Origin of the sequence: Streptomyces roseolilacinus, assembly GCF_014649335.1 — a bacterium.
GTDB classification, from domain to species: domain Bacteria; phylum Actinomycetota; class Actinomycetes; order Streptomycetales; family Streptomycetaceae; genus Streptomyces; species Streptomyces roseolilacinus.
Genome location: NZ_BMSV01000010.1, coordinates 224671 through 270265, shown reverse-complemented (window position 1 = coordinate 270265; position 45595 = coordinate 224671). Strand labels below are relative to the sequence as shown.

The window sequence follows — 45595 nt, the reverse complement described above, 5'->3', positions numbered from 1 at the left end:
CTCGGCGGACACCCGCCCATCAGCCGCGTCAACAACGCTCCGGGTCAATACACCTAGGGCGTGTCTTCAAAGTCCCGTCTGCCTGCCGACGCCTGGCACGCCCTCCCCCGAGCTCTCGGCTGCGCTCGAGCAGGGGGGATCCCCAGCCGCGTTGTCGTCGGTCGCCCATGCTCCGCAGTGGCTCCCTCCTCCGCCTTGCGATCGCACGCACCAGACGCCGCCCGGCCCGCCCTACGGGCGAACGACGCCACTTTGAAGACACCACCTAGTCGCGCGCCAGCCCCCACCGGGCCAGCAGCCCCGTCGTCCGCTCGTCCGTCGCGACCGACGCCGCGCCGTCCGTCACCGTCTCGTACACCGCCAGGATGTCCGCGCCGACCGTCGACCAGTCGAAGCGCCGTACGTGGGCGCTGCCCCGGGCGCGCAGCCCGGCCCGCCGCTCCTCGTCGCCCAGGAGGCGGATCGCGGCGTCGGCGAGGGCGTCCGCGTCCTCGTTGGCGAACAGGTCGCCGGCCGCCCCCTGGTCCAGGACCTGCGCGAACGCGTCGAGGTCGCTGGCGAGCACCGGAGCGCCCGCCGAGAGCGCCTCGACCAGGATGATGCCGAAGCTCTCGCCGCCCGTGTTGGGCGCCACGTACACGTCCACGCTGCGCAGCAGCCGCGCCTTGTCCTCGTCGCTGACCATCCCGAGGAACTCCACGCGCTGCCGCATCGCGGCCGGCAGCGACGCGACGGCCTCCTCCTCGTCGCCCCGCCCCGCGACCAGCAGCCGCGTCCCGGGCCGCGCCCGCAGGATCCTCGGCAGGGCCCGCATCAGCACCGGCAGCCCCTTGCGCGGCTCGTCGATCCGGCCGATGAACCCCAGCGTCCCGCCCTCGGCGGCGTCGCGCGCCCCCTGGGACCGCCACGCCTCCTTCGGCTCGGCGCGCGCGAAGAAGTCCACGTCGACGCCGTTCGGGATGACGACCGCGTCGCCGCCCAGGTGCTCCACCAGCGTCCGCCGCGCGTACTCGCTGACCGCGATGCGCGCGCTGATCTTCTCCAGCGCCGGCTGGAGGATCGGGTACGCCGCGATCATCGCCCGCGACCGGGGGTTGGAGGTGTGGAACGTCGCCACGATCGGGCCCTGGGCGGCCCAGCACGCCAGCAGTCCCAGCGACGGCGAGGCCGGCTCGTGGATGTGGATCACGTCGAACGTGCCCTCGTGCAGCCACCGCCGCACCCGCGCCGCCGACAGGAAGCCGAAGTTCAGCCGCGCCACCGACCCGTTGTACGGGACGGGCACGGCCCGCCCCGCCGACACGACGTACGGCGGCAGCGGCGTCCCGTCGTCCGCGGGGGCCAGCACCGACACGTGGTGGCCGAGCCGGATCAGATGCTCCGCCAGGTCCCGGATGTGGAACTGGACGCCGCCCGGCACGTCCCAGGAGTACGGGCAGACGATGCCGATCCTCACTTCGGTCCCTTCGCGGGGTCCAGGTCGGCCGGCCACAGCCGCTGCAGCATGTGCCAGTCCTCCGGGTGCTCGGCGATCCCGGCGGCGAAGGCGTCCGCCAGCGCCTGCGTCATCACGGACGTCCTCTCGGCGCGCGTGCCGGACTCCGGCACGTCGACGGGCGGGTGCACCCGCCCCCGCATCGTCGCCGGGTCGTCGTACCAGAGCGTCGCCGACAGCAGCAGCGCCCCGGTGTGCTGCGCGAGCAGCGCCGGGCCCCCGGGCATCCGTGCCCGCTCCCCGAAGAAGTCCACCTCGACCCCGGACGACGACAGGTCGCGGTCCGCGACCAGGCACACCAGCCCGCCCGACCGCAGCCGGCGCGCCAGCGTCCCGAACGCGGACCCGCCCGTGTGCGGCAGCACCTCCATGCCCAGCGACTCGCGGTACGCCACGAACCGGTCGTACAGCGACTCCGGCTTCAGCCGCTCGGCGACCGTCGTGAACGGCACGCCCAGCACCCGCGTCGCCCACACGCCCGCCAGGTCCCAGTTGGCCAGGTGCGGCAGCGCGAGCACCACGCCCCTCCCGGCGGCGAGGCCGTCCGTCAGGTGGTGGATGTCCTTGATGTCGACGGACCGCGCCACTCGCTCCGCGCTCCACGACGGCAGCCGGAACGACTCCATCCAGTAGCGCATGTACGACCGCATCCCGGCCTTCGACAGCTCGGCGAGCCGCTCGGGCGAGGCGTCCGGCACGACCCGCGCCAGGTTGGCCTCCAGGCGCAGCACGCCCTGGCCGCGCCGCTTCCACGCCGTGTCCGCGATCCGCCGCCCGAGCCCGACGGCGACCGGTTCCGGCAGCTTCCTCACCGTCGCCCAGCCCAGCCCGTACAGGGCGTCCGTCAGGCGTTCGCTCGTCGTGCTCATGATGTGGCCTCGCTCCCCCTCCGGGTCTCCCCGCCGGCCGCCGCGTCGGCCTCCGCGGCCTCACGCCGTACGGTCACCACCCGCTGCCCCAGCGTCACCGCACTGCCCACCGCCACCAGCCACAGCGCCACCGGCAGCAGCACCCGCACCCCCGGCACCCCGAACGCGTGCAGCCCGGCCAGTCCCGCCGCGACCAGCGACACCACCAGCCGCTCCGCCCGTTCCACCAGGCCGTTCACCGCGACGGGCAGCCCGATGGACTCGCCCCGCGCCTTGGTGTACGACACGACCTGGCCGCTCGCCAGGCAGAAGATGGACACCGCGCACAGCACGTTGTCGTCGCCGCCGCCCGCGTACCACAGCGCGAAGCCACCGAAGATCGCGCCGTCCGCGACCCGGTCGAGCGTCGAGTCCAGGAAGGCGCCCCAGCGGCTGGAGACCCCCGCCTGGCGCGCCATGTTGCCGTCGACGAGGTCGGAGAACACGAACAGCGTGATGACGATCGTTCCCCAGAAGAACTCCCCGCGCGGGAAGAAGACCAGCGCCCCCACCACGACACCCGCGGTCCCCACGAGGGTCACCGCGTCGGGGCTCACCCCGCGGCGGAGCAGAAACGCGGCGAACGGTGTGAGAACACGCGTGAAGAAAGCACGCGCGTACTTGTTCAGCATGGCCTTCCCGAGGGGTCGGTGGTGCCGGCGGCCCCTTCGGCCACCGGCTGGCCCATCGTAGCCACGCACCGCCCCTCCCCACCCTCGGGCACCCGTCCCACCCGCTCCGACGTCGGCCGACGTCCGACGTATGGACGCGGCACGGGTGGAGTGGAAAGCTCGAAGGACGACCGCGGGCACCGCCGGAGCCGTCCCGCCGGGGCCGAGGCCGCGCCCCACGACCCCACCGCTCCCCCGCGCCCGCGCCCCCACCTCACCGTCCGATGGCGATCGGGAGGAAGAACCATGGGCGACAAGGCGAACACCCACATCGGAGCCGCCGGCAGGGCGGCGACGGCCGACCGGCCCTCTTCCCTCAGGAACGTGGTGCTGGTCGGCCACAGCGGATCCGGCAAGACCACCCTCGTCGAGGCGCTCGCCCTCACCGCGGGCGCCGTCAACCGGGCCGGACGCGTGGAGGACGGCTCCACCCTCTCCGACCACGACGAGATCGAACACCGCCAGCAACGGTCCGTGCAGCTCTCCCTCGTCCCCCTGGAGTGGGCCGGCTGCAAGATCAACCTTCTGGACGCCCCCGGCTACGCCGACTTCACGGGCGAGCTCCGCGCCGGCCTGCGCGCCGCCGACGCCGTCCTCTTCGTCGTCTCGGCCGCGCAGGAGGCCGACGCCGTCCCCGGCTCCACCCGCCTCCTCTGGGAGGAGTGCGCGGCCGTCGGCATGCCCCGCGCCATCGTCGTCACCCACCTCGACACCGCCCGCACCGACTTCGACCGGCTCACCCGCGTCTGCGGCGAGATCTTCGGCGGCGACGACCCCGACGCGGTCCTCCCCCTCCACCTGCCCGTGCTCGGCCCCGAGACCCCCGACGGGCACGCCCCCGCCACCGGCCTCGTCGGGCTCCTCGCCCGCACGGTCTTCGACTACTCGACCGGGGAACGGAAGGAGAACCCTCCCGACGAGGCGCAACTCCCCCTCATCGAGGAGGCCCGCAACCGCCTCATCGAAGGCATCATCGCGGAGAGCGAGGACGAGACCCTCATGGACCGCTACCTCGGCGGCGAGGACATCGACCTCAAGACCCTCGTCGAGGACCTGGAGAAGGCCGTCGCCCGCGGCACCTTCCACCCCGTGCTCGCCGCCGCCCCCGCCGCGCCCGGCGGCAGGCAGGGCCTGGGCACCGTCGAGCTCCTCGACCTGATCACCCGCGGCTTCCCCACCCCCCTGGAACGCCCCGTCCCCGAGGTCACCACCCCGCAGGGCGACCCCCGCCCCGCCCTGACCTGCGACCCCGACGGCCCCCTCGCCGCCGAGGTCGTCAAGACCGCCTCCGACCCGTACGTGGGCCGCATCTCCCTGGTCCGCGTCTTCTCCGGGACCCTCCGCCCCGACGAGACCGTCCACGTCTCCGGGCACGGTCTCGCCGACCGCGGCCACGAGGACCACGACGTCGACGAACGGGTCGGAGCCCTCTTCGCCCCCTTCGGCAAGCAGCAGCGCCAGATGGGCCACTGCGTCGCGGGCGACCTGGCCTGCGTGGCCAAGCTCTCCCGCGCCGAGACCGGTGACACCCTCTCCGCCAAGGACGACCCGCTCCTCATGGCCCCCTGGACCATGCCCGACCCGCTGCTCCCCCTCGCCGTCCGGGCCCGCAGCAAGGCCGACGAGGACAAGCTCTCCCAGGGGCTGGCCCGGCTCGCCGCCGAGGACCCCACCATGCGCCTGGAGCAGAACCAGGACACCCACCAGGTCGTCCTGTGGTGCCTGGGCGAGGCCCACCGGGACGTCGCCCTCGAACGCCTGCGCACCCGCTACGGCGTGCAGGTCGACGCCGTGCCCCACGAGGTCGCCCTCCGCGAGACCTTCGCCGCCCCCGCCACGGCCCGCGGCCGGCACGTCAAGCAGTCCGGGGGCCACGGCCAGTTCGCCATCTGCGACATCCGGGTGGAGCCGCTGCCGCCCGGCTCCGGCATCGAGTTCGTCGACAAGGTCGTCGGCGGGGCCGTGCCGCGCCAGTTCGTCCCGTCCGTCGAGAAGGGCGTCCGCGCCCAGGCCGCGCGCGGCGTCGCCGCCGGGTACCCGCTCGTCGACGTCCGCGTCACCCTCGTCGACGGCAAGGCCCACTCCGTGGACTCCTCCGACGCCGCCTTCCAGACCGCCGGCGCCCTCGCCCTGCGCGAAGCCGCCGCCGACACCCCCGTCGACCTGCTGGAGCCCGTCGCCGAAGTCCGGGTCCTCGTCCCCGACGAGTACGTCGGCCCCGTCATGAGCGACCTCTCCGGCCGCCGGGGCCGTGTCGTCGGCACCGAGCAGGCCGGTCCCGGACGGGCCCTCGTCCGCGCCGACGTCCCCGAACTCGAGATCGACCGCTACGCCGTCGACCTCCGCTCCCTCTCCCACGGCACCGGCCGCTTCAGCCGCTCGTACGTGCGCCACGAGCCCATGCCGCCGCACCTCGCGGAGAGGGTCCGCAAGGAGGAACACGCCCGGCCGGCCCGCTGACCACCGGCCCCGCCGCGCACCCGGCCGCCCGCCGGCCCCCCTCCCGGCGGGCGGCCCTCCCGGCTTCCCCGTCGTCCTGACGCGCGCCCCCGCTCCCCGATAGGCTGGGGAGCCCAGCTCAGGAGGTGTGCGCCACCGCCGAGTTGGGAAGGCCGCAGTACGGGGCAAGTACTGCGGCACATGCGTCGATGGGGGCGGAAGACACGATGGACAGTTTCGGTCCCGGGGCACAGGTCCCGCTCCAGGGCTCGGCCGGACAGACGGTGGCCACGAACGCCCTGGCCTCCGCCGCGTACCGCGACAGCCCGGTCGAGGACATCCTCAAGGCCAACAACGCGTGGTACGAATCCACCGTCAAGAAGGGGAAGTTCTCCCTCTTCGAGCCCAACCTCGGCGAGGCCTTCTCGCGGGCCGTCGTCGTCCGCATGCTCGGCGGCGGCCGCAAACCCGTCATCCAGTCCTTCGGCACCGACCCCCGGCCGGTCGTCGAGCACTGCCTCGCCGCCAACCGCATCCGCAAGCAGCGCGACCTCCGCCTGACCCTCATCACCCTCCTGTGCGGCGTCGTGTTCCTCCCCGGACTGCTCCTCTGGCTGGTCGTCTTCCAGGTCCGCCGCTCCCTGGCCGGCGCCGCCAACAAGCGCGCCGGCGCCGCCGGCACGGCGCTCCTCGCCGGCGTCGGCATCCTCGCCGCGCTCGTCCTCGTCAAGCTGCCGTTCGGCGGTTTCCTGTCCTTCTACCTGCGGGCCATGATCATCGCGCCGGTCGTCGGCTGGTTCCTCGCCAAGCACGTCTGCGAGACCACCGCCAAGGACCTCCGCGCGCGCTGGGAGGCCCTCCTCAGCGGGGGCGGCGTCGCCGCCAAGATCCCCGAGGCCGTCCCCCAGAACCCCGGCGAGACCGCCGCCGAGGAACTCCGCCAGTCCCTCGAGAAGCTCACCGCCGAGCAGCGCTCCAACGTCGTCTTCTACGCCGGCCCGCGCGGCATACTCGGCATGGGCACCCGCTGGGGCGGCTGGCACCTCGCCGAGGAGCTCAAGCCCCGCGACGGCAAGGAGATCCACGCCTTCCGCACCTGGGACGTCGTACGCCCCATCCACGACCAGCTGAAGCTCCTGGAGCGCGGCTCGCTGAAGACCGGCTTCCCCACCCCGTCCGTCAACCACTGGATCGTGGTCCCCGTCGGCGACGGCGCCAAGGAGGTCTCCCGCCCCGAGGGCGAGGACGTCGTCAAGTACCAGGTGAAGCCGCACGAGATCCAGCGCATCTGCAACGAGAACCAGTTCGGCAAGGGCAACCGCCACTACCTCGGCGTGCAGTTCGTCCTCTGGGACGGCCAGCTGGTGCTGACCATGCTGGTCACCGTCACGGCGCTGCTGCACACCCTCCGCATCGAGGTCTCCGGGCACGCCCTCGGCCCGGTCCACTCCCTCTTCACCAGCAAGCCCGCCGGGAAGACCAAGGAGGTCTCCAAGACCGTACGGTTCTGGGAGACCCGCGAGATCAAGCTCCCCCTCGTGGAGACCAACGAGGTCGTCCGCCTCGCCGTCCGGGCGCCGCTGACCTGGTTCCCGCCGGTCCTCGACTTCCTCGGCGGCAAGCTCGTCCTGCCCGAGCCGTTCGGCCTGCGCCACGCCTGGGCCGAGGCGCCGTGGAAGCACCGCTTCATGGCCGACGACGTCATCCGCGCGTCCACGCCCGTGATGCGCGCCGTGCACTCCGCGATCGTCAAGATGCTCGACGAGCACGGCGTGGACACGACCTCGCTCGCCGGCAGCAACTTCACCGCCGACCCGGCTCCGAAGAAGGCCGACGTGTACGACGCGTGATCAGGCGGCGGGCCAGGCCTCGGCGAGCATCCGCCGCGTGTCGGCGAGGAGTTGGGGCAGCACCTTGGTGTGGCCGACGACGGGCATGAAGTTGGTGTCGCCGCCCCACCGCGGCACGACGTGCTGGTGCAGGTGGGCGGCGATCCCGGCGCCGGCGGCGGCGCCCTGGTTCATGCCGATGTTGAACCCGTGCGCGCCGGAGGCCGCGCGCAGGGCGGTCATCGCCCGCTTGGTGAACACGGCCAGCTCGGCCGTCTCCGCCCCGTCGAGGTCGGTGTAGTCGGCGACGTGCCGGAACGGCACGACCATCAGGTGGCCGCCGTTGTACGGGTACAGGTTCAGCACCGCGTAGACGCTCTCGCCGCGGGCGACGACGAGACCGTCCTCGTCGGACTTCGCCGGGATCGAGCAGAAGGGGCAGCCGTCGCCGGCCCCCGAGCCGGTGGGCTTGTTCTCCCCCTGGATGTACGCCATCCGGTGGGGCGTCCACAGACGCTGGAACGCGTCCGGCGCCCCCACTCCGATCTGCTGCTCCGGCTCATTCGTCATGCGCCTCAGCATATGACCACCCCGGACCCCGGATACGCCGAGGGGCGGTACCCGCACCGGGTACCGCCCCCCGTGGCGCGTCAGACCTGTACGCGGCGCTCCACCACGTCGGCGAGCTTCGCGAGGGCCTCCTCGCGCGGGACGCCGTTCTCCTGCGAGCCGTCGCGGTAGCGGAAGGAGACCGTGCCCGCGTTCATGTCGTCGTCGCCGACGATGACCATGAACGGGACCTTCAGCTTCTGCTGGTTCCTGATCTTCTTCTGCATGCGGTCCGACGAGGCGTCCACCTCGACCCGCAGGCCCTTCCTCCGCGCCTCGGCGGCGAACTCCCGGAGGTACTCGACGTGGGCGTCGCCGACCGGGATGCCGACCGCCTGGACCGGGGCCAGCCACGGCGGCATGGCGCCCGCGTAGTGCTCCAGCAGCACCGCGAAGAACCGCTCGATGGAACCGAACAGCGCGCGGTGGATCATGACCGGGCGCTGCTTGGTGCCGTCCGCGGCCGTGTACTCCAGGTTGAAGCGCTCCGGCAGGTTGAAGTCGAGCTGGATGGTCGACATCTGCCAGGTGCGGCCGATCGCGTCGCGCGCCTGGACGGAGATCTTCGGGCCGTAGAAGGCCGCGCCGCCCGGGTCCGGGGTGAGGGGCAGGCCCTGCTTCTCGGCCACCTGCCGCAGGGTCTCGGTGGCCTCCTCCCACGCCTCGTCCGAGCCGACGAACTTCTCCGGGTCCTTGGTGGACAGCTCCAGGTAGAAGTCGGCGAGCCCGTAGTCGCGCAGCAGGTTCAGGACGAAGGTGAGCGTCTTGTCGAGCTCCTCCGCCATCTGCTCCCGGGTGCAGTAGATGTGCGCGTCGTCCTGGGTGAAGCCGCGCGCGCGGGTCAGGCCGTGGACGACGCCCGACTTCTCGTACCGGTACACCGTCCCGAACTCGAACAGGCGCAGCGGCAGCTCACGGTACGAGCGTCCGCGCGCGTCGAAGATCAGGTTGTGCATCGGGCAGTTCATGGGCTTGAGGTAGTAGTCCACGCCCTCGTCGAGCTGCATGGGCGGGTACATGCCCTCGGCGTACCAGTCGAGGTGCCCGGAGGTCTCGAACAGCTTGCCCTTGGTCGCGTGCGGCGTGTAGACGAACTCGTAGCCCTCCTCCTCGTGCCGGCGGCGCGAGTAGTCCTCCATGACCCGGCGGATGATGCCGCCGCGCGGGTGGAAGACCGCGAGGCCGGAACCGATCTGCTCGGGGACGGAGAAGAGGTCCAGCTCGCTGCCGAGCTTGCGGTGGTCGCGCTTCTCGGCCTCGGCGAGGAAGTCCAGGTACGCCTTCAGCTCGTCCTTGGAGGGCCACGCGGTGCCGTAGATGCGCTGGAGCATCGGGTTCTTCTCGCTGCCGCGCCAGTACGCGGCGGCGTTGCGCATCAGCTTGAACGCCGGGATCGCGCGGGTCGACGGCAGGTGCGGGCCGCGGCAGAGGTCCTTCCAGCACAGCTCGCCGGTCTTGGCGTCGAGGTTGTCGTAGATGGTCAGCTCGCCGCCGCCCACCTCGACGTCCGCGCCGTCCTCGCTGGACGCGGAGCCCTTCAGGCCGATCAGCTCCAGCTTGTACGGCTCGTTCGCCAGCTCCTCGCGGGCGGCCTCGTCGGTGACGACGCGGCGGGCGAACCGCTGGCCCCGCTTCTGGATCTCCTGCATCTTCTTCTCGACGGCCTTGAGGTCCTCGGGCGTGAACGGCCGGTCCACGTCGAAGTCGTAGTAGAAGCCGTCCTTGACCGGCGGGCCGATGCCGAGCTTGGCCTCCGGGAAGAGCTCCTGGACGGCCTGGGCCATGACGTGCGCGGTGGAGTGGCGCAGGATGTTCAGGCCGTCCTCGGAGGTGATCTCGACGCCCTCCACGGCCTCGCCGTCCCGCAGCTCGTACGTGAGGTCCCTCAGCTCGCCGTCGACGCGGGCCGCGACGACGGTGCGCTCGCCGGCGAAGAGGTCGGCGGCCGTAGTGCCCGTCGTCACCACGCGTTCTTCCCGCTCGGAATCGCGTTGGATGATCACACGGACGTCTGACACCGGTCTCTCCTGACTGAAGGGGGAGCGCCGCCCTGTTCCCTGGCGCACGCAAGAGGTCCCAGGCATGGTACCGAGCCGTCCCGTCCCCTCGCGAAACGGATTGCGGCCCGGTCAGCACTCCTCGTCGAGGGTCTTCGTCAGCCGGTCCCGCTCGGCGTCGTCGACCTCGACCGGGGCCACGCCGTACGTGTCGGTGAGGCGGCGGAGGCCGCCGCGGCCCTCCAGGCGGCCGGACACGCGCAGGGGCAGGCCGGCCAGGTGGGCGTGGACGGCCGTGCGGTAGGCGTCCTCGTCGAGGGTGACGTGCAGGTGCGGGGCGTCGGTGCCGGTGAGGACGCGGAGGCGGACGGTGCCGGGGCCGCGCGCGCCGGGGCGGCGGAGGCGGACGACGGTGCCGGTGACGTGGGCGGGCGCGGACGGTCCGGCGCGCAGGTAGCGGGCGCCGGCCTCGCGGAGGGCGGGGAGGTCGCCGGGGGTGAAGGCGACGGGTTCGGGCCGGGCGGCGCAGCCGGAGGGGGCGCCGGCGGCGGGGGCCCAGGCGAGGGTGACGGCGGCGACGGCGGTGCCGTGGACGAGGGCGACGAGGGCTTCGGTGAGCTCGTGGCCGACGCCGGCGGCGACGGCGGTGTCGAAGGCGTCGGGGCGGCCGGTGGCGCGCTGGTAGTCGACGGCCTCGCGGGTGGCGTGGAGCGCGTGGTGGAGGCGTTCGGTGACGGGGCGGCCCGGGTCGACGGGGACGAAGGCGGTCAGGCCGCGGGCGGCGTCGGACGGGGCGTCGACGAGGACCTCGTCGACGAGGGCGCGGGCGTGGAGGCGGGCGTGGCCCCGGACGGCGAGGGCGGCGGCGAGGAGGACCCGGCGGGCGGCGGCGCGCAGGCGGTCCTGGGCGGTCCAGGGCCCGGGGGCGCCGGACGGGGCACGGGTGGGCGGGGCGGTCTCGCGGTGCCAGCGGACCTCGTCGCTGGGGACGGCGAGGGCGGTGAGGATGTCGCGGGCGGAGGGGGCGGCGGTGCGGGCGAGGGCCGTGAGGGCGTCGGTGAGGAGGTCGTCGCAGTCGGGGAAGGCGCGGCTGTCGGGGACGAGGAGGCTGGCGGGGTCCGGGCCGGGCGGGGTCCAGCGGGTGTAGGGGCCCCGGGCGCCGCCGGTGCGGCGCCAGCCGTGGCGGTCGAGGAGGGCGGCGAGGACGCGGGGGTCGACGCGCCGGGGGTCGGGTGGGCCGGTGTGGGCGGGATCGCCGGTCGGTCGGTTCATCAGGGAGTGCCTCCCGCCCCTATCCGGGTCATGATCTCGCAGAGCGCGCGGTCGTCGAAGATCCGCGCGGTCGGCACGCGGACGGTGGTGCGGCGCCGGCCGGTGACGGGGTGGCCGGCGAGGTTGGTCCAGTAGCAGCAGTGGCGCAGGTCGAGACCGTCGTGCCGGGCGCGGAGCCAGTCGTCCTGGGTGCGCGGGACGAGCATGACGACGAGGATCTTGTGGACGGCGACGGGGGTGCGGGCGAGTTTGACCAGGTGGGCGTTGTCGAGGGTGAAGGGGAAGGCCGGCCCCGGGGGGCGCGGGGGGATCTGGTGGGTCGCCTTGAGCTGGACCTTGACGGTGACCTCGTCGTCGACGGTGTGGCCGGGGGCGCTGTGGCTGATGTGCCAGTCGATGCCGTTGTCGGGGAAGGGCTGGGAGAGCGTGCATCCGGCGGCGGCCACGACGGCGTGCAGATAGCCGACCTGGAGGGTCTCCATGCAGGCGGTGGTGGCGAGTGCGCCGCGGAGGGACGGGGTGTACGGGGTGCCGGGGTCGGGCTGCGCGGCGGGCGCCATGCTCCTCGTGCCTTCCGGGCTGTCGGTACGTCAGACGGGTGACCGTTCATGTGTGTTGTCACCGGGCGGCGTACGGGGCAAACGGTCCGGGTATCACCGTTTCGGGCAGGGGATAGGTCCATCTGCCGGTGATGTGCGAGGAGTTCGGGGTATGGCGCGCTGGTTTGAGGGACCCCTGGCCGCGTTCGACACGGAGACGACGGGGATCGACGTGGAGCGGGACCGGATCGTTTCGGCGGCGCTGGTGGTGCAGGACGCCGAGGGGGGCCGGCCGCGGACGACGCGGTGGCTGGTGGACCCGGGCGTGCCGGTGCCGCCGGGAGCGACGGAGGTGCACGGCCTGACCGACGGCCACCTGCAGCGGTACGGGCGCTGGCCGGCGCCGGTGATGGACGAGATAGCCCGGCTGCTGGCGGAGCAGTGCGCGGAGGGGCGGCCGCTGGTGGTGATGAACGCGCCGTTCGACCTGACCCTGCTGGACCGGGAGTTGCGGCGGCACCGGGCTTCTTCGCTGGCGCTGTACCTGCGGGACGCGCCGCTGCGGGTGCTGGACCCGCGGGTGCTGGACAAGCACCTGGACCGGTACCGGAAGGGCCGCCGGACGCTGACGGACCTGTGCGCGCACTACGAGGTGGCGCTGGACGGGGCGCACGACGCGGCGGCGGACGCGGCGGCGGCGCTGGAGGTCGTACGGGCGTTGGGGCGCCGGTACGCGGAGCGGCTGGAGGAGCTGTCCGTGGCGGAGCTGCACGCGCGGCAGGCCGTGTGGCACGCGGCGCAGGCGCGGGGGCTCCAGGCGTGGTTCGCGCGCAACGGCTCGGACGAGGTGGTGGATCCGACGTGGCCCCTGCGCCCGGAGCAGCCGGCGGCGGCCGCCTGAGGCGGCTCCCGGGAGGAACACGAAGGCCGGCCCCCTGAGGGGACCGGCCTTCTCTGTGGGCGATACTGGGATCGAACCAGTGACCTCTTCGGTGTGAACGAAGCGCTCTCCCGCTGAGCTAATCGCCCGGGAACGCACTGAACCATACAGGTCCCGGCGGGTTCCGTTCAAACCGCTTGCAGGTGCGCGGCCAGGCCGCGGCGGCCGGCGCGCATCATCAGGGCGTGGTTGGCGCGGAAGAGGGGCCGGCCGGGGACGGCGAGCCGGCGCAGCAGCGGTTTGCGGGCGCGCACCTCCTGCTCGTACAGGACGCGGGTGCCGCGGGTGCCGTGCGGTACGAGGGTCCAGCGGGCCCAGCCCTCCAGGTCCCCGGTGAGGGTGGTCTCGAGGACGCGGGCGGCGGGGTCGCGGCGGCGTCCGACGAGGGTGACGCGGAGGGCGTACGGGACGAGGGAGCGGACGCGGGCGGTGACGGTGCGGTCGTCGACGCGGCGGGCGTCGCGGACCTGCGGCCACCAGCGGGGGTAGCGCTCGGGGTGCTCCAGGACGGCGTAGACGGCGCCGGGCGGGGCGGGCAGGGTCCAGAGGCTGCGGAAGCGGTAGTGGTTCCAGTCCATGGGGGGACGTCTGCCGCGTGGGGCGCCGGACATGCCGAAGGCCCCGGAGGTCGGTCTCCGGGGCCTTCGTGCCGGGTGGTGGGCGATACTGGGTTCGAACCAGTGACCTCTTCGGTGTGAACGAAGCGCTCTCCCACTGAGCTAATCGCCCGGGCGCACCGCAAACATTACCGCATGTCAGCGGGTGCCCCGACCGGGGCCGAAGGGCACCGGGATCACTGGTTGATCTTCCACGGCATGACGATGCCGAACTTCCACACGTACACGCCGACCAGCACGCCGGCGATCACCAGGCCGATGGCGGTGAGCGTCATGTTGCGGCGCCGGACGCGGGGGTCGAGCGCGCGCTGTGCGGCCTCCGTGACCTTGCGCTTGGTCCAGCGCAGGACGATCTGCGCCCAGACGAACTCGGTCGCCCAGATGGCCATGCCGGCGAAGATCACGAACCAGCCGGGCCCGGGCAGCGGCAGCATGATCACGCCGACCACGACGACGGCGAGGCCGATGAGGAAGACGCCGACCTGCCAGCTCAGGTGCAGGGTGCGCCGGGCCTTCACGAAGGCGGGCGCCCGCGAGCCGAGCGGCCGCTCGTCGCCGGTCTGCCGTGTCACGTCCCCCGTCGCGGGGACCCCGGTCGCCGACTGGGCGACCTTGCCCCGCTCGTCACTCTCCGCGCTCATAAGGCCAAACTTACCCGACGGCCCGGCCGGGGCGAGTTACCGAAATTGACCTATAACCGGCGGTTACCCGCCGCTGATCGAGGTATCCAATGTGCCCCAAAGCGGACAGAGGGGTTTACAACGGCACCGTAGGTGGGATGTCGATTTCGCCGACGTGCGAATCCCCGAGCGCACACTGAGCGAAAGGCCATGGCGCTTATGAACACCACGGTCAGCTGCGAGCTGCACCTGCGCCTCGTTGTATCGAGCGAGTCCTCACTGCCTGTTCCGGCGGGCCTGCGGTATGACACGGCCGATCCGTATGCCGTGCACGCCACCTTCCACACCGGGGCCGAGGAGACGGTCGAGTGGGTCTTCGCCCGCGATCTTCTCGCCGAGGGGCTGCACCGGCCCACCGGCACCGGCGACGTCAGAGTCTGGCCCTCCCGCAGCCACGGCCAGGGCGTCGTCTGCATCGCTCTCAGCTCCCCGGAGGGCGAGGCCCTGCTCGAGGCTCCGGCGCGGGCCCTGGAGTCGTTCCTCAAGCGGACCGACGCGGCGGTGCCGCCCGGCACCGAACACCGCCACTTCGACCTCGACACGGAGCTCTCGCACATCCTCGCGGAGAGCTGAGCCACACCCAGGAGCCCTCCGGCGCCGTCCGACTCGGGGCGACGGCGCCGGCCACCCTTCCACGGCCTCGGCACGGTGCGTGCGGGGCGGCGGATCGCCGGACAGGGTGGGCGGGCACGCCGTCACCGCGCGTCGTCGCGGCGGCGGCGCGCCCGCGTGCCCGGTCGCGCCCGCCGGGCGTCCGGGGGGCCGCGCGCGCAAGCCGCTAGAGTCGACGGATGCGCGCCGGGCGCCCGCCCGCGGCAGGCCAGGGAGCGGAAGCGTGCTGATCCCCCACGACACCCGGATCGCCCTCGACACCGTCGTCGACCTGATGAACACCGCGCCGGAGGGCGGCCGCGGCGAGACCCTCGGGGACGTACCGTCGCTGTACGCGTTCGTGGAGGGCCACCAGGTGAGCGGGGTCGGCGAGCTGGGACCGCGGGACCTGCGGGCCGTGCAGGAGGTACGGGACCGGTTCGCCCAGGTGTTCGCCGCGCCCGACGCGCGGACGGCGGCCGGCCTGATCAACCAGCTGGTCGCCGCGGCCGGCACCACGCCGCAGCTGACCGACCACGACGGCTACGACTGGCACGTCCACTACTTCGCCCCCGGCGCCTCGGTCGCCGACCACCTCGCCGCCGACTGCGGCATGGCCCTCGCGTTCATCCTCGTGGCGGGCGAGCGGGAGCGGCTGCGCCGGTGCGAGGCGCCGGACTGCGGGCGGGCCTTCGTGGACCTGTCCCGCAACCGGTCGCGGCGCTACTGCGACAGCCGCACCTGCGGCAACCGGCTGCACGTGGCGGCGTACCGGGCGCGGCGCAAGGACGCGGCGTCCGGCTGACCGGCCGAAGGCACCCCCGGCCGGCCCGCGGCCGACGGGGCCGGAGCACGGGGAGGAACGCTTCCCCCGGTGCCGCGCGCGGAGCCGGAGGGGCCCGCGGGCGCCGGGAGGGCGGTCGCGCGGGCGCGGGGCGCCGGGCACGCTCCTCCCCCGGCGCCCGCCGGGAGCGGCCCGGAGGCGGAGCGGGCCGAGGAGGGGGAGCCGCTCACAACAGGAAGAGGTCGTGCACCGACGCCATCAGGAGGAGGACGCCGATCACCGCCAGGAAGATCATGAGCGGTGGCTGGGAGAGCGCGAACAGGCAGCCGCGCGGTTCTTCGGTGGGGGCGGGGTTCTGCTCCCGCGAGGTATCGAGCATCTCGGGGCAGATCATGGCGCAGCCGGTGTGCCGCCCTTCACCCAACAGGACCGGCAAACAGGGGCAGTTCACCGCATAGTTCGACCGACCGCCACCGCTCCGCCGCCCACCGCCACCCTTCGCGCCACCCTTCGCCGTCCCCCGTGGGGGTGAGCGGCGGTCAGATGCCGTGCTTCTTCAGGATGGCCTCGATGTCGCTGAAGTCGTCGGCGGGCGCGCTGCTGCCCGTACGCCCCTCCCCCGCGGCCGGCGCCGGCCGCGCGGCCGGCGGCGCCACCGCGTCCGGCTGCCGTGCCCCCACCGTCCGGCGCTCCCGGCGCGTGCCGCGCCCCCCGCCCCGGCGCCGCTCGACGGCCCGCGTGCCGGCGAACACCAGCCACGACGCCCCGAGCAGCCCGAACCCGGTCCACGCCACGGGGCTGAACGCCGTGCCGGCCAGCCACTCGACGGCGCCGGTCAGCACCAGGCCGAGGGGGACCAGCGCGTAGGCCGCGACGCGGGCCGCGGCGAGGAACCGCCTGCGGTACGCCGTGAGCGCCGCGATGCCCAACCCCGCCGCGGCCGCCGCGGAACAGATCGTCTCGGCAAGCATCCGGTCCTCCAGCCCTGGGGGTGTCGTCCCTCCCATCCTGCATCGACCGGACGTGCGGTGGCCACGGCTCCGGCGGCGCGGCGGGCCGTCTCCGGGAGATCTCCGGGGCGGTCTCCTCCTCAGGTCCCGGTCGCGGCGGCGGCCGTCCCGGTTGGGGCGGCGGTGACCGGGCTGGGAGACTGGCCCCATGAACGACTCCACCACCGACCCCACCACCCCACCCGTCGTCCTGGACGTCTGGTGCGAGCTGCAGTGCCCCGACTGCCGGACCGCGCTGGAGGACCTGCGGGCCCTGCGGGACCACTACGGCGACCGGCTGGAGGTGCGGCTGCGCCACTTCCCGCTGGAGAAGCACCCGCACGCCTACGCCGCCGCACAGGCCGCCGAGGAGGCCCTGGCCCAGGGCAAGGGCTGGCCGTACGCGGAGGAGGTCCTGGCGCGCGTGGAGGAGCTGGACGCGAAGGGCGAGGCGTTCCTGCTGGAGGTCGCGCGCGGCCTGGGCCTGGACGACGAGGAGTTCGACACGGCGCTCGTCGACGGGCGGCACCTGCTGGCGGTCGACGCCGACCAGGCCGAGGGCAAGGCCATCGGCGTCACCGGCACGCCCACGTACGTGATCGGCGGCGAGCGCCTGGACGGCGGCAAGAGCCAGGAGGGCCTGCGCGCCCGCGTCGAGGAGATCGTCGACCGCCTGCTGGCCGGGCGCTGACCCGCCGCCGGGGCCGGGCCGCGCGGTCCGGCCCCGTTCAGTACAGGGCCTTTTCGTAGTCCGAGGACAGCAGCCGGTAGCCGAGCGACGCGTACAGGGAGCGGGCCGCGGTGTTGGCGGGGTCCACGCGGAGGGCGAGGCGGTCGCCGCCCCCGGCGCGTACGAGGCCCTCGGCGAAGTGCATCAGCGCCCGGCCGTGGCCCCTGCGGCGCTCGCCCTCGACGACCTCGATCTCCCACACGTACGGCACCCGCTCCCCCGCCGGCAGGTCGCGCCGGCCCGTCCACAGGTGGCCGATCCGCACCCCGTCCCGTACGGCGACGTGGAGGTGGGTGCCCGCGGTGGCCGGGCCGTCGGGGAGCAGCGCGGCGCGGCCCGGGTCGGCGGCGATCCAGCGGGCGGACTCCGCCTCCGTCATGGGGCGGACCTCCAGCCCGGCCGGGGGCGGCGGGGCCGGCTCGGCGGAGCCGAGGTCCTTGACCAGGACGTGGCCGTTCTCGGTGTACCCGAGGGCCGTGGCGAGGCGCAGGGCGGTGGGGGCGCCGGCGGGCACGGAGACCCGTATCCGGTCGCAGCGCCAGCCCCGCAGCACCTCCTCGGCGGCGAGCGCGGCGACGGTGCCCCGGCCGCGGCCGCGGTCCGCCTCGTCGACGCGCAGGTCGCTGATCGTGCCGAGGGGGCGGCCGCGCGCGCGGAGCGTGCCGACCCGGACGACGCCCACGGGGCGGCTGTTGACGCACACCTCGTAGGAGCGCGACAGGGTGCCGTCGTCGGCCTGCTGGAGCGGCCCGGTCGGCCGCAGGGTGGTGGTCATCGCCGGTCTCCTACCCACCACGCGCCCCGGGCCATCACCGGGTCACAGCAGGGCGGCCCGCTCCGCGAAGACGCGCATCGCCTTGGCCGTGACCGGGCCGGGCGCGGACGCCGGCTCGCGGTCGTCGACGCGGTGGACGGCCTGGACGTCGCGGAGCGTGGAGGTCAGGAAGATCTCGTCGGCGGTGCGCAGCACGTCCAGGGGGAGGTCCGTCTCCTGGGCGCCGGTCCACTCGATGACCAGGTGGCGGGTGATGCCCGCGAGGCAGCCCGAGGCGAGCGGCGGGGTGTGGATCCGGCCGTCGAGGACGACGAAGACGTTGGATCCGGTGCCCTCGCAGAGCCGGCCGGCGGTGTTGGCGAACAGCGCCTCCGACGCGCCCTGCCGGTGGGCGTGGGCCAGGGCGACGACGTTCTCCGCGTACGAGGTGGTCTTGAGGCCGGTGAGGGCGCCGCGCTCGTTGCGGGTCCAGGGGACGGTGACGACGGCCGTGGTGTCGGGCCGGGGCGCGACCTCGCCGAGGGCGACGACGAGGCTCGGGCCGGCGTCGCCCCGGTCGGAGCCGAGCGGGGACAGCCCGCCGGTGTACGTGACGCGGAGCCGGCCGAGCTCCACCGGGTTGGCCTCCACCACGGCGGCGCAGGCGCGGCGCACCTCGTCCAGGTCCGGGTCGGGCAGGCCGAGGCCGCGCGCGGAGCGGACGAGCCGGTCCAGGTGGAGGTCGAGGGCGAACGGCCGGCCGCGGACCGTCTTGAGCGTCTCGAAGACGCCGTCCCCCACGGTCAGGCCGTGGTCCAGGACGGAGATCGTCGCGGCGTCCGCGTCCCGCAGTTCGCCGTTGACCCACAGCTTCATCGTCAGATGGTCCTTCCGCTCGCCTCGTGCGCGCCCGACGCTACCGCGAGGAGCCGCGCCGCCTTCAGTTCGGTCTCCCGCCACTCCCCCTCGGGGTCGGATCCCCAGGTGATGCCCGCGCCGGTGCCGAACCGCAGGACGCCCCCGCGCTCGCGCCGGTCGATCCAGAAGGTGCGGATGCCGACGGCCAGCTCGCCGGTGCGGCGGTCGGCGTCGACCCAGCCGACGCCGCCGCAGTACGGGCCGCGGGGTGCCGTCTCCAGCGCCTCGATGATCCGCAGGGCACTGGACTTGGGGGCGCCGGTGACGGAGCCGGGCGGGAAGGTGGCGGCCAGCAGGCCCGGCCAGCCCTGGGCGGGGGCCAGCTCGCCGCGGACGGTGGAGACGAGGTGGACGAGGCCCGGGTGGGGCTCGACCGCGCAGAGCCTCGGGACGCTGACGGTGCCGGTGGCGCAGACGCGGCCGAGGTCGTTGCGGACCAGGTCGACGATCATCACGTTCTCGGCGTGGTCCTTCTCCAGCAGGTCCTGCGCGGTCCTGCCGGTGCCCTTGATGGGGCCGGACTCGACGGTGCGGCCGTCGCGGCGCAGGTACAGCTCGGGGGAGGCGGTGGCTATCTCCACGCCGTGCGCGGGCAGGCGAATCGTTCCCGCATAGGGGGCGGGGTTGCCGCGGGCCAGGAGCGCGGTGAGGGCGTCCACGTCGGCGGTGGCGGCGGTGCCCGCCGGCAGGGGCGCGGACAGGACGCGGCAGAGGTTGGCCTGGTAGACCTCGCCGGCCGCGATGTGCTCGCGGATGCGGCGCACGCCCGCGACGTACGCGTCGCGGTCGAGCGACGACGTCCAGTCCCCGACGGCGGGCCCGCGCCAGCGGCCCGGCACGGGGGCGGGCACCGGGTCGGGGCGGACGTCACCGAAGCGGGCGCAGGTGAGACGGCCTTCGAAGTCGGCGGCGACGGCCCAGAAGCCGGAGGACTCGAGGGCCTCCGGGTCGCTGGTGACGTCCCGCAGGTCGGTGGCGAGGAGGCCGCCGAAGCGGGCCAGAGGAGCGAGGTCGTGCACGGATGCGAGTGTAGGACGGGGGCGCGCCGGGGCCGTCCGGGCGGGCATGGTCCCAGGTCGGCGCGGGGGCCGCCGGGGTCGCGGCGGCGGGTCGCGGCGGGTGGCGGCGCAGCACGCTGCGGAAACGCGTTTTTGTACTGGCCCGGGAATCCGCTAGAGTTCAACACGTCGCCGGGACGCGCAAGCGGAACGGAAAAGACAGGCGGACGTGGCTCAGTTGGTAGAGCATCACCTTGCCAAGGTGAGGGTCGCGAGTTCGAATCTCGTCGTCCGCTCGAAAGTGGGGGATCTTCCCGACCCCCCGCACTCCTGGTGGAGTGGCCGAGAGGCGAGGCAACGGCCTGCAAAGCCGTCTACACGGGTTCAAATCCCGTCTCCACCTCCAAGGACGATTAGCTCAGCGGGAGAGCGCTTCCCTGACACGGAAGAGGTCACTGGTTCAATCCCAGTATCGTCCACTGAAACCGCTGGTAGCAGTGGTTTCCCGCGCGATTAGCTCAGCGGGAGAGCGCTTCCCTGACACGGAAGAGGTCACTGGTTCAATCCCAGTATCGCGCACGCAGTGCCCGCGGTTCCGCACGTTGTGTGAGGACTCCGTGGTCCCGAGGACGATTAGCTCAGCGGGAGAGCGCTTCCCTGACACGGAAGAGGTCACTGGTTCAATCCCAGTATCGTCCACCGACAGGAGCCCCCGTCCGCCCAGCGCGGACGGGGGCTCCTCGCGTGTGCGCCGGGGCTTCGTCCGTGCGTGAGGCGGGGCGGGTACCACGGGTTCCGGGCACGAAAGAAGTGGCGGCCGGCCAGCTCCCCAGCTGACCGACCGCCACTGCCGTCCGCCGCACCCCCGTCCCCACGGGGTTGGCCGGATGTCGCCGGCCCGGGCCGCTCTCCCGGGCCCGGGGCGCCCGCTCAGCGCCCCAGCATCACGCCCACGGACGACGCCTGTGTCATCACCGCCTCCCAGCCGCCGAACGCGACGACCAGGAGCGTGGCCAGGGGGAGGACCATCGCCGTCGCCACCAGCGGGTGGCGCCGGCCCGACGGGTGGCCGCCGGACGGGGCGAAGACCGCCTTCCGTCCCTGCGTACGGACCATCGTCCGCGGTGCCGTGTCCGCCATGGCTCCTCTCCCCTCTGTCTGCGGCGGCGGGTGTCGGACCTCGGGGGACGAGTGCTGCACCCGCCGCTCGACACCAACCCTAGGGAAACGGGGCAGCCCGGGCGTCATGCCCGCGTACCGATTGACGGGCCTCCTCCAGGAGGAGGCCCCGCCCGGTGGCGTACTCCCCTGGTTGGAGACGGCCGCTCCGTCCTACGGGTCTTCCCGGAGGGGGGGGGCCGCGGGAGCGGGTGGCGTCAGGGGGGCGCGCGGCGCCCGGGTGACATCGCTCACGTGCCCGCCCCGCGTCCGTACGGGCCCGCCCCCCTCCCCCGCGGCACCGGCCGGCGGGGGCCGGCCGGCCCCGGCGGGGCGGACCGGTCCCCCGCGCCAACGCCCTTGCCCACAAAGGATCTTGATTGACCGTCGGGCCCGCCGCCCTGCCTCCGGCGGCACCTGAGACGGGCTCATCTTCCGGTCCCGCGGCCGAGAATCGATCGTGGTGTGAGGGCGCGGCCTATGAGCGCACCCGGGCCCGGGTACGTAAGCTGGGCGGCGTCAGAAGGACCGCGACGGCGGGGTGGGGAGCTCCCCACGGCAGGTAGGGGACGGACATGGCGATGATGCGGCTCCGGCGCGAGGACCCGCGTGTCGTCGGCTCGTTCAGGCTGCACCGGCGGCTCGGCGCGGGCGGGATGGGGGTGGTCTACCTCGGTTCCGACCGGCGCGGGCAGCGGGTGGCGCTGAAGGTGATCCGGCCGGATCTCGCCGAGGACCAGGAGTTCAGGTCGCGCTTCGCGCGCGAGGTGTCCGCCGCGCGGCGGATCCGCGGCGGCTGCACGGCCCGGCTCGTGGCGGCCGACCTGGAGGCCGAGCGCCCCTGGTTCGCCACGCAGTACGTACCGGGGCCCTCGCTCCACGACAAGATCGCCGAGGAGGGGCCGCTGCCCGCGGCCGACGTCGCCGCGATCGGCGCCGCGCTGTCGGAGGGCCTGGTCGCCGTCCACGAGGCGGGCGTCGTGCACCGGGACCTGAAGCCGTCCAACATCCTGCTGTCCCCGAAGGGGCCGCGGATCATCGACTTCGGCATCGCCTGGGCGACCGGCGCGTCCACCCTCACCCACGTCGGCACGGCGGTGGGCTCCCCCGGCTTCCTCGCGCCCGAGCAGGTGCGGGGCGCGGCCGTCACGCCCGCGACGGACGTCTTCGCGCTCGGCGCGACCCTGGCGTACGCGGCGATGGGCGACTCGCCGTTCGGGCACGGCAGCTCCGAGGTGATGCTGTACCGCGTCGTCCACGAGGAGCCCCAGCTGCAGGGCGTCCCCGACGCGCTGGCCCCGCTGGTGCGGGCGTGCCTGGCGAAGGAGCCCGAGGAGCGGCCGAGCACGCTGCAGCTGTCGCTGCGGCTGAAGGAGATCGCCGCGCGGGAGGCGCAGGGGCTGGGCATGGTGGCCCCGCTGGCGGAGGCGCGGCCCGTCGTGCCGCGCCCGGACCGGGCGGAGCGGCTGGAGCGCGCCGACCGGGCCACGGGCGGGCGGCGGGCCGGTCATCCGCCGCCGCGGCCCACGGAGCGGTACACCGAGCGGACCACGCAGGGGCGGGCGCAGCGCACCCCCGCGCCGCGGCCCCGCGGCGCGCAGCCGGTGCCGTCCAGGGGCGGCGGGGCACGGGGCCGGCGGCACCCCTCGCAGCCGGGCGTCCGGCCCGGTCCGCGCACCGGGCCGCGCCGGACCGGGACGGGCACGGGGCCGGGGACCTCGTCGGGCCTGCGGCGGCCCGCCAACCCGCGGCTGCTGCGTCAGCGGCTGTTCGTGTTCGTCGTGGTGACGCTGATCGTGCTGCTCGGCATCGCCGGGGCGCAGGCCCTTCAGGGCTGAGGGCGGCCCGCCGTCACGGCGTAGAACGCGACGGCCGCCGCGGCGCCCACGTTCAGCGAGTCGACGCCGTGCGACATCGGGATGCGCACCCGCGCGTCGGCCGCGCGCAGGGCCCGCGCCGACAGCCCCTCGCCCTCGGCGCCCAGCATCAGCGCCACCCGCTCCAGACGGTGCGGGGCCTCCTCGTCGAGGGCGGTCGCCGTCGCGTCGGGCGTCAGCGCCAGCAGCCGGAAGCCCGCCTCCCGCACCGCCCCCAGGTCGTGCGGCCAGCTGTCGAGGCGGGCGTACGGGACGGAGAAGACCGCGCCCATCGACACCTTCACCGAGCGCCGGTACAGCGGGTCGGCGCAGTCCGGGGACAGCAGGACCGCGTCCATGCCGAGGGCTGCGGCGCTGCGGAAGATGGCGCCGATGTTGGTGTGGTCGTTGACGGACTCCATGACGGCCACCCGGCGGGCCGTCGCGAGCAGGTCCCGGGCCGCGGGCAGCGGCTCGCGGCGCATGGAGGCCAGCGCGCCGCGGTGGACGTGGTAGCCGGTGACCCGCTCGGCGAGGTCCGGCTCCACCACGTACACCGGTGCGGGGACGCCGTCGATGACGTCCCGCATGGCGTCGACCCACTTCGCGGAGAGCAGCATCGACCGCATCCCGTACCCGGCGTGGAGGGCGCGGCGGATGACCTTCTCGCCCTCGGCGATGAACAGGCCCTCCTCCGGTTCGCGGCGGCGGCGCAGCTCCACGTCGGTGAGGCCCGTGTAGTCGTGCAGGCGCGGGTCGTCGGGGTCGTTGACGGTGAGGAGTTCTGCCACGGGAGCTGTCGCCTTGTCGGAGGTGCGGGTGGGGGGGTCAGCGCCGGTGCCCGTCCGGGGCCTCGCGGACCACGGGGCCGATCACGATGACGGCGGGCGGGCGGACGTCCTCGGCCCGTACCCTCTCCGCGACCGTGGCCAGCGTCGCGTCCACGCGGCGCTGGGCCGCGGTCGTGCCCTCCTGGACGAGGGCGAGGGGCGTGGCCGGGTCCTTGCCGTGGGCGACCAGCGCCTCCGCGATCTTGCCGATCTTGTCCACGCCCATGAGGATCACGAGCGTGCCGCGCAGCTTCGCCAGGGACGCCCAGTCGACGAGGGAGCGCGGGTCGTCGGGGGCGACGTGGCCGCTGACCACGGTGAACTCGTGGGCGACACCGCGGTGGGTGACCGGGATGCCGGCGGCGCCGGGGACGGAGATGGAGCTGGAGATGCCGGGGACGACGGTGCAGGGGATGCCCGCCTCGGCCAGCGCCTGCGCCTCCTCCATGCCGCGGCCGAACACGAACGGGTCGCCGCCCTTGAGGCGGACCACGGACCTGCCCCGCCGGGCGTGCTCGATCAGCGCGTCGTTGATGGCCTCCTGGGCCATGTACCGGCCGTAGGGGATCTTCGCCGCGTCGATCACCTCGACGTGCGGCGGCAGTTCGTCGAGCAGGTCGCGCGGGCCCAGCCGGTCGGCGATCACCACGTCCGCCTCGGCGAGGAGCCGGCGGCCGCGCACGGTGATGAGGTCCGGATCGCCCGGGCCGCCGCCGACGAGGGCGACGAACGGGGCGCGGGAGCGGTGCTGGGGCGCGGCGAGGGTGCCGTCGCGCAGGCCCTCGACGATCGCGTCGCGCACGGCGGCCGAGCGGCGCGGGTCGTTGCCGGTGAGGACGGCGACGGTGACGCCTTCGATCCTGCCGGTCGCCGGGGTCCAGGCGGTGGCGGCCTCGGCGTCGTCGGAGCGTACGCACCAGGTCCTGGTCCGCTCGGCCTCGGCGGACGCGCGGGCGTTGGCCTCCGGATCGGTGGTCGCGACGAGCACGTACCAGGCGTCGGCGAGGTCCCCCTCCTCGTACCGGCGGCGTTCCCAGCGGATCTCGCCGGTCTCGGCCATGGCCTCCACCGACGCCGTGGCGGACGGCGAGACGAGGGTGACGTCGGCGCCCGCGGCGATGAGCGCCGGGAGCCGGCGCTGGGCCACCTGGCCGCCGCCGATGACGACGACACGGCGCCCGGAGAGGCGAAGTCCGACGGGGTAGGCGGGCTGCTCGGCGTTCTCGACCATGGCGGTGTGGTCTCCTCGGCGGATGGTGCGGGGCGGGGCCACTGCGACGGTGAAGTGGCTGGTGAGGCGGGGGGTGCGCTGGCGACCACGATACGGGGCGGGGACACCGGCACTCGGGGCCGGGCGCGTTGCGATCGTCACGCCGCGGCCGGTCCGTCGGGGTGACGGGCCGGCCGCGGGGACGTGCGGGCACGGGCGCCCGGCGGGGCCGCTACTTCTCGGTGACGCCCGCCGAGTCGAACGTCGCCACCTCGTGCATGGCGCGGGCCGCGCTCTGGACCAGCGGCAGGGCCAGCAGGGCGCCGGTGCCCTCGCCGAGGCGGAGGTCCAGGTCGACGAGCGGGCGCAGGCCCAGCTTGCCCAGCGCCGCCATGTGGCCGGGCTCGGCGCTGCGGTGGCCGGCGATGCACGCGGCGAGCGACTCCGGCGCGATGGCGCGGGCCACCAGGGCGGCCGCGCCGGCGCTGACGCCGTCGAGGACGACCGGGGTGCGCAGCGACGCCCCGCCGAGGATGAAGCCGACCATCGCGGCGTGCTCCAGGCCGCCGACCGCGCCCAGCACGCCGATCGGGTCGGCCGGGTCCGGCTGGTGGAGGTCGAGGGCGCGGCGGACGACGTCGACCTTCCGGGCGTGCATCTCGTCGTTGATGCCCGTGCCGCGGCCGGTGACCTCGGCCGGGTCGACGCCCGTGTAGACGGAGATCAGCGCGGCGGACGCGGTGGTGTTGGCGATGCCCATCTCGCCGGTGAGGATCGCCTTGTTGCCGGCGGCGACGAGGTCGCGGGCGGTCTCGATGCCGACCTCGACCGCGGCGAGGACCTCGTCGCGGGTGAGGGCGGGACCGGTGGTGAAGTCCGCCGTGCCGGCGCGCACCTTGCGGGGCAGCAGGCCCGGGGTGGCGGGGAGTTCGGCGGCGACGCCGACGTCGACGACGCAGACCTCGGCGCCGACCTGGTTGGCGAAGGCGTTGCAGACGGCGCCGCCGCCGAGGAAGTTGGCGACCATCTGCGCCGTCACCTCCTGCGGCCAGACCGTGACGCCCTGGGCGTGCACCCCGTGGTCCCCGGCGAAGATCGCCACCGCGGCGGGCTCGGGGATGGGCGGCGGGCAGGCCCGGGACAGGCCGCACAGCTGCGCGGAGATGATCTCCAGCATGCCGAGCGCGCCGGCCGGCTTCGTCATGCGCTTCTGGCGCTCCCACGCCTCGCCGAGCGCCTTGGCGTCCAGCGGGCGGATGTTGGCGACGGTCTCCTGGAGGAGGTCGTGCGGCTCCTCGCCGGGCAGGGCGCGGCGGCCGTACGTCTCCTCGTGGACGACCCACGACAGGGGGCGCCTCTTCGACCAGCCCGCCTGCATCAGCTCCGGCTCCTCGGGGAACTCGTCGACGTAGCCGACGCACAGGTAGGCGACGACTTCGAGGTGCTCGGGCAGGCCGAGGGCGCGGACCATCTCGCGCTCGTCGAAGAAGCTGACCCAGCCGACGCCGAGGCCCTCGGCGCGGGCGGCGAGCCACAGGTTCTCCACCGCGAGCGCGGAGGAGTACGGGGCCATCTGCGGCTGCGTGTGGCGGCCGAGGGTGTGGCGGCCGCCGCGGGTCGGGTCGGCGGTGACGACGATGTTCACCGGGGTGTCGAGGATGGCCTCGATCTTCAGTTCCTTGAACTGCTTCGCCCGGCCCTTGGGCAGCGACCTGGCGTACGCCTCGCGCTGGCGCTGGGCGAGTTCGTGCATCGTGCGGCGCGTCTCGGCGGAGCGGATGACGACGAAGTCCCACGGCTGGGAGTGGCCCACGGAGGGCGCCGTGTGGGCGGCCTCCAGGACGCGCAGCAGGACCTCGTGCGGGACGGGGTCGCTGCGGAAGCCGTGGCGGATGTCCCGCCGCTCCCGCATGACCCGCAGGATCGCCTCCCGCTCGTCGTCGGCGTAGCCGGGGGCGGGGGGACCGGCGGGGGCGGCCGGGGCCTCGACGGCTTGGACCTCGGCGGCCGGGGCCTCGGCGCCGGCGGCCGGGGCCTCCTGGGCCCCGTCGGCCTGGGGGGCCGGGGCGGCCGCGTCGGCGGCGGGGGCCGCGTCGGCGGGCGCGCCTTCGGCGGGGGCCTGGGCGGGCGCCGCGTCGGCGGGGACCGGCTCGGCGGGGACGGAACCGGTGGACGGCGTACCGGCGGGCGTGCCGTCCTCGGCGACGGGTCCGGCGGGGGCTTCCCCGGCGGGGGCCGCCGGGGCGGGCTCCGCTCCGGCCGGGACGACCGGCTCGGCGGGCGCCTCCTCGGGCGCGCCGGCGGCGGTCGGCACCTGCTCGGCCGGTGCCTGCTCGGCCGGTGCCTCGGCCGGTACCTGGGCGGCCGGTGCCTCGGCGGGCGCGGGGGACGCCGCGTCGGCCGCGGACCCGGCGGGCGCCTCCGTGTCGGAGGGAGCGGCCGCGGCGGGCGTGCCGTCGGCGGCCGGGACCTGGGCGGGCGCGTCGGCGGCGGGAGCCTGCGCCGACGGGGCCGCCTCCGGAGCGGCCTCGGCCGGTGCCTGGGCGGGCGCCGCGTCGGCCACCGGGCCTGCGGGCGCCGGTTCGGCGGGCAGCTGGGGAGCCGTGTCGTCGGGAGCCGCGGGAGCGGCGGGCGCCGCCTCGGTCACGGGCGCGGCGGCCGGCTCCGGGGCGGGCGGAGCGGCGGCCACCTGCTCGGCGGGCAGCTGCGCGGCCGGCTCTGCGGGGGCCGCCGCGGTGGGCGCGGCCTCCGGGGTGGCGGAGGGGTCGGCGGCCACCGGCTCGGGCGCCGCCGCCGCGGTGGGCGCGGCCTCCGCCGCCTGGGGCTCGGCCGGTGCGGCGGGCTCGGCGGGTACCGCAGGCTCGGCCGGCGTGGCGGGCTCGGCCGGTACCGCAGGCTCGGCGGGCTCGGCCGGTACGGCAGGCTCAGCCGGTACCGCAGGCTCGGCGGGCTCGGCCGGTACGGCGGGCTCAGCCGGTACCGCAGGCTCGGCGGGCTCGGCCGGTACGGCAGGCTCAGCCGGTACGGCAGGGGTGGCGGGCTCGGCCGGGGCCTGCGCCGTGGGTGCCGGTGCGGCGACCGGCTCGGCGGTCGCCGGGTGGGCGGCGGCCGGGGCCGCCTCGGGGGCGGGCGCGTCGGCGGGCCACACCGGTGCGGCGTCCTGGGCGGGGGCGGCCGCCTCCTGGGCCGGGACGCCGTGCGCGGGCACCTGCTCCGGGGACGGGGCGGGCGCCCCGGGGACCTGGGCCGGTACCGGCTCCGGGGCGGCCGTCGCCTGCTCGGCGGGGACCTGGGCGGGCGCCGGCTGGGCTACCGGGACGCCGTGGGCGGGGGTGGCCTGCGCCGGGACGTGGGGCTGCGGCTGCGGCGCGCCGTGGCGGGGGGACGGGACCGAGGGCTGCGCCGGGGCGGGGTGCGGGGCCGCCGGGGCCGCGCCCTCCGCCGGGACGGACCCGCCCGTCGCCTCCGCGGCGGCGGGCTGCTGCGCCCACGGCTGCGCGCCCTGCGCCGCCGAGCCGGGCACGTCCAGGTACTCGGTGCCGAGGGTCGGCGGGCCCTGGACGGCCGGCGCGGGGGCGGCCGGCACGGGGGCGGGGCCGCGGTCGGCGAGCGAACGGACGACACCGCCCGTGTCGGGCATGGGCGGGCCCATGTGCAGGGGCCGCCGCGGGGCCTGCTGCGGCACCTGCGCGGGGGCCTGGGCGTGCTGCGGGGCGTACACGGCGCCGTGGCCGTCGGTCCCGAGGTCCTGGCCGCCCGTCTCGTGGGCGCCGGGCTCGTGGTGGGCCGGCTCGTACACGGGGGCGGTACCTTCCTGGGGGGCGAGCGGGTCGTACGCGCCGTGCTCGGCGGCCGGCGCCTGCGGCGTCGGCACGGTGACGGGCGGGGCCGGGGCGACACCGGACTGCGGCTCCGTCCAGGCGCCCTGGGCGCCCGGCATCAGGAGCAGATCGTCGTCGTCGGCGCCTGTGCCGGAGGGGTCGAGGAAGGTGTACGCGTCCGGGGCGGGCATGCCCGGCTGCTCCACCATGCCTGCGTTCTCGGGCTGTCCCTCGCCCGGGACCTGGCCGGTGTCAGTCATGCGTACCCCTCGCCCATCGGTTGTGCTCCTTCAGACTTCCGCCCGCCATCGACAACGAGCGTGCGCGCCGCGCGGCACGAACGGCGAGCGGACATCCAGCATTCTCGCCGCGTTCGCGCCCCGTGGCAGTGGCTTCCGCCACGGGCGGCTGTGGACTGCGCCACGTCGCGCGTCCCCCCTGTGGTGTTCCCCCACGCGGCACCCCCGAGGGGGGACGCCTCCTGACGGGTGTTGACGAACAAAACGCCGACATACCCGGCTGTGGTGGAACGGTCGGCCAGCCTACCTGGCCTTCCGTAGCGAGGGGATCACGGGGCGGGTCTGCGTCCGGTGATGAGGAAGGCCACCGAGCGGTCGCGTTCGGACCAGGCGGCGGGGTCGAGGTCGACGGACTGCAGGAGGACGCATTCGACGGTGTAGCCGCCGGCGGCGAGGGCCGCGCCGGCGGCCTCGGCCTCGTCGCGGGTGCCGGCGTGCGTGACGATCCGCTCGGGGCGGCGGTCGGCGCAGGCGGCGACGACCTCCGCTCCCCCGCCGCCGACGCGTACGACATCGGGTTCGGGGAGGCGTTCCAGGACGTGGGGGGCGCGGCCGGCGACGGCCTGGAGCTGGACGCCGAAGCGGCGGGCGGCGGCCTCGGCGCGACCGCAGGCGTCCGGGTCGAGGTCGACGGCGATGACGGCGGCGCCGAACCGGGCGGCCTCGGCGGCGAAGGCGCCGGAACCGGTGCCGACGTCCCAGACGAGGTCGCCGACGCGGGGGCCGAGGCGGGCGAGCTGGGCGGCGCGCAGGACGGGCGCCTCGCCGGTGCGCGGCGCGGCGGGGGCGGGCTCGTCGTACGCCCCGGGGCTCAGGCCCCAGCCGCGTACCGGGCCGGGGTCGGGGCCCATGAGCCAACCGCCCGCGGCGGGGGCGGGGACGGAGCCGCCGATGGACAGGACGACGTTGGGGTCGCGCCAGCCGAGGTCGGCGGCCTTGTCGGAGGTGAGGACGGTGACCTGTTCGCGTTCGGTGCCGAGGGCCTCGCAGATGACGAAGGTGCGGTGGACCCCGTCGAGCATGAGGGCGAGTTCGGCGGGGCCGGCGCCCGGGGAGGTGAGGACGGCGACCTTGGGGTGGGCGCGGCAGACGTTCACGGCGCGGCGCAGCGTGCGGGTGTGGGCGACGACGACGCGGGCGTCGTCCCAGGGCATGCCGGCGCGGGCGAAGGCGGCGGCGACGGAGGAGACGGCGGGGACGACCTCGACCTCCAGGCCGTGCCGGGGGTCGCGCAGGGTGCGGACGACGCCGAAGAAGCCGGGGTCGCCGTCGGCGAGGACGACGGCCGTGCCGCGGTGTCCGGCGATGCGGCGGGCGGCGAGGTCGACGCTGCCGAGGCGGATCCGCTCGGCCCGCGGGGGGACCTCCGGGAGCGCGAGGTGGTGGGCGGCCCCGGCGACGAGGGTGGCGGCCGAGAGGGCGGACCGCGCGGCGGCGGTGAGGGGGGAGCCGTCCCATCCGATCACCGTGACCCGGTCGGCCATCTTCGTCTGTCTCCCTGGGGTGTCGGTGCAGGTCGGGGCTGCCGTGAGCGTACCGGGAAGCGGGGCGCCCCGGCGGACGGCGGGGTCAGTTCCAGTCGGGGTACGAGGGGTGGCCGGTGCGGGCGTAGGGGCCGTCGGCGCCTTCCAGGTCCTCGGGAAGCAGGCTCCAGACGATCAGGTCGGTCCGGGTCTCGGCCCAGGTCCCGTCCTCCGCCTGGGCGCGGGCTATCCAGGCGCTGCGCAGGACGCCCTCGCTGAGGCAGCCGATCTTCTGGGCGACCTGCTGGGAGGCGGTGTTGCCGGCGGCGGTGCGCAGTTCGAGGCGTTCGAAGCGCTGCTCGCGGAAGAGCCAGCGGGCGACGGCGAGGACGGATTCGGTGGCGTAGCCCTCGCCGCGGGCCCAGGAGGCGGTGATGTAGGCGATCTCGGTGGAGCGGGTGCGCCAGTCGGTGTGGCGGAGGTGGACGGTGCCGACGAGGCGCTGGGTGAGGAACTCGGTGACGGCCAGGGCGAGTCCGCGGCCGCTGGTGCGCTCGGCGGGGGCGGCCCGGTGGACCCACTCCTCGGCGTGGGCGGTGGTGTAGGGGTGGGGCGCGGAGGTCCAGGCGACGACGAGTTCGTCGTTCATCATCTCCGTGTGGGCGGGGATGTCCGTGTCGTCGTAGGGGCGCAGCACCAACCGTTCCGTGCTGATGGAGACGTCCGGAAAGGTGGTGGTCATGCGCAACTCCATGCCGTTGGCCGGGGACTGTTGGTGAAGGGCCGTGAACGCCCAGCATGCAGCATGAGCAGGTCGCCGCGCAGGGTGGGACGGCAAGGGCCCCGCGCACCGGGTGGTGCGCGGGGCCCTGGGCGGGGCCGTCGTTACTTCGCGGCGCCGAAGGCGGGCACCACGGAGCCCTTGTAGGTGTCCTCGATGTACTTCTTGACCTCGGGCGAGTTGAGCAGCTCGGCGAGCTTCCTCACGCGCGGGTCGTCCTCGTTGCCGTCCTTGACGGCGAGGAAGTTGGCGTACGGGTTGCCCTCGGACTTCTCCAGGGCGAGGGCGTCCTTCGCGGGGGTGAGCTTGGCCTCGATGGCGTAGTTGCCGTTGATGACGGCGGCGTCGACGTCGCTCAGGGCGCGCGGGACGGTGGCGGCCTCCAGCTCCTTGAACTCCAGGCCCTTCTTGTCGGTGATGTCGGAGAGCTTGGCGTCGGCGCCGACCCCCGGCTTGAGGGCGATCAGGCCGTTGTCGGCGAGGAGCTTGAGGGCGCGGCCCTCGTTGGTGGTGTCGTTGGGGACGGCGACGGTCTGGCCGGGCTTGACGTCCTTGAGCGACTTCAGCTTCTGGGAGTAGAGGCCGAGCGGCTCCAGGTGGACGTCGACCACGGGGACGATGGTGGTCTTGTTCTTCTTGTTGAAGTCGTCCAGGTACGGCTTGTGCTGGAAGTAGTTGGCGTCGACCTGGCCGTCCTGCGTGGCGGTGTTGGGCAGGACGTAGTCGGTGAACTCCTTGACCTCCAGCTTGAGGCCGGCCTTCTCGGCGAGGTTGTCCTTGACGTACGTGAGGATGTCGGCGTGCGGCGTCGGGGACGCGGCGACGACGAGCGGCTTGGACGCGTCGTCACCGGAGCCGGAGGCGGCCGGGTCGGAGGCGGTGCCGCAGGCGGTGAGGCCGACGGCGAGGGCGGTGATGCCGGTGAAGGCGGCGAGGGTCTTGATCTGGTTGCGCACGAAGAGTGCCTCTTTCTGGTGTACGGGGACGCCCGGACAAGGAGTGCGGGCTCGTTCTTCGGTGGCGAGCCGTGAGGGTCGCGCGAAGTCTGGTGGGGCGCCGGTCAGGACGCGGTGCGGCCGCGGCGGGCGAGGAGCCGTACGACGCCGTCGCCGAGGAGCTGGACGACGGAGACGACGACGATCAGGATCGCCACGGTGACGAGCATGAACGTGGTGTCGAACCGCTGGTAGCCGTAGGTGATGGCCTTGGAGCCGAGGCCCTCGCCGCCGACCGCGCCGGCCATGGCCGAGTAGCCGATGAGGACGATCACGGTGGTGGTGACGGCGGAGACCAGGGACGGCAGGGCCTGCGGCAGGAGCACCTTGCGGATGATCGTGGGGATGGAGCCGCCCATGGACTGGACGGCTTCGACGAGGCCGTGGTCGACCTCGCGGACGGCGGTCTCGACGAGGCGCGCGAAGAAGGGGATGGCGCCGATGGCGAGGGGGACGATCATCGCGGTCGGGCCGATGAAGGTGCCGACGACGAGCTTGGTGAACGGGATCAGCGCGATCAGCAGGATGATGAACGGCAGCGAGCGGCCGATGTTCACGATGACGCCGACGACCTTGTTGACGGCCGTGTTCTGCAGCAGTCCGCCCTTGTCGGTGAGGACGAGGAGGAGGCCGAGGGGCAGGCCGCCGAGCACGGAGACGACGGTGGCCCACAGGACCATGTAGAGGGTGTCGATGGTGCCCTGGGTGAGCAGGGGCTGCATCTCCGGCCAGGTCACTTGGCGGCCTCCTTGGCGAGCGGCGACGGCGAGGCGGTGCCGGGGGTCGGGACGGTGGTCGGGGCGGCGGTCGTGGCGGTGTTCGTGGCGGCGGGGTCGACGACGGCGACCTGGAGGCCCTGTTCGCGCAGGAAGCCGACGGGGACGACGTTCTCCTCGTAGCGGCCGGGGAGTTCGATGCGCATGCGGCCGATCTGCTTCCCCCCGACGCTGTCCATCGCGGCACCGAGGATCGATATGTCGATGTTGTAGGTGCGGGCCAGCTGGGAGATGACCGGCTGGGTCGCGGCCTCGCCGTGGAAGGTCACGTCGACGACCGTGCGGTCCGGGCCGGTGGCCTGGCCGCTGACCGGGAACAGCTCGCCGGCGAGTTCGGAGCCGGGGGTGGCGAGGAGTTCGGCGACGGTGCCGGACTCGACGACGCGGCCGCTCCTCATCAGCGCGGCGGAGTCGCAGACGGTCTTCACGACGTCCATCTCGTGGGTGATGAGGAGGACGGTCAGGCCGAGCTGCCGGTTCAGGTCGCGCAGCAGCTGGAGGATGGAGCGGGTGGTCTCCGGGTCGAGGGCGCTGGTGGCCTCGTCGGAGAGGAGCACCCTGGGCTCGCCGGCCAGGGCGCGGGCGATGCCGACGCGCTGCTTCTGGCCGCCGGAGAGCTGGCCGGGGTACGCCTTGGCCTTGTCGGCGAGGCCGACGAGGTCGAGGAGTTCGAGGGCGCGGCGGGCGCGCTCGGCGCCGGATACGCCGAGGATCTCCAGGGGCAGTTCGACGTTGTCCTGGACGGTCCGCGAGGACAGCAGGTTGAAGTGCTGGAAGACCATGCCGATGCGGCTGCGGGCGCGGCGCAGGTCCCGGCCCGCGCGCCGGCCGCGTCCGGCCAGGGCGGTGAGGTCGGTGCCGTCGACCGTCACGGTGCCGGAGGTGGGGCGCTCCAGGAGGTTGACGCAGCGGATGAGGGAGGACTTGCCGGCGCCGCTCTGGCCGATGACGCCGAACACCTCGCCTTCGCGGACGTGCAGGTCGACGCCGTCCAGAGCGGTGACCTGGCGGCCGCGCGACTCGTAGACCTTGGTCAGGCCCTTGGTGGTGATCACAGGGTTATCCGTCACTGTCGAGTGCACGGCGCGGTGTCCGCCGGGCACGGGGCATTCGTCATTGCGTCGCGCGGCACGGCTGCCGTGGGGAGGCGTGTGCGCGGGGCGGGCACGCGGTCCGGGGTTCGTTCGTACACGCGGACGCGGCCGACTGCTCTGCCGTCGGGTCTCGCTTCGGGGCGCGAGGCTCGTCAGGGGCCCTCTAGAAGGCGCGCATTCGACACGTACAACGAGCACCGGGCGTCGTGATCGCCTCGGTCGCAAGGGTGCGGGTGCTCGTCGTGGTCATGGCGCCCAGTAAAGCAGACGGGGTCCGGGGGCGAGCGGAGGTGTCCGCATAGCGGACGGGCGGGGGGCGATACGTGGACGGGAGCACACCGGCCCGGCGTGCCGCCTCCTACCGTCCGCACCGGGCTGGCCTGCGGGAACGCGGGGGCGACACGGGGTGCGGGCGGAGGGGCGGCCGGGGGCGGCGCGGGGGCCGCTGTGGTCAAGACCACGTGGGGGGCGGGGGCGGCGGCAGCGGGGGTTTTCGTCCGTAATAGTCTCGGCGCATGCTCAACGCCCTGACGCTCACGGTGTCCCTCGCCGCGCTGGCCCTCGCCGCGTGGTGCGGTTTCGCCGCGTACCGGGACCAGCCGACGAAGGACTGGCACTTCGCCGGCATGGCCGTGGTGACCGTGCTCGCCCTGGCCCAGCTGGTGGTGGGGGTGGTGCGGCTCGCGCAGGGCGACGAGGCGGACGAGGGCACGGCGATCTTCGTGGCGTACCTGCTGGGGGCGCTGTTCGCGCTGCCGGCGGCGGGGTTCATGTCGCTGGTCGAGCGGAGCCGGTGGGGGTCGGCGACGGTCGCGGCCGGGGCGGTGGTCCTGGCCGTGCTGGAGGTGCGCCTCCACGACATCTGGTGGGAGGGCTGAGATGACCGCCGATCGGCTGGTCAAGGGACCCGGCATGCTGCTGGTGTGGCTGTACGGGGTGATGTCGGTCGGCGCGGTGTCGCGCTCCGCGTACCAGATCGCGACCGAGTTCGACCGGGCGCCGCTGGCGTACTCCCTGTCGGCCGTGGCGGCGGTCGTGTACGTCTTCATCACCTACACGCTCGTGCGCGGCGGCGAGACGGCCCGCAGGGCGGCGCTGGTGTGCTGCGCCGCCGAGCTGGTGGGCGTGCTCACCATCGGGACGTGGACGGTGCTCGACCCGGCGGCCTTCCCCGACACCACGGTCTGGTCGGAGTTCGGCTACGGCTACGTGTTCATCCCGGTCCTGCTGCCGGTGACCGGGATCCTGTGGCTGCGCCGCGCCCGCCGGGTCGCCCCGGCCGCCTAGGCGGCCTTCTCCAGCGTGACGAGGGTGAGGCGGGGGCCGACCCGCTCGGTGGCCACCGCCTCGTACCCCTTCCTGCGGTAGAGGCGCAGGTTGCCCTCGCTGCGGTCGCCGGTGAACAGCCGGAAGCGCGTGGCGGCGGCCTCCGCGTCCCGGGCGAAGTGCTCCTCGATGGCGTCGAGGAGGCGGCCGCCGAGACCGTGGCCGCGCAGCCGGGGGTGGACGATGAGCCTGCCGATGCGGGCGGTGCCCGTCTCGTCGGCCTCGCCGCGCACGGAGGCGACGATCTCGTCGCCGAGGCGGGCGACGAGGGCGTGGCCGCGCTCCAGCTCGGCCTTCAGGTCGTCCAGTGGCTGGGTGAGCGGCTCGATCGTGTAGTCGCCGTACAGCTCGGCCTCGTCCTGGTAGCAGAGGTACTGCAGCTTGAGGATCTGTTCGGCATCCTGTGCGCTTGCCGCTGAGATGGTCACGCTCATGCCCATGTGTGCATGCCTCCGGCTCACCTGATACGCCCTGTCGGTCTACCGCACCCTTCCCCGATGGGTGGGGGCGGCAACCCCTGCGGTGAGCATTCTGCGCAAGCATCCCAGGCACCGGGAACGCATCGGCCCCAAACTGCCCTGTGAGATACCCAACTTCCCTGCGATTTCTCGGTACGTGGGGTCGTTCGGCGCCAACATCGCAGACAGCAGCCGCTGGCAGCGGACCGGGGTGCGGCGGACGGCGGCGCGCAGCGCGCGACGGCGTTCGGCCTGCACGGCGGCCCACTCCGGGGCGGGCGCCTGAGCGGACCCGAAGCGGGCGTCGGGGGCGGGCTCGTCGTCGTACGGCAGCTCCCGGACGGCCGTGCGGCGGGCGCGGCGGGCCTCCTCCCGCACGGCACGGCGCAGCCACTCGGCGGGGCGGGCGGGGGCGCCGGGGCCGTCGAGGTGTTCGAGGAGCCTCAGCCAGACGGCCTGCTGGAGGTCGCGGGAGTCGAGGCCCGACGCGGCGGCCTCGGCGTCGGACTCGGCGGCCAGGAGCGGGGCGAGCGCGCCGAACGGTTCGGGGACGGCCGGCGCGTGCGGGGCGGATTCACGGGGCGTCATGCCGGGCACGACTCGCCCCGGGGCGGGCGCGGTTGCCGGACGGGCGGGGATTCACCCGAGGGAGTGACCGCGGGGGCACGCGGGTGACGACCTGCGTGCCCCCGCGGGACGCCGGCGGACGGCGGGGCCGGCGGGCGGCCGGGGGTGGGCGTGGTGTCAGCGGCCGCGGTGGTCCGCGGCGGCGAGCAGGCCCGTGTCGGGCTGGTCGGTGAAGATGCCGTCGATGCCGGTGGCGAAGTACGCCCGGTACGCGCCGAAGACGTCACCGTACGCGTGGGGGTCCGTGCCGCGCCGGAAGTCGGCGGGCAGGAAGGTGTTCTCGTTGCGCAGCGTGTACGGGTGGAGGACCAGGCCGCGCGCGTGCGCGTCGCGGACGAGGGTGGTCGGCTCGCCGAGCCGGCCGTCGGGGCCCTTGGGGATGACCAGGTCGAGGAGCGGGCCGATGCCCTGGGCGTACGAGGCGATCCAGTCGAGGCCGCGCGGCGTCACCAGGTCCGCGACGGTGCGCGGGTCGCCGGCGTCGACGAAGTCGTACGGGCGGTCGTCGGGCGTCCACAGCAGGACGACGCGCGGCGTGGCGACGAGCCGGGCCATGCGCTGCATGCTGGTCGGCTCGAAGGACTGCAGGAACGTGGGCGAGTCGGCGCGGTGGCGGCCGTAGCGGCGGAGCAGCCGGGCGAGGCGCTCCTCCAGGCCGAGGCCGAGCTTGCGGAAGTACGTGGGGTGCTTGGTCTCGACGTGCAGCCACACCGGGTGCCCGCGGCGGCGGCCCTCCTTCTCGGCCCAGCGGAGCACCTCCTCGAAGCTGGGGACGGTCCAGCGGCCGTCGTACAGCGTGTTGTGCGGGCGGGTGCCGGGGATGCGCTCCTTGGCGCGCAGCGTCTTCAGCTCGGCGAGCGTGAAGTCCTCGGTGAACCAGCCGGTGAGCGCCTGGCCGTCGACCGTCTTGGTGGTGCGGCGGGAGGCGAACTCGGGGTGGTCGGCGACGTCCGTGGTGGCGCTGATGTCGTTCTCGTGACGGCACACCAGGTGCCCGTCGCGGGTGGGCACCAGGTCCTGCTCGATGACGTGGGCGCCCATGTCGAGGGCGAGCTGGTAGGAGCCGAGGGTGTGCTCGGGGCGGTAGCCGCTGGCGCCGCGGTGGGCGATGACCGCGGGGACCGGCAGCCCCCGGTGGGCGCCGCCCCGGGCCCCCTCCGCGCCCGTCGCGGTCCCGGTGCCCGGGGCCGCGGCGGCGGTCCCCGCGCCGGCTGCGGACGCGGCGGCGGCCGCGGTGGTGAGCGCCGCCGCTCCCAGTACGGTCCGGCGGGCGGGACTCCTGCGCGCACCCTGAGTCATGAAGGCTCCTCCACTGAACGTTTCCTCGGCCTGACGGGCGCGGCCGATGGTAGGCGCCCCGGTGTTACGTACGGGAGACCCCGGACGAACACGCGGAGAACACGGGCCGACGCCGCGCGCCGACTCGGCGAGCCCGATGTGCGACGGAGCGTGACCGGCGAGTATCGTCCTCACCTGCACGGATTTCGCCGGCCCTACGGGACCGCGACCGCGACCGCCCACGACACCGGAGGACTCGTTGTCCCGCTTCGCGCTCATCAAGGCAGTGCTCGGCCCGGTCATGCGGCTGATGTTCCGCCCACGGGTGGAGGGCGTCGAGAGGATCCCCGGGACCGGGCCGGTCATCCTGGCGGGCAACCACCTCACCTTCATCGACTCCATGATCCTGCCGCTGGTGGTGGACCGCCAGGTGTGCTTCATCGGCAAGGACGAGTACGTCACCGGCACGGGCCTGAAGGGCCGTCTCATGGCCTGGTTCTTCACCGGCGTCGGCATGGTCCCGGTGGACCGGGACGGCGCGGGCGCCGCCGTGGCCGCGCTGCACACGGGCCGCCGGGTGCTGGAGGAGGGCAGGGTCTTCGGCATCTACCCGGAGGGCACGCGCTCCCCCGACGGCCGGCTGTACCGGGGCCGCACGGGCATCGCGCGGCTGACGCTGATGACGGGCGCGCCGGTGGTGCCGTTCGCGCTGATCGGCACGGACAAGCTGCAGCCGGGCGGCGCGGGGCTGCCCCGGCCGGGCCGGGTGACGGTGCGCTTCGGCGAGCCGATGGAGTTCTCCCGCTACGAGGGCATGGACCGCGACCGGTACGTGCTGCGGGCGGTGACGGACTCCGTGATGGCGGAGGTCATGCGGCTGTCGGGGCAGGAGTACGTGGACATGTACGCCACCAAGGCGAAGGCGGCCTGAGCGGGCGCCGGCCGGCCGCGCGCCGAGGGCCCGCACCCCCGTGGGGGTGCGGGCCCTCGGCCGTCGGGTCACCGGGGCGCCGTCACGGGTGTTCCGCGCCCTCCTCCAGGCGCTGGCCGCGCAGCAGGACCCAGGCGGCCACCGCCGTGGCCAGCAGGACGACCGCGCCGCAGCCGGCCGCGATGCGCAGGCCCTCGACGAAGGCGTGCTGGGCGGCGCCCACCAGGGCCTCGGCGGAACGTTCCGGCAGGGTCGTGGCCGCCTCGACCGCGCCACCGAGCGACTCGTGCGCGGCGGCCGCCGTCTCGGCGGGCACGCCCCGGGGCGTGGCGAAGTCCCGGTAGACGCCGGTCACGACGGAGCCCAGCAGGGCGATGCCGAGCGCGGCGCCCAGCTCGTACGCCGTCTCCGAGACGGCGGACGCGGCGCCCGCCTGCTCCTTGGGGACGCTGGACAGGATGACGTCGGCGGTCACCGTGAAGGCCAGGCCGGCGCCGAGGCCCACGACCAGCAGGGACCCGCCCAGCAGCGGGTACCCGGTGGTGCGGTCGAGCACGGTCAGCGCCGCCAGGGCGAGGCCGATCGCCGCGAGGCCGCCGGCCACGACGGACCGCACGGAGAAGCGGCGGGCGGCGACGCCCGCGACCAGTCCGGCGCCGACCGCGCCGAGCGCGGCGGGCAGTTCGGCGAGCCCGGCCTCCAGCGGACTGCGCCCCTGCACCAGTTGGAGGAACTGGGACAGGAAGAAGATGAGCCCGGCCAGGCCCAGGATGGTCAGCAGGTCGGCGAGGACCGCGCCGGAGAAGCCCCGGTGCTGGAACAGCCGCATGTCGAGCAGCGGCGCCGGCAGCCGGAGCTGGCGGCGGACGAACCAGACCAGCGCGGCGGCGCCGACGGCGGCGGCCGCGAACACGTCCGCGCGGGCGCCGTGCGCGGCGGCCTCCTTGATCGCGTAGACGACGCCGATCACGCCGACCAGGGACGTGGCGACGCTGGGCAGGTCCCACGGTCCGGGGGCCGGGTTCTTCGACTCGGGGATGAGGCGGATGCCGACGAGGACGAGGACGGCCATCACGGGGAGGTTGATCAGGAAGACCGAGCCCCACCAGAAGTGCTCCAGCAGGAAGCCGCCGACGACCGGCCCCACGGCGGCGCCGGCAGAGGCCATGGCGCCCCAGATGCCGATGGCGAGGCTCCGCTCGCGCGGGTCGTGGAAGAGGTTGCGGATGAGCGCGAGCGTGGACGGCATGAGCGTCGCGCCCGCGACGCCGAGCAGCGCCCGGGCCGCGATCATCAGCTCGGGGGTGGTGGCGTAGGCGTTGAGCACGGAGACCGCGCCGAACGCGGTCGCGCCGGTGAGCAGCAGCTTCTTGCGGCCGATGCGGTCGCCGAGGCTGCCCATGGAGACGAGGAGCCCGGCGATGACGAAGGAGTAGACGTCGCCGATCCACAGGAGCTGGGTGCCGGACGGCTTGAGGTCCTCGCTCAGGTAGGGCGTGGCCAGGCCGAGGACGGTGGCGTCCACCGCGACGAGCAGGACGGCGAGGACGAGGACGGTGAGCGCCAGCCAGCGGCCCGGGCGCCGTACGGACTCCGCTTCCCCGCTCCGCTGTTCGGTTCGGGTCACTTCTCCACGCTCCTGCGCGCTCCGCCGAGCAGCAACTCGACGATCATGTACTGGAAGTCCTTGCCGGCGACCCGTCCGTCCTGGACGGCCCAGGCGCAGCTGCCGACGAGGCCGTAGAGCGCCTCCGTCAGCCAGGCGGGGGTCAGGTCGAACCGGAACTCGCCCCGTTCCTGGCCGCGCCGGAACAGCGCAGAGACGCGGGCGTCCAGCCGGGACCAGCCTTCGTTGACCTCGCCCTCGAAGAGCTGGTTCTCGGTGACGAGGAACGACAGCAGTCCGGCGGCCGGCTCCACCCCGGCGATCAGCCGCCGCAGGGCCTCCTCGGCGGTGCCGTCGTCGAGCCGGGCGGCGTCGAGGGCCGCCTCGATCTCCTGGATCCCCCGCTCCTCCAGCGCTCTGACCAGCGCCTCCCGTCCGGCGAAGTGCCGGTGCAGCGTCGCCCGTCCGATCCCGGCGGCCCGGGCGACCTCGTCCATGGTGGCGGTCGACTTGCGCGAGAGCAGCGCGGCGGCGGCGCGCAGTACCTGGTCACGATCCACACTCATGAGACAACCATAACCCCGGTGAGACAAAAACGTCTCATATGAAAAATGATGAGATCACCGCTGAGAGGTCGGGGCGCCACGCCCGCCCGCCGCGCGCCCGGAACGCACCGAAGGCCCCTCGCGGGGCCTTCGGGGGACGCGGTCCTGGCCGCGGGCGGGTCGAGGGGCGCCGAGGGCCCCGGGGGTCACTTCCTCCCGGCGTCCGCCCAGGCGTGCTGGATGACCAGGTCGGCCTTCAGCTCGGCCAGCTGGGTCGCCACCGCCGAGGGGGCCGTGCCGCCGCGGCCGCTGCGGGAGGCCAGCGCGCCGGGGACGTCGAGGACCGTGCGGACCTCGGGCGTCAGGTGCTCGGAGATCTTCGCGAACTGCTCGTCCGTGAGGCCGTCCAGCTCCTTGCCCTCCGACTCGGCGACCTTCACGCACTCGCCCGCGACCTCGTGCGCCACCCGGAACGGCACGCCCTGCCTGACCAGCCACTCCGCGATGTCCGTCGCGAGCGAGAACCCGGCCGGGGCCAGCTCCTCCATGCGCTCCCGGTTCACCGTGAGGGTGGCCATCATCCCGGTGAACGCCGGCAGCAGCACCTCCAGCTGGTCGCAGGAGTCGAAGACCGGCTCCTTGTCCTCCTGGAGGTCCCGGTTGTAGGCGAGGGGCAGCGCCTTCAGCGTGGCCAGCAGGCCGGTCAGGTTGCCGATGAGGCGGCCCGACTTGCCGCGCGCCAGCTCCGCGATGTCCGGGTTCTTCTTCTGCGGCATGATCGACGAGCCGGTCGAGAAGGCGTCGTGGAGGGTGACGAAGGAGAACTCCTTCGTGTTCCAGATGATGACCTCCTCCGCGATCCGCGACAGGTTCACCCCGATCATCGCCGTGATGAACGCGAACTCCGCGGCGAAGTCCCGCGACGCGGTGCCGTCGATCGAGTTGCCCACGCTGCCGTTCTCGAAGCCCAGGTCCCGGGCGACGGCCTCCGGGTCGAGCCCGAGGGAGGACCCGGCGAGCGCGCCGGAGCCGTACGGCGAGACGGCCGTGCGCTTGTCCCACTGGCGCAGCCGCTCCGCGTCCCGCGACAGGGCCTGCACGTGCGCGAGGACGTGGTGGGCGAAGAGCACCGGCTGGGCGTGCTGGAGGTGCGTGCGGCCCGGCATCGCGACGTCCGGGTGCGCCTGCGCGAGGCCGACGAGGGCGTCCTGCAGGTCCGCGAGGAGGCCGCCGATGATCCGGGCGTGGTCGCGCAGGTACATCCGGAACAACGTGGCCACCTGGTCGTTGCGCGACCGGCCGGCGCGCAGCTTGCCGCCCAGCTCGGGGCCGAGCCGCTCCAGCAGGCCGCGCTCCAGGGCGGTGTGGACGTCCTCGTCCGCGACGGTGCCGACGAAGGCGCCGGACGCGACGTCCCGCTCCAGCAGGTCGAGCCCGGCCAGCATGCGGGTCAGCTCGTCCTCGGTGAGGAGCCCCGCCCGGTGCAGCACCCGTGCGTGGGCGCGGGACCCGGCGATGTCGTACGGGGCGAGCCGCCAGTCGAAGTGGACGGACGCGGAGAGTTTCGCCAGCGCCTCGGCCGGGCCGTCGGCGAACCGGCCGCCCCAGAGCCGGACGTCACCGTTGTTGCTGCTCACTGCGTAAAGCTCCTCGGGAGGGATCGGTGTGCGGATGCGCGTCCGCCTCCCTGCGCGCAGGAGGCGGGGAGGCGGACGCGGGTGGTGCCGGTGCGGTGTCGGACGGGCCGCGATCAGACCAGGTCGCGCTTGGCGGCGATCTTCGCCGAGAGGCTGAAGATGTCGATGAAGCCCTGGGCCTTGGACTGGTCGAAGGTGTCGCCCGTGTCGTACGTGGCGAGGTTGAAGTCGTACAGCGACTCCTCGGACCTGCGGCCCGTGACGACCGCCCGGCCGCCGTGCAGGGTCATCCGGACGTCGCCGGTGACGTGCTGGTTGGCCTCGTCGATGAAGCCGTCCAGGGCCCGCTTCAGCGGGGAGAACCACAGGCCGTCGTAGACCAGCTCGCCCCAGCGCTGCTCGACCTGCCGCTTGTACCGGGCCAGTTCGCGCTCGACGGTGACGTTCTCCAGCTCCTGGTGGGCGGTGATCAGCGCGATCGCGCCGGGGGCCTCGTACACCTCGCGGGACTTGATGCCGACGAGCCGGTCCTCGACCATGTCGATCCGGCCGATGCCCTGGGCGCCGGCCCGCTCGTTGAGCTGCTGGATGGCCTGGAGGACCGTGACGGGCCTGCCGTCGAGGGCGACCGGGACGCCCTCCTTGAAGGTGACGACGACCTCGTCGGCCTCGCGCGGCTCGGCCGGGTTGGAGGTGTAGTCGTAGATGTCCTCGATCGGCGCGTTCCAGATGTCCTCCAGGAAGCCCGTCTCGACGGCCCGGCCGAAGACGTTCTGGTCGATGGAGTACGGGGACTTCTTGGTGGTGGCGATCGGCAGGTCGGCCCTCTCGGCGAACGCGATGGCCTTGTCGCGGGTCATCGCGTAGTCCCGGACCGGGGCGATGCACTTCAGGTCGGGGCCGAGCGCGGCGATGCCGGCCTCGAAGCGGACCTGGTCGTTGCCCTTGCCGGTGCAGCCGTGGGCGACGACGGAGGCGCCGTGCTTCTTCGCGGCGGCGACGAGGTGCTTGACGATCGCCGGCCGGGAGAGCGCCGAGACCAGCGGGTACCGGTCCATGTAGAGGGCGTTGGCCTTGATGGCCGGGAGGCAGTACTCGTCGGCGAACTCGTCCTTGGCGTCCGCGACCTCGGCCTCGACCGCGCCGCACGCGAGCGCGCGCTTGCGGATCACGTCCAGGTCCTCGCCGCCCTGGCCGACGTCCACGGCGACGGCGATGACCTCGGCGCCCGTCTCCTCGGCGATCCAGCCGATGGCGACGGAGGTGTCAAGGCCGCCCGAGTAGGCGAGTACGACGCGCTCGGTCACGGGTTTCTCCTTAGCGGTGCATCCAACGATGGGTATAACTATGCAGACCTCCGTATGTTTTGTCAACGCGGGCGCGCCCCGCCCGGCGGCCCCGGCGGCGATAATCCGCCCATGGGACAGCGCTATGCAGCAATCGAAGGCCGGATACGGGCGTTCATCGAGGAGCAGCCCGTCTTCTTCACCGCCACCGCCCCGCTGGCGGGCGACGGGCACGTCAACCTCTCCCCCAAGGGCCGCAAGGGCACCCTCGTCGTGCTCGACGAGCAGACCCTGGCCTACCTGGACTTCGGCGGCAGCGGCGCCGAGACCCTCGCCCACCTGCGCGAGCCGGGCAACGGGCGGATCACCCTGATGTGGTGCGCGTTCAGCGGCCCGCCGAAGATCCTGCGGGTGCACGGGACCGGGGAGGCGATCTTCCGGGACGACCCGCGTTGGGGCGAGTACATCGGGTGCTTCGAGGGCGCGGACGGGCCGTCGGCGCGGGCGATCGTCGTCGTGCGGGCGCGGCGCGTCAGCGACTCGTGCGGCTTCGCCGTGCCGTACATGGAGTACCGGGAGGAGCGCACCCAGCACGCCGAGTACTTCGCCCGGAAGTCGGACGAGGAGTTCGCCGCGTACTGCGCGAAGAAGGAGCACGTCGGGCGGAGCCTCGACGGCCTGCCGGCCCTCCCGCTGCCCCTGCCGCCCCGGACGGACCCGCCGGGGGCGCGCTGACGGGCAAGGCCGCCTTACCGTCGGGGCATGCGCCCCGGTCTCGTCCTCGCCGCCGCCCTGCTCCTCCTGCCCGCCCACTCCCCCGCCCGCGCCGACGCCCCGCCACCGCCCGCGCCGGGGCCCGGCGCGGGGTCCGGCGCGGGGACCGGCAGCCAGCTGATCACCGCCGTGGCGCCCTCCGCGCGCGCCACGTCCGGGACGGTCACCTGGTGGGAGCGGCGCGGCGGCCGCGGCTGGGTCCGCGTCGGGTCGGCCCCGGCCCGGTTCGGGGCGGGCGGGCTGGTGCCGGGCGACCGGCGGCGGCAGGGCACGTCGACGACGCCGACCGGGGTGTACGCGCTGCCGTTCGCGTTCGGCATCGAGCCCGCGCCGGCCGGCACCGCGTACCCGTACCGGCGGGTGACGGAAGCGTCGTGGTGGTGCCAGGACAACGCGTCGCGCTCGTACAACCGCTGGGTGGAGCCCCTGCCGGCGGACTGCCGGGCGTCGGAGGCCGAGCACCTGGTCGCGTACCGCGCGCAGTACGCCCACGCCCTGGTGATCGCCTACAACCACCGCCGGCCGGTGCGGGGCCGGGGCGCCGGCATCTTCCTCCACGTCCACGGGAAGGGGGCGACGGCCGGGTGCGTGTCGGTCCCCGAGGAGGCGATGGAGCGCATCCTGCGGTGGGTCCGCCCGGCCGCGCGCCCGCGCATCTCCATCGGATGGGCGGGCGCCTGAGCGCCGTACGGGCGGCGGCCCTCAGCGCTCCTTCTGCGCCAGGCGCAGCAGGTGGTCGGCGAGGGCCTGCCCGCCGGCCGGGTCGCGGGAGATGAGCAGCAGCGTGTCGTCGCCCGCGATGGTGCCGAGGATGGCGTGGAGCTCCGCCTGGTCGATGGCCGAGGCGAGGAACTGGGCCGCTCCGGGCGGCGTGCGCAGGACGACCAGGTTGGCGGACGCCTCGGCGGAGATGAGGAGTTCGCCGGAGAGCCGCCGCATGCGCTCCTCCTTCGCGGATTCGCCCAGCGGCGCCTGGGGCGTACGGAAGCCGCCCTCGCTCGGCACGGCGTAGATCAGCTCACCGCCCGTGTTGCGGATCTTCACCGCGCCCAGCTCGTCGAGGTCGCGGCTGAGCGTCGCCTGG

At 74.4% G+C, this 45595-nt stretch carries 43 protein-coding genes and 7 tRNA genes (1 of these 50 cut by a window edge); 17 read left to right on the top strand and 33 right to left on the bottom strand.

Features of this window, described 5'->3' with window-relative positions; translation table 11 throughout:
- Positions 1-265 precede the first annotated feature (265 nt).
- Genes IE106_RS23945 through pgsA form a run of 3 tightly spaced genes read right to left on the bottom strand, consistent with a single transcriptional unit; the run spans position 266 to position 3035 of the window.
- Positions 266-1456: a glycosyltransferase family 4 protein gene (locus tag IE106_RS23945; RefSeq protein ID WP_189537247.1), complete on the bottom strand. Its 1191-nt coding sequence runs from the start codon at positions 1454-1456 to the stop codon at positions 266-268.
- Positions 1453-2364: a phosphatidylinositol mannoside acyltransferase gene (locus tag IE106_RS23940; RefSeq protein WP_189537246.1), complete on the bottom strand. Its 912-nt coding sequence runs from the start codon at positions 2362-2364 to the stop codon at positions 1453-1455. The genes IE106_RS23945 and IE106_RS23940 overlap by 4 nt, the downstream gene beginning before the upstream one ends.
- On the bottom strand, positions 2361-3035 hold the full coding sequence (pgsA, locus tag IE106_RS23935; protein WP_189537245.1) for a phosphatidylinositol phosphate synthase: 675 nt from the start codon (positions 3033-3035) through the stop codon (positions 2361-2363). The genes IE106_RS23940 and pgsA overlap by 4 nt, the downstream gene beginning before the upstream one ends.
- 285 nt (positions 3036-3320) lie before the next feature.
- Here pgsA and IE106_RS23930 point away from each other — a divergent pair, with 285 nt between their 5' ends.
- Both IE106_RS23930 and IE106_RS23925 read left to right on the top strand, forming a co-directional pair.
- Positions 3321-5534: an elongation factor G-like protein EF-G2 gene (locus tag IE106_RS23930; protein WP_189537244.1), complete on the top strand. Its 2214-nt coding sequence runs from the start codon at positions 3321-3323 to the stop codon at positions 5532-5534.
- Positions 5535-5740: 206 nt separating this feature from the next.
- The gene (locus IE106_RS23925; RefSeq protein WP_189537243.1) at positions 5741-7363 is read left to right on the top strand and encodes an AbeC-like domain-containing protein; all 1623 of its coding nucleotides are present in this window, start codon (positions 5741-5743) and stop codon (positions 7361-7363) included.
- Here IE106_RS23925 and IE106_RS23920 read toward each other — a convergent pair whose 3' ends face one another.
- The 4 genes from IE106_RS23920 to IE106_RS23905 form a co-directional block, all read right to left on the bottom strand.
- Positions 7364-7924 (bottom strand): HIT family protein, encoded by a 561-nt coding sequence (locus IE106_RS23920; RefSeq protein ID WP_189537242.1) that lies wholly within the window; start codon positions 7922-7924, stop codon positions 7364-7366.
- 68 nt (positions 7925-7992) lie between these two features.
- Positions 7993-9969, bottom strand: a complete 1977-nt coding sequence (thrS, locus tag IE106_RS23915; RefSeq protein ID WP_189537241.1) for a threonine--tRNA ligase — start codon at positions 9967-9969, stop codon at positions 7993-7995.
- Positions 9970-10080: 111 nt separating this feature from the next.
- A complete protein-coding gene (locus IE106_RS23910; RefSeq protein WP_189537240.1) occupies positions 10081-11220 on the bottom strand; it encodes a hypothetical protein in 1140 nt (379 codons plus the stop codon).
- Positions 11220-11780, bottom strand: a complete 561-nt coding sequence (locus IE106_RS23905; RefSeq protein ID WP_189537239.1) for a DUF4365 domain-containing protein — start codon at positions 11778-11780, stop codon at positions 11220-11222. The genes IE106_RS23910 and IE106_RS23905 overlap by 1 nt, the downstream gene beginning before the upstream one ends.
- A 151-nt stretch (positions 11781-11931) precedes the next feature.
- Here IE106_RS23905 and IE106_RS23900 point away from each other — a divergent pair, with 151 nt between their 5' ends.
- Positions 11932-12660, top strand: coding sequence for a 3'-5' exonuclease (locus IE106_RS23900; RefSeq protein WP_189537238.1), 729 nt, complete (start codon positions 11932-11934; stop codon positions 12658-12660).
- A gap of 56 nt (positions 12661-12716) precedes the next feature.
- Here the strand turns inward: IE106_RS23900 and IE106_RS23895 are convergent.
- The 4 genes from IE106_RS23895 to IE106_RS23880 form a co-directional block, all read right to left on the bottom strand.
- Positions 12717-12788 (bottom strand) — tRNA-Val (locus tag IE106_RS23895).
- 39 nt (positions 12789-12827) lie between these two features.
- Positions 12828-13277, bottom strand: a complete 450-nt coding sequence (locus IE106_RS23890) for an SRPBCC family protein (protein WP_189537237.1) — start codon at positions 13275-13277, stop codon at positions 12828-12830.
- 76 nt (positions 13278-13353) lie between these two features.
- Positions 13354-13428: transfer RNA gene (locus IE106_RS23885), tRNA-Val, on the bottom strand.
- Positions 13429-13492: 64 nt separating this feature from the next.
- A complete protein-coding gene (locus tag IE106_RS23880) occupies positions 13493-13957 on the bottom strand; it encodes a TIGR02611 family protein (RefSeq protein WP_189537236.1) in 465 nt (154 codons plus the stop codon).
- Between the two features lie 198 nt (positions 13958-14155).
- Between IE106_RS23880 and IE106_RS23875 the strand changes: the two genes are divergently transcribed.
- Together IE106_RS23875 and IE106_RS23870 are read left to right on the top strand one after the other, a co-directional pair.
- Entirely contained in the window at positions 14156-14569 is a 414-nt protein-coding gene (locus IE106_RS23875) for an SsgA family sporulation/cell division regulator (RefSeq protein ID WP_003959770.1), read from the top strand.
- A gap of 262 nt (positions 14570-14831) precedes the next feature.
- The gene (locus IE106_RS23870) at positions 14832-15392 is read left to right on the top strand and encodes a CGNR zinc finger domain-containing protein (protein ID WP_189537235.1); all 561 of its coding nucleotides are present in this window, start codon (positions 14832-14834) and stop codon (positions 15390-15392) included.
- Positions 15393-15597: 205 nt separating this feature from the next.
- Here IE106_RS23870 and IE106_RS23865 read toward each other — a convergent pair whose 3' ends face one another.
- Both IE106_RS23865 and IE106_RS23860 read right to left on the bottom strand, forming a co-directional pair.
- Positions 15598-15750, bottom strand: coding sequence for a hypothetical protein (locus IE106_RS23865; RefSeq protein WP_189537234.1), 153 nt, complete (start codon positions 15748-15750; stop codon positions 15598-15600).
- Between the two features lie 160 nt (positions 15751-15910).
- Positions 15911-16342: a hypothetical protein gene (locus tag IE106_RS23860; RefSeq protein ID WP_189537233.1), complete on the bottom strand. Its 432-nt coding sequence runs from the start codon at positions 16340-16342 to the stop codon at positions 15911-15913.
- 187 nt (positions 16343-16529) lie between these two features.
- Between IE106_RS23860 and IE106_RS23855 the strand changes: the two genes are divergently transcribed.
- Positions 16530-17051, top strand: a complete 522-nt coding sequence (locus IE106_RS23855; protein WP_189537232.1) for a DsbA family protein — start codon at positions 16530-16532, stop codon at positions 17049-17051.
- A gap of 37 nt (positions 17052-17088) precedes the next feature.
- Here the strand turns inward: IE106_RS23855 and IE106_RS23850 are convergent, their stop codons facing one another.
- Genes IE106_RS23850 through IE106_RS23840 form a run of 3 tightly spaced genes read right to left on the bottom strand, consistent with a single transcriptional unit; the run spans position 17089 to position 19781 of the window.
- On the bottom strand, positions 17089-17865 hold the full coding sequence (locus IE106_RS23850; protein ID WP_189537231.1) for a GNAT family N-acetyltransferase: 777 nt from the start codon (positions 17863-17865) through the stop codon (positions 17089-17091).
- Between the two features lie 42 nt (positions 17866-17907).
- Complete coding sequence (locus IE106_RS23845; RefSeq protein ID WP_189537230.1) at positions 17908-18720, bottom strand: aminotransferase class IV; 813 nt, start codon at positions 18718-18720, stop codon at positions 17908-17910.
- 2 nt (positions 18721-18722) lie between these two features.
- Positions 18723-19781 (bottom strand): chorismate-binding protein, encoded by a 1059-nt coding sequence (locus IE106_RS23840; protein ID WP_189537229.1) that lies wholly within the window; start codon positions 19779-19781, stop codon positions 18723-18725.
- A 202-nt stretch (positions 19782-19983) separates the two neighbouring features.
- Between IE106_RS23840 and IE106_RS23835 the strand changes: the two genes are divergently transcribed.
- The 5 genes from IE106_RS23835 (at position 19984) to IE106_RS23815 (ending at position 20459) form a co-directional block, all read left to right on the top strand.
- A tRNA-Gly gene (locus tag IE106_RS23835) sits at positions 19984-20056 on the top strand.
- Between the two features lie 36 nt (positions 20057-20092).
- Positions 20093-20166: transfer RNA gene (locus IE106_RS23830), tRNA-Cys, on the top strand.
- Position 20167: 1 nt separating this feature from the next.
- Positions 20168-20239, top strand: a tRNA-Val gene (locus IE106_RS23825).
- A 28-nt stretch (positions 20240-20267) separates the two neighbouring features.
- Positions 20268-20339 (top strand) — tRNA-Val (locus IE106_RS23820).
- A gap of 48 nt (positions 20340-20387) precedes the next feature.
- Positions 20388-20459: transfer RNA gene (locus IE106_RS23815), tRNA-Val, on the top strand.
- 231 nt (positions 20460-20690) lie between these two features.
- On the opposite strand, the gene IE106_RS23810 is transcribed toward IE106_RS23815, so the two are convergent.
- Positions 20691-20900 (bottom strand): hypothetical protein, encoded by a 210-nt coding sequence (locus IE106_RS23810; protein ID WP_189537228.1) that lies wholly within the window; start codon positions 20898-20900, stop codon positions 20691-20693.
- 593 nt (positions 20901-21493) lie between these two features.
- Between IE106_RS23810 and IE106_RS23805 the strand changes: the two genes are divergently transcribed.
- A complete protein-coding gene (locus tag IE106_RS23805; protein WP_189537227.1) occupies positions 21494-22756 on the top strand; it encodes a serine/threonine-protein kinase in 1263 nt (420 codons plus the stop codon).
- Here IE106_RS23805 and IE106_RS23800 read toward each other — a convergent pair.
- The 8 genes from IE106_RS23800 to IE106_RS23765 form a co-directional block, all read right to left on the bottom strand.
- A complete protein-coding gene (locus IE106_RS23800) occupies positions 22747-23565 on the bottom strand; it encodes a TrmH family RNA methyltransferase (RefSeq protein WP_189537226.1) in 819 nt (272 codons plus the stop codon). The two genes, IE106_RS23805 and IE106_RS23800, sit on opposite strands and share 10 nt — an antisense overlap.
- Before the next feature lie 37 nt (positions 23566-23602).
- On the bottom strand, positions 23603-24835 hold the full coding sequence (gene cobA / locus IE106_RS23795; protein WP_189537225.1) for a uroporphyrinogen-III C-methyltransferase: 1233 nt from the start codon (positions 24833-24835) through the stop codon (positions 23603-23605).
- A 211-nt stretch (positions 24836-25046) separates the two neighbouring features.
- Positions 25047-28895, bottom strand: coding sequence for a nicotinate-nucleotide--dimethylbenzimidazole phosphoribosyltransferase (gene cobT, locus IE106_RS23790; protein ID WP_189537224.1), 3849 nt, complete (start codon positions 28893-28895; stop codon positions 25047-25049).
- A gap of 308 nt (positions 28896-29203) precedes the next feature.
- The gene (gene cbiE / locus IE106_RS23785; RefSeq protein WP_189537223.1) at positions 29204-30418 is read right to left on the bottom strand and encodes a precorrin-6y C5,15-methyltransferase (decarboxylating) subunit CbiE; all 1215 of its coding nucleotides are present in this window, start codon (positions 30416-30418) and stop codon (positions 29204-29206) included.
- 85 nt (positions 30419-30503) lie between these two features.
- A complete protein-coding gene (locus IE106_RS23780) occupies positions 30504-31139 on the bottom strand; it encodes a GNAT family N-acetyltransferase (RefSeq protein WP_189537222.1) in 636 nt (211 codons plus the stop codon).
- A 143-nt stretch (positions 31140-31282) separates the two neighbouring features.
- On the bottom strand, positions 31283-32134 hold the full coding sequence (locus IE106_RS23775) for a MetQ/NlpA family ABC transporter substrate-binding protein (RefSeq protein ID WP_189537221.1): 852 nt from the start codon (positions 32132-32134) through the stop codon (positions 31283-31285).
- Between the two features lie 104 nt (positions 32135-32238).
- Positions 32239-32910: a methionine ABC transporter permease gene (locus IE106_RS23770; protein ID WP_189537220.1), complete on the bottom strand. Its 672-nt coding sequence runs from the start codon at positions 32908-32910 to the stop codon at positions 32239-32241.
- Positions 32907-34004 (bottom strand): methionine ABC transporter ATP-binding protein, encoded by a 1098-nt coding sequence (locus tag IE106_RS23765; RefSeq protein ID WP_189537219.1) that lies wholly within the window; start codon positions 34002-34004, stop codon positions 32907-32909. Before IE106_RS23765 ends, IE106_RS23770 begins: the two co-directional genes overlap by 4 nt.
- A 554-nt stretch (positions 34005-34558) precedes the next feature.
- Here IE106_RS23765 and IE106_RS23760 point away from each other — a divergent pair.
- Entirely contained in the window at positions 34559-34921 is a 363-nt protein-coding gene (locus IE106_RS23760; protein ID WP_189537218.1) for a hypothetical protein, read from the top strand.
- Between the two features lies 1 nt (position 34922).
- On the top strand, positions 34923-35330 hold the full coding sequence (locus tag IE106_RS23755; RefSeq protein ID WP_189537217.1) for a hypothetical protein: 408 nt from the start codon (positions 34923-34925) through the stop codon (positions 35328-35330).
- Here the strand turns inward: IE106_RS23755 and IE106_RS23750 are convergent.
- From IE106_RS23750 to IE106_RS23740, 3 genes are all read right to left on the bottom strand, one after another.
- Positions 35327-35809: a GNAT family N-acetyltransferase gene (locus IE106_RS23750; protein WP_189537216.1), complete on the bottom strand. Its 483-nt coding sequence runs from the start codon at positions 35807-35809 to the stop codon at positions 35327-35329. The two genes, IE106_RS23755 and IE106_RS23750, sit on opposite strands and share 4 nt — an antisense overlap.
- Before the next feature lie 39 nt (positions 35810-35848).
- Positions 35849-36415 (bottom strand): sigma-70 family RNA polymerase sigma factor, encoded by a 567-nt coding sequence (locus IE106_RS23745; RefSeq protein WP_189537215.1) that lies wholly within the window; start codon positions 36413-36415, stop codon positions 35849-35851.
- A gap of 156 nt (positions 36416-36571) precedes the next feature.
- On the bottom strand, positions 36572-37753 hold the full coding sequence (locus IE106_RS23740) for a glycerophosphodiester phosphodiesterase (RefSeq protein ID WP_189537214.1): 1182 nt from the start codon (positions 37751-37753) through the stop codon (positions 36572-36574).
- 280 nt (positions 37754-38033) lie between these two features.
- Here IE106_RS23740 and IE106_RS23735 point away from each other — a divergent pair, with 280 nt between their 5' ends.
- Entirely contained in the window at positions 38034-38663 is a 630-nt protein-coding gene (locus IE106_RS23735; RefSeq protein ID WP_189537267.1) for a lysophospholipid acyltransferase family protein, read from the top strand.
- Between the two features lie 82 nt (positions 38664-38745).
- Here IE106_RS23735 and IE106_RS23730 read toward each other — a convergent pair whose 3' ends face one another.
- The 4 genes from IE106_RS23730 to IE106_RS23715 all read right to left on the bottom strand — a co-directional run bounded on the left by IE106_RS23730 (position 38746) and on the right by IE106_RS23715 (position 43758).
- The gene (locus IE106_RS23730) at positions 38746-40290 is read right to left on the bottom strand and encodes an MFS transporter (protein WP_189537213.1); all 1545 of its coding nucleotides are present in this window, start codon (positions 40288-40290) and stop codon (positions 38746-38748) included.
- Positions 40287-40835, bottom strand: a complete 549-nt coding sequence (locus tag IE106_RS23725) for a TetR/AcrR family transcriptional regulator (protein ID WP_189537212.1) — start codon at positions 40833-40835, stop codon at positions 40287-40289. Before IE106_RS23725 ends, IE106_RS23730 begins: the two co-directional genes overlap by 4 nt.
- 185 nt (positions 40836-41020) lie before the next feature.
- Positions 41021-42451 carry an argininosuccinate lyase gene (gene argH / locus IE106_RS23720; RefSeq protein ID WP_189537211.1) on the bottom strand — a complete coding sequence of 477 codons (1431 nt, stop codon included), beginning with the start codon at positions 42449-42451 and terminating at the stop codon, positions 41021-41023.
- 113 nt (positions 42452-42564) lie between these two features.
- On the bottom strand, positions 42565-43758 hold the full coding sequence (locus tag IE106_RS23715) for an argininosuccinate synthase (RefSeq protein WP_189537210.1): 1194 nt from the start codon (positions 43756-43758) through the stop codon (positions 42565-42567).
- Positions 43759-43869: 111 nt separating this feature from the next.
- Here IE106_RS23715 and IE106_RS23710 point away from each other — a divergent pair, with 111 nt between their 5' ends.
- Both IE106_RS23710 and IE106_RS23705 read left to right on the top strand, forming a co-directional pair.
- Entirely contained in the window at positions 43870-44472 is a 603-nt protein-coding gene (locus IE106_RS23710; RefSeq protein WP_189537209.1) for a pyridoxamine 5'-phosphate oxidase family protein, read from the top strand.
- 27 nt (positions 44473-44499) lie between these two features.
- Entirely contained in the window at positions 44500-45192 is a 693-nt protein-coding gene (locus IE106_RS23705) for a L,D-transpeptidase family protein (protein WP_189537208.1), read from the top strand.
- A gap of 21 nt (positions 45193-45213) precedes the next feature.
- On the opposite strand, the gene IE106_RS23700 is transcribed toward IE106_RS23705, so the two are convergent.
- Positions 45214-45595, bottom strand: the 3' portion of a protein-coding gene (locus IE106_RS23700) for an arginine repressor (protein ID WP_189537207.1). 155 nt of this gene lie beyond the right edge of the window; only the last 382 of its 537 coding nucleotides appear in the window; its start codon lies beyond the right edge, outside the window; the stop codon is at positions 45214-45216.

Excerpts from the sequence above, each read along its gene's own strand:
- IE106_RS23705 (WP_189537208.1), top strand. The coding sequence starts at position 44,500 with ATGCGCCCCGGTCTCGTCCTCGCCGCCGCCCTGCTCCTCCTGCCCGCC.
- IE106_RS23760 (WP_189537218.1), top strand. The coding sequence starts at position 34,559 with ATGCTCAACGCCCTGACGCTCACGGTGTCCCTCGCCGCGCTGGCCCTC.
- IE106_RS23810 (WP_189537228.1), bottom strand. The coding sequence starts at position 20,900 with ATGGCGGACACGGCACCGCGGACGATGGTCCGTACGCAGGGACGGAAG.
- IE106_RS23805 (WP_189537227.1), top strand. The coding sequence starts at position 21,494 with ATGGCGATGATGCGGCTCCGGCGCGAGGACCCGCGTGTCGTCGGCTCG.
- pgsA (WP_189537245.1), bottom strand. The coding sequence starts at position 3,035 with ATGCTGAACAAGTACGCGCGTGCTTTCTTCACGCGTGTTCTCACACCG.
- IE106_RS23880 (WP_189537236.1), bottom strand. The coding sequence starts at position 13,957 with ATGAGCGCGGAGAGTGACGAGCGGGGCAAGGTCGCCCAGTCGGCGACC.
- IE106_RS23940 (WP_189537246.1), bottom strand. The coding sequence starts at position 2,364 with ATGAGCACGACGAGCGAACGCCTGACGGACGCCCTGTACGGGCTGGGC.
- IE106_RS23740 (WP_189537214.1), bottom strand. The coding sequence starts at position 37,753 with ATGACTCAGGGTGCGCGCAGGAGTCCCGCCCGCCGGACCGTACTGGGA.
- IE106_RS23745 (WP_189537215.1), bottom strand. The coding sequence starts at position 36,415 with ATGACGCCCCGTGAATCCGCCCCGCACGCGCCGGCCGTCCCCGAACCG.
- IE106_RS23920 (WP_189537242.1), bottom strand. The coding sequence starts at position 7,924 with ATGCTGAGGCGCATGACGAATGAGCCGGAGCAGCAGATCGGAGTGGGG.
- IE106_RS23875 (WP_003959770.1), top strand. The coding sequence starts at position 14,156 with ATGAACACCACGGTCAGCTGCGAGCTGCACCTGCGCCTCGTTGTATCG.
- IE106_RS23905 (WP_189537239.1), bottom strand. The coding sequence starts at position 11,780 with ATGGCGCCCGCCGCGCAGCCCGACCCCGGCACCCCGTACACCCCGTCC.
- IE106_RS23860 (WP_189537233.1), bottom strand. The coding sequence starts at position 16,342 with ATGCTTGCCGAGACGATCTGTTCCGCGGCGGCCGCGGCGGGGTTGGGC.
- IE106_RS23900 (WP_189537238.1), top strand. The coding sequence starts at position 11,932 with ATGGCGCGCTGGTTTGAGGGACCCCTGGCCGCGTTCGACACGGAGACG.
- IE106_RS23890 (WP_189537237.1), bottom strand. The coding sequence starts at position 13,277 with ATGGACTGGAACCACTACCGCTTCCGCAGCCTCTGGACCCTGCCCGCC.
- cbiE (WP_189537223.1), bottom strand. The coding sequence starts at position 30,418 with ATGGCCGACCGGGTCACGGTGATCGGATGGGACGGCTCCCCCCTCACC.
- IE106_RS23725 (WP_189537212.1), bottom strand. The coding sequence starts at position 40,835 with ATGAGTGTGGATCGTGACCAGGTACTGCGCGCCGCCGCCGCGCTGCTC.
- IE106_RS23750 (WP_189537216.1), bottom strand. The coding sequence starts at position 35,809 with ATGGGCATGAGCGTGACCATCTCAGCGGCAAGCGCACAGGATGCCGAA.
- cobT (WP_189537224.1), bottom strand. The coding sequence starts at position 28,895 with ATGACTGACACCGGCCAGGTCCCGGGCGAGGGACAGCCCGAGAACGCA.
- IE106_RS23930 (WP_189537244.1), top strand. The coding sequence starts at position 3,321 with ATGGGCGACAAGGCGAACACCCACATCGGAGCCGCCGGCAGGGCGGCG.
- IE106_RS23755 (WP_189537217.1), top strand. The coding sequence starts at position 34,923 with ATGACCGCCGATCGGCTGGTCAAGGGACCCGGCATGCTGCTGGTGTGG.
- IE106_RS23910 (WP_189537240.1), bottom strand. The coding sequence starts at position 11,220 with ATGAACCGACCGACCGGCGATCCCGCCCACACCGGCCCACCCGACCCC.
- IE106_RS23855 (WP_189537232.1), top strand. The coding sequence starts at position 16,530 with ATGAACGACTCCACCACCGACCCCACCACCCCACCCGTCGTCCTGGAC.
- IE106_RS23850 (WP_189537231.1), bottom strand. The coding sequence starts at position 17,865 with ATGACCACCACCCTGCGGCCGACCGGGCCGCTCCAGCAGGCCGACGAC.
- IE106_RS23735 (WP_189537267.1), top strand. The coding sequence starts at position 38,034 with ATGCGGCTGATGTTCCGCCCACGGGTGGAGGGCGTCGAGAGGATCCCC.
- IE106_RS23865 (WP_189537234.1), bottom strand. The coding sequence starts at position 15,750 with ATGCTCGATACCTCGCGGGAGCAGAACCCCGCCCCCACCGAAGAACCG.
- cobA (WP_189537225.1), bottom strand. The coding sequence starts at position 24,835 with ATGGTCGAGAACGCCGAGCAGCCCGCCTACCCCGTCGGACTTCGCCTC.
- IE106_RS23925 (WP_189537243.1), top strand. The coding sequence starts at position 5,741 with ATGGACAGTTTCGGTCCCGGGGCACAGGTCCCGCTCCAGGGCTCGGCC.
- IE106_RS23780 (WP_189537222.1), bottom strand. The coding sequence starts at position 31,139 with ATGACCACCACCTTTCCGGACGTCTCCATCAGCACGGAACGGTTGGTG.
- IE106_RS23845 (WP_189537230.1), bottom strand. The coding sequence starts at position 18,720 with ATGAAGCTGTGGGTCAACGGCGAACTGCGGGACGCGGACGCCGCGACG.
- IE106_RS23710 (WP_189537209.1), top strand. The coding sequence starts at position 43,870 with ATGGGACAGCGCTATGCAGCAATCGAAGGCCGGATACGGGCGTTCATC.